Raw genomic sequence first — 57406 nt, 5'->3', positions numbered from 1 at the left:
TGGCCGCAATCAGCCGTCTGTCTCGCGTCGACGGGCTGCGGCGCGCGGCGGACACAGCTTTATCAGACGAGGACTTGTCGCAAGCCCGCGCGGTAACCACGCGGCTGATTGCGTTCTATAAGGGACGCGACGAAACACGCTGGGGTCGCGACCGTTTGACCGAACGCATGGGAGAGCAATTCGATGCGGCAACCCTGCTGAGCTTGGCCGAAGACGAATTGCTGGCCCCGCTGGACGCTGCCGCCAGCCGCGAGGTCGAGGCCGCAGCCCGGCAGGTTGCCACCGTTACCGCTTTGGTTCCGCTCGCGCTGGCCGATGTCGCGACCGCGCTGGCAAGCTCATTGCGAATGATCCGACGCATTGCGGAAATCTATGGCGGTCGCGCCGGTTTCTTGGGCAGTTGGCGCCTAACCCGCGCGGTATTCGTGCATCTGATTGCAACTGGCGCGGTGGCAGTGGGGGATGATCTTCTGGAGCCGATTTTAGGCGGCTCGGTTCTCAGCAAATTGTCGCGCCGGTTCGGTGAGGGGCTGGTCAACGGCGCTCTCACCGCCCGCGTGGGTGTCGCTGCGATGGAGGTCTGTCGACCTTTGCCTTTCTCGAAACGCCACCAGCCCTCGACCCGTGGCATGATCAAACGCGCGCTCAGCGGGTTGTTCTCCAGGACTTGATCTGGCGCAAGGCCGTGCCTGAACCTGTCCTGCATAAACAGGACGGAGCCAGCCATGACCGAACACGGCCACAGCCAGCAAGAGATTTTCGAACGGATCAATGCGCCTCCGGGTCGTGGGGTTCTGCGCGATGTGGTTTATGGCGGCATCGATGGCTCAGTCACGACATTCGCGATCGTTGCCGGGGTGGCCGGGGCAGGTTTGTCGCCTTTTGTCATCGTGGCACTTGGGTTGGCCAACGTGCTGGCGGATGGTTTTTCGATGGCGGCGGGCAACTACTCGGGAACCAAGGCCGAGCTCGATAACATCCACCGTATTCGCGCTATCGAGGAACGGCATATCAAGTTGTATCCGGATGGCGAGCGAAAGGAGGTGCGCGAAATCCTCGCACAAAAAGGCCTTTCAGGCAGCGTTCTGGATGACGCGACGGCTGAAATCACTTCGAATCACGACAATTGGGTCGACCTGATGATCGAGGGCGAATACGGGCTGGGCAGCGTCGACCCGCATCCCCTCAAAGCCGCGATGGCGACGTTCTTCGCCTTTCTGATCGCGGGGATGATTCCGTTGTTGCCGTTCCTCTTATCCGTTGCAAATGCGTTCACGGTATCGGCCTGGATGACTGCGGGCGTATTCTTTGCCATTGGCGCGATGAAAAGCCGGTGGTCGCTTGCCCCGTGGTGGCGATCAGGCGGAGAAACCCTGCTGATCGGGGGTGCCGCGGCAGCCATCGCCTTCTGGGTTGGCTCGTTGTTTCACCCCTGAATGGTGCTGTTGTCGCGGGCGGGATGATCAGGCTGGTCCTCAGAATCTGATCCGCTAAGGTGTTGTAAACTAATGCGAGGCATCTCGTGGCTACGGACCGTCCTGAGAAAACTGTTTAGGTGCTGGGCGCTTATGGCTTCATCGGTGCTGCGGTCGTTCGGTCGCTGCATGCGGATGGCGCCTGTGTGAAGGGGCTTGTGCGCAGCCAGAAGACGGCTGAGAGGGTCCTTCCGGATATTGCGCTGATCTCGGGGGATCTACGTGATTTCAAGTCGGCGGCGGATTGACGGGGCTATCGCGGGCAGCCGAGATACTCTCGCGCGATGGTTGGCCCGTTGGGATTGGCAACGCGAGCGTGGTGTTTTGGTCGATGATCAATATCGCGCAGGGGCTGGCAATCTTGTGGCGTCCGTGGGCCGCGCGCGCTTGCCTCGCGCAGCCTGCAATCGCCGCTTTCTATCTGATCGCCGCCACGGTGACGGTGCCTGAACTGTGGCTCGACCCTTTGGGGCCGTTGGTCAAGATAGCGCCGGCTTTGATGCTATCACTGATCACGCGACCCATGTTGGAGAGCCGCTGATGGACCCGGATCTGATCTTGCGTTGGCTTCACGTGATCGGAGCATGCGTTCTATTGGGCACTTGCGCGGGGATCGCCTTTTTCATGCTGATGGCGCACCGCACGGCAGATGCACGGGTGATTGCTCATACGGCGGGAATCGTGGTGCTGGCCGACACAGTTATTACGGCCACCTCAGTCATTTTCCAGCTGATCACCGGCGTGTTGCTGGCCTGGCAACTGGGCTGGTTGCTGTCGGAGGGTCGGATCGCGATATCACTGCTGCTTTACGTACTGACCGGCCTGTTCTGGCTGCCGGTGGTTTGGATTCAGGTGCGTCTGAGGGATTATGCAAGGCAGGCTGATCGGGATGGTACCTCCTTGCCAAGCAGTTACGACAAACTGTTCCGCAGATGGTTCGCTTGCGGTATTCCGGCCTTTGCCGCAGTGCTGGCGATCCCTTGGCTGATGCTGGCACGCCCTCACATCCTGCTTTTATAGGCCGATTACCTGTGCAGCAGGCGGTATCCATGCGCATTTCCAGACTATAAACCAGCCTGTCTGCACGGTACGTTTGGCGCATCGCATCCCGGAGGTTTCGGTTGGAATCCTTGCTTGTCCTCGTTGGTCTGATCGTTCTGGCCATTCCTGTTTCGATCATCGCTTTGCTGATTGGTCAATCGCGGTTGCGTAAGCGCGTCGATCAGCTTGAGCGGCAATTGGCCAGGCAAATACCGGAAAGCGGCGCCGAAACCTCCAAGACATCAAGGCCGGAGCCGAAGACGACGCAAACCAAGCATGATCCCTGGGCCGCGGCGAAAACCTCGTCTACCACTGACGAAAGCCCATCGGATGCGCCGCAGGCCGTTGAGGCCGCCGATCCTCCTGCCACCATCGTTTTTCGTGAGGAAAAGATCGCCGCGCTGGGCGCGTGGTTGCGTGAGAACTGGTTCTATGCGGTTTCGGCGCTGTCACTGGCCTTGGCCGGGATATTTCTGGTGCAATACGGGGTTGAGAACGGGCTGTTGCCACCCACCGCGCGGGTCGCCGCAGCCCTGATCTTTGGCCTTCTGCTGATTGGGTCAGGTGAAGTGATCCGCCGCCGCTTTGGCGATGACGAGGACGCGTCGACCGCTTATTTACCATCGGTCTTCTCGGGCGCAGGTCTGGTGACCCTGTTCGGAGGGGTTCTGGCCGCGCGCCAGCTTTATGATCTGATCGGCCCCGAGGCCGCTCTGGCCGGTCTCGTTATCATCGCTCTGTTTGCGTTGGTCTTGGGATGGTTCCACGGGCCGCTGCTCGCCGCCGTAGGCCTAATTGGAGCCTTTGCCGCGCCCTTTTTGGTTGGAGGCGCATCGGACGATCCCAATTGGCTTTATGGTTATTTCTTTATCATCGCCATTTTGGGCTTGGGTATCGATACCGTCAGGCGTTGGGCATGGATTTCCATTTTGACGCTAGTAGGTGCATACGGGGCGGCGTTTTTGCTGGTGCTGTCTTCCCCCTCCACGGAACCGGGGTATCTGACCTGTGTGACAGCACTGGCGCTGATTGCGATGGCGATACCCGTGCGCAGTATCTGGCCCGACCACACCGGCCCGATGATTGCCGAGGTCATCCGGCGACGGAAAGGGGATCCATGGCCCGAGTTTCCAACCCGAATTGCCTTTGGTGCGGTTCTCACCAGTTCCATCATCCTGTCGCTGCATTGGTCGGATTCAAGCTGTGAGTTTTGGCTGGGCGTTGCACTGTTTACCGCTTTGATACTGGCGCTGATCCTTTGGACAAAAGCTGCGCGTGCGTTGCAGGATGTGACGGTGCTGCCTGCGTTGGGTCTGATCTGGTTTGTTCTGCTGCACGGGTTGGACGGTGGCTCCGTGTGGCGCGGCTTTGCCGACACATACGTGGAAACGGCCGAGGCCGATTATCCTTGGGTAGTCACGCTATTGGTTGCCCTCGGGGCCTTGATCAGCGTGCTCGCTGCGTGGCGGTCCTTCCACGCCGGGCGCTACGCTGTGGTCTGGGCCGGTGGTGCAGCCCTATATGCCCCGACGCTGGCGATCGCGCTTGAAGTAGGATGGCAGCCTGCAAACGTGATCGGAGCTTATGCGTGGGCCTTACACGCAATCGCATTAGGCGCGATGATGGTGGTTTTGGCCGAACGGTTTGCGCGGGCCGATGGTGAGAAACGGATGCGGCCTGCCCTGGCAACTCTGTCTGCGCTATCGTGCCTTAGCTTTGCTTGCATCATCGTACTCAGCTCTGCCGCTTTGACGGTAGCACTTGTCGCCATGATTGTTGTGGCCGCGGCGCTGGACCGGCGATTTGTTCTGGCTCCGATGAGTTGGTTCATTTGGGCGGGTGTGTTCACGGTGACCGTACGGCTTGTGCTCGACCCGGGGCTCGATTGGGCCGAAACCGCGCCGTTGATCGAAATGACCTTGGTCTATGCGGTGGCGGTTGCCGGGTTCATCATGGGGTGGGCGTTGCTAAGGTCCTTGGACCGCCCGATTGCCTCATTGCTGCTTGAAAGCGCGGCCTGGGCAACGGCGGGAATACTGCTATCGCTCTTGTTGCTGCGCTGGCTGGAAAGCTTCGGAGAAGGCGGCGCGACAGACAGCCATTGGGGGCTGGGGCTGCTGGCGGTGATCTGGCTGCTGCTGGCTTTTGCACAAATACAGCGGTTCGAGCTTGGCGGTAAGCTGAACTACGCGCGTTACGCGCTCGCGGCGTTCTTTGCGGCACACGGCATGATGCGTCTGGTTCAGGCTTTGTCTGAGGCTAACCCGTTGCTCGACCCATTTGCCGATCCCGTGCTCGGCCCGCCGGTGCTGAACACGTTGGCGGTGGCCTATCTGTTGCCTGCGCTGGCCATCGGCTTCTCGGCTTGGCGCGTCGTGACGCAGCCCGTGCTACTGAAGCAGATCAGTTATGGGGTCGCCGGTGCCCTGATCGCTTTTTGGCTGGGGCTTACAATCCGTCATGTCTGGCAGGGGGCGAGTGGCATGTATGAAGGCAACGGCGTCACCCAGCCCGAGCTTTATTCATACACCATCACCTTGTTGGTGGTCGGCGCAGGGTTGTTCTACCAGTCGCTGGCCCGCCGGTCCGATTTGATGCGTAAGGCCGGTTTGGCCGTGATTGGCCTCGCGGTGGCCAAGGTGTTTCTGATCGATATTGCCGGATTGGGCGGGCTGATCCGGGTGTTTTCGCTGTTGGCGCTCGGTCTCGCACTGGCGGGTCTTGCATGGCTCAATCGCTGGGCCAAGCTGCGCCATTCGTCGCAAGACCCGGAACCTCTGGACCATTGAGAGCAGGCGTCCTATAAGCGCGGCCATGTTTGACCGGCTGGCCATCATTATTCGAATTATATCCCCGGCGCTCTGATATCGCGAGACGCCGGGCAAAGGTGCTTGAGTTATCGCACTGACCGCTTCGATCCATACACGACCAGAACATCCTGAGGACGCCCCAAATGTGCGCCGAAACACCTGACTACAAAGACACGCTGAACCTGCCGAAAACCGAATTCCCCATGCGTGCAGGCCTGCCCAAGCGCGAACCCGCATGGCTCGACCGCTGGGAAAAGATCGGCGTCTATGACCGCCTTCGCGAGAAAGAGGGCCGCAAGCCTTTTACCCTGCATGACGGCCCTCCTTACGCGAACGGCCACCTGCATATCGGCCACGCACTGAACAAGACCATCAAGGACATGATCGTTCGGTCCCATCAGATGATGGGCTACGATTCACGCTATGTACCTGGCTGGGACTGCCACGGTCTGCCCATCGAATGGAAGATCGAGGAACAGTATCGCAAGAAGGGCAAGAACAAGGACGAGGTGAACATCGTCGACTTCCGTCAGGAATGCCGCAAGTTCGCCGAAGGCTGGATCGACATCCAACGTGAAGAGTTCAAGCGTCTGGGTATCACCGGCAACTGGCCCGATCCCTACATCACGATGGACTATCACGCCGAGGCCGTGATCGCGGATGAGTTCATGAAGTTCCTGATGAATGGGACGCTTTATCAAGGCTCGAAACCCGTGATGTGGTCGCCCATCGAGAAGACGGCTCTGGCCGAGGCCGAGGTCGAGTATCACGACAAGGAAAGCTTCACCATCTGGGTGAAGTTCAAGGTTGTGAACACCGGCGATGTGACGCTGGACAACGCTTATGTGGTGATCTGGACGACGACCCCATGGACGATGCCTTCGAATAAGGCCGTGGTCTATGGCGAGGATATCTCCTACGGTCTCTACGAAGTCATCGGCCGCCCCGAGGAGTGCTGGGCGCGGATCGGTGAACGCTATCTACTGGCTGATGACCGTGCGGCGGATGTGTTTGCCCGCGCGCGTCTGGACGATACGATGTACCGCCGCCTGTGTGATGTCACGCAGGAGGATCTTGCCAAGATCCAACTGGCACACCCGCTGGCCGGGGCCGAAGGTGGCAATGGCGAATGGGACGACATCCGCGATTTCCGCGCCGCTGAGTTTGTGACCGACACCGAAGGCACTGGCTTTGTCCACTGCGCGCCGTCGCACGGGATGGAGGAATTCGAGCTTTACCGTGATCTGGGGATGTTGGAACAGGTCATCACTTACAACGTGATGGATGATGGCAGCTTCCGCGCCGATCTACCGTTCTTTGGCGGTAAATACATCCTGTCCCGTAAGGGCGGTGAAGGCGATGCGAACAAGGCCGTCATCGACAAGTTGGCCGAGGTTGGCGGGCTGCTGGCGCGTGGCAAAATCAAGCACAGCTATCCGCATTCGTGGCGCTCGAAGGCGCCGATCATCTACCGGAACACGCCGCAGTGGTTTGCCTCGGTCGACCGCAAGCTGGAGGACGGCATGGGCGAGATGGGCGATTCCATCCGTGAACGTGCCCTGCGCTCGATTGATGAACTGGTGAAATGGACGCCGCAGACCGGCCGCAACCGTCTGTATTCCATGATCGAAGCACGCCCGGACTGGGTCCTGTCGCGCCAACGCGCCTGGGGAGTGCCGCTGACCTGCTTCACCAAGAAGGGGGCATTGCCGACCGACGCGGACTACCTGCTGCGCAATGACGAACTCAATGCCCGCATCAAAGCCGCGTTTGAGAAGGATGGCGCAGACGTCTGGTACACGGTCGGGTTCAAGGAGAAGATCCTCGACGGTATCGCGAACCCCGACGACTACGATCAGGTGTTCGACGTGCTGGATGTGTGGTTCGACTCTGGCTCGACCCATGCCTTTGTGCTGCGTGATCGTGAGGACGGGACCGCGGACGGTATCGCTGACGTCTATATGGAAGGCACCGACCAGCACCGCGGGTGGTTCCATTCGTCGATGCTGCAGGCTTGCGGCACCAAGGGGCGTGCACCATACCGCAACGTAGTGACCCACGGATTTACGCTGGATTCCAAGGGCAACAAGATGTCCAAATCGCTGGGCAACACCATCGTGCCGGAAGAGGTCGTTAAACAATACGGCGCCGATATCCTGCGCTTGTGGGTGGCTCAGACCGACTACACCGCCGACCAGCGGATCGGACCGGAGATCCTGAAAGGGACAGCCGACAGCTATCGCCGCCTGCGCAATACCATGCGGTTCATGCTGGGCTCGCTGGCGGACTTCACCGAAGCGGATCGGGTTGCGCCTGAAGATATGCCGCGCCTGGAGCGCTGGGTGTTAAGCCGACTGGCCGATCTGGATGAGCAGGTGCGCAAAGGTTATGCAGCATTTGACTTCCAGGGTGTATTCAGCGCCGTATTCACATTCGCCACGGTTGACCTGTCATCGTTCTATTTCGATGTCCGTAAAGACGCGCTTTATTGCGACGGTGACAGCCTACGCCGCCGTGCCGCGCGGACTGTGCTAGATATCCTATTCCACCGTCTGACCACATGGCTGGCCCCAGTTCTGGTCTTCACCATGGAAGAGGTCTGGCTGGAACGGTTCCCGGCCGATGATAGTTCGGTCCATTTAATGGATTTCCCTGAAACGCCCGCTGATTGGCGCCATGAAGAACTGGAAGCCAGCATGGCCAAAGTCCGCCGCGTTCGCCGCGCCGTGACCGCTGCGCTGGAAATTCAACGTCAGGACAAGGTGATCGGATCCAGCCTTGAGGCCGCACCGATCGTGCATGTCGAAGATCAGGAAACCCGCGATCTGCTTGCGACCTTCGACGTGGATGACATGTGCATCACTTCTGGTCTGGCCGTCACAGGCGATCCGGCTCCGGCCGAGGCGTTCCGTGTGCCGGAAATCGAGGGCGTAGCTGTAGTGTTCGAAAAAGCCCAAGGCGACAAATGCCAGCGCTGCTGGAAAATCCTTCCTGATGTTGGGCTGCACGCCCATCCGGGCGTATGCGGGCGCTGCAACGAGGCGCTGAGCTGACATTCGAACGGAGCGCGAGAGAGAGATCGCTGATGCGAGGCTCTGCCTCGCGCTCCGAGGTATTTTTGGCCAGATGAAGAGGCGGATCGTCAGGATTCGGGTTGCAGGTGTGGTGAAACATCTGCAACCGTTCTCTTATGCCGATGATCGCCGTAGAAACTCAGTTTGGTTGCCTTGGTGTCGAAGAGACCAGCGGCGCCATCACGCGTCTTGTCTGGAATGGCCGTGACGAAGGTCTAGCCACCCCGGTTCTGCGAGAAGCGGCGGCGCAGTTGCGTGCCTATGACGAAGGGCGTTTGCAGCAGTTCGAACTGCCCTACCGGATCAAGGGATCGGAATTTCAGCGTCAGGTGTGCGATGCAATGTATGCTATCCCATTTGGTGATACGCGCACCTATGGCGAGTTGGCTAACGACCTTGGCTACTCGGCGCAGGCGGTTGGGCGCGGATGCGGGGGAAATCCCATCCCAATAATTATTCCTTGTCACCGGGTTCTGGGTGCTGATGGGAAGATGGTTGGGTTTTCAGGTCACGGCGGTGTTGAGACCAAAGTGGCTCTGCTGCGTCACGAAGGTGCTGCCAGCCTGTTGATCTGATCGGTACTTATCTGTTGCAATCGGAGCGGCACGGCCCCAACCTATATCGAATAGTGAATTTGAAGGACCGAATTGAATGACCGGCCAGATAGACCCCGCCGCACGTAAGAAAGCCATCATCGATCATCTGATGTCTTTGGAAGAACAGGAACTGGCAACCGCACAGGCACATTATGATGCCTTCCTTAAGGACTCACAGTTGGATGACCGAGAAGGGCATGACAAGGACGACATCGCTGCCTCGCGCGAGAATGCAGATCTGGCGGCCGCCTTTGATGCGCCTGTTCATGCGCATCACGCCAAGATTGACGTGATCGAGAACACCGATTTTGGCCTCACGGATACGGTGCAGCCCGGCGCCGTAATCAAGTTCAACAATCGCCGCTTCGTCGTATGTGTCTCAACGACTCGGTTTGAGGTGGACGGCAAAACCTACATGGGCATTTCGACCCAAAGCCCGATCTATCTGGCTATGGTTGGCCTGCAAGAGGGTGACGTGTTCACCCATAACGGGACAGAGTTTGAGGTTCAGGAAGTCTTGTAATCCCGGGCCTTGCGCGGCGGAATGATCTGCTGCGCAATACCGGCCGAGACCAAATACAAGCTGGTGATCACCAGCCCCCAATGGGCCCAGCTTTCGGGGTGAAAGTCGACCCAGGCGGCCCAGCCTGCAAAAAATGTCCACGCAAAAGCCATAGGCAATGACAGGGTGCGCCAACGCTCGGTCCGGACTGGGTGAATGAATTTCAGCGGCAGGAACATTGCGACAGCCAGCAAGGTGACCAGCAGCAGGATGACCCAGAAGTTGGGCTCCAGGGCGAAGATCGCAATGACGAACATGTTCCAGCAACCTGGAAAGCCAGAGAAGGAATTATCCTTGGTTTTCATACGTGTATCCGCAAAGTACATCGCACTTGCAAAGGTGATGACGATGATTGCGAACCAGCCGGTCCAACCGTCCATCAGACCCGATTTGAACAGGGCAAAGGCAGGGATGAAAACATAGGTCAAATAGTCGATGATCAGGTCCAGCAAGACTCCGTCAAACTCGGGTGCGTTCTTCTTAACGTGATAGTGCCGCGCCAGCGGGCCATCGATGCCATCGACGATGAACGAGACAACGAGCCAGAGATACATCAGGCTCCATTTCTCTTCGACTGCTGCCAACATGGCGAGCATTGCGAAAACGGCACCTGTAGCGGTGAAGAGATGAACGGAAAGCGCTTTGAATCTGAGTGTCATGGTGGTGTCATGACGGAAGCAAGGCGCAGATGCAAAGCAAAAAGGGTCTTTGCTTCAGGCTTTTGGGTGCGTGCGGTTATAGACTTCCATCAACCGGGCCGTATCGACTGCGGTATAGGTCTGTGTGGTGGAAAGCGAGGCGTGGCCCAAAAGCTCTTGTATCGCGCGCAGGTCACCACCCGCAGACAGCAGATGGGTAGCAAAGCTGTGGCGCATCGCGTGTGGGGTGGCCGTCGCGGGCAGGCCAAGTTGCATCCGTGCCTTGGCGACCACAGCCTGAATGATTCCGGGGTTGAGCGGGCCGCCCCTGACACCTCGGAACAACGCCTTATCAGGGGATTGCGGATGTGGGCAGAGGTGAAGATAGCGATCCACCGAAGCCCGAGCGGCAGGCAAGACCGGTACGATTCTTTCCTTATCGCCCTTACCCGATATGCGCAGCGTTTCTGGCAGAGGAGCGTCCACACCGGTCAAAGACAACGCCTCGGAAATCCGCAACCCGCACCCGTAGAGGAGCGTCACAACTGCAACATCCCGTGCAGCGACCCAGTCCGATGAGGATTGTAGCTCGACCGTGTCGATCATTGCGCGCGCGGCATCTTCGGCCAGAGGTCGGGGCAGTTTCTTGGTAAATTTGGGCGCTCGGGTGGACAGCACCGCAGTAGGTTCGAACCCTTCGCGTTCGGCCAACCAGCGATAGAAGGTTTTGACGGCAGAAAGCTTGCGCGCCAGAGATCGCGCGCCGACATCAGAATTTCGCTGCTCTGCCATCCAGGCCCGCATGTCAGAAACGCTGATGCGTTCCAGCGCGGCCAGCCCTTGGCGCTCGCTGTGATGCAAGGTCATGAAGGACAGGAATTCTGTCACGTCGCCGCGATAGGCGTTGAGCGTATTTTCAGACCGCCCCGCCAGCGCCCCCAGACTGTCCAGCCAATGCTGCAGAGCATCGCGGCAGGCTGGGGAAATCAGGCTCACGACAGCCAGTGGCGCATAGAGCGTTCGAACACGCCGGCAAAGAAGGCAAGAAGATCAGTGCCAAGCTGAGGTGAGAAATGCCTCGGATCGCGCGCGCCCATGACAATCATGCCGGGTAGGCGGCCAGTGCCAAGATCGAGTTTCAGGCAGGCCTCGGATCGTAGCTGATCGGCTTGTTTACCGTAAACTTGCGGATTGGGATGGCGGATTTCGCGCAAGGTAACCTCGCGCGGCTGACCGTTGCGGTCAGCGGTCAGATAGCTATCGATAAAGCCGGGCTCAGCCACAGTCAGCACGCCGCCGAGCTGGTTCACTACCGGATCATCGCGTACGACGGTTGTTTCGAGGACCAGAGTGATGTGATCGACTCGCAGGATTTCGGCCACGTCATTGCCTAGCGCGCGCAGGAAATCCTCGAACACGGTTGGCTCCAACAGGCGAAGAATGGCGCGATGCACCTGATTTGTGCCCGCCAAGTTCTCATACGCCGCCGCGATGACTGAGCGATGAGTGTCCTCAAGGCGGTCAAGACGCGCCTCAAGCCGCTGCATGGCGATACCGCGCAGGTCGATAACGTTGTCACCACGCGCCTGCTCATTTGCAGCCACCAAGGCCTGCATCAGGTCTTTGTCATCCAGCACGGCGTCAGGCTCAGCCAGAATTGCGGCGCGGAGATTGTCCTTGAGTTTAGGATCGCTGCTCATGTCCCGTCCGGTCGTTTTTTTTGTTTGGCGGGCTTATAACATGGGTTGCTGGATTTGCCTTGGGAAAAATGCACGCGAGAGGCGAATTTCATCGCTGCTGTAGCGGGCGCTCCCGCCTGCCCGGCGCTGATCAAAGATCAGCTTTTGCCGTTGGGCCGGGCGCGGTGCCTGATGGCACCGCGCGGCAATGCTTGGGATCAGAGGATTTTCTGACCTGTCTTGGCCCAGTCGGCCAGGAAAGTTTCAAGGCCTTTGTCGGTCAGCGGGTGGTCGGCCAGTTTTTTGATCACGCCCGGAGGTGCTGTAATCACGTCAGCCCCGATGCGGGCACTGTCGGTCACGTGGTTTACGGTGCGGATCGAGGCGGCGAGGATTTCGGTCTCGAACCCGTAATTGTCATAAACTTGGCGAATATCTGCGATCAGGTCCATGCCATCGAGGTTGATATCATCCAGACGTCCGATGAACGGCGAGATGAAGGTCGCGCCCGCCTTGGCGGCCAGAATGGCCTGATTGGTCGAGAAGCACAGGGTCACGTTGACCATCTGGCCTTCGTCGGTCAGTGTTTTACAGGTTTTCAAACCGGCCCATGTCAGCGGCACTTTGACTGCGATGTTGGGCGCGATCTTGGCCAGCTTACGGCCTTCGGCGATCATGTCGTCGGCCTCGGTGGCGACAACTTCGGCCGAGACGGGGCCGTCGACCAGATCACAGATCTCTTTGGTGACTTCCAGAATGTCGCGGCCCGATTTCAGGATCAGCGAGGGGTTAGTGGTTACGCCGTCCACCATGCCCAGATCGTTCAGTTCGGCGATGGCGTCGATTTCGGCGGTGTCTACGAAGAATTTCATGAGGGCAGTCCTTTGATGGGTTGGCCTTGGTCGCGGATGGCTTTACCTCAAAGAGACCCATGCTGGAACCCCCTGCGAAGGATATGCCGTGAGCGCTAACGGATTTTTCGACGAAGGAGAGCTGGTTGCGGTGCTGACCACGCAGCCGCTGGACCGGACGTTGGATTACAAAGCGCCCGAGGGCGGGTGCTTTCTTGGGGCGTTTGTCGAGGTGCCCTTGGGCCCGCGCAAAGTCTTGGGTGTGGTTTGGGGGCCGGGGCAGGGTGGTTTTGATCTGGCCAAGGCGCGGTCGGTGAACCGGGTGCTTGAGGTCGCGCCGATGCGTGAAGAAATGCGGGTGTTTCTGGGGAAAGTGGCTGACTACACCCTGACGCCGATGCCTGCGATGCTGCGGCTAGCAACGCGCGCGCCGGGGTTGGGCGATCCGCCCTCGATGCGCAAGGTTTATCGTTTGGGCGGTGGTCAACCGGACCGAATGACCGACGCACGAATGCGGGTACTTGAAGTTTTGCGAGACTATGGCGGCTTGGCCTTTACGCTGAAGGAACTGGCCGAGCAAGCGGGGGTCACATCTTCGGTCATTAAGGGGTTGGTCAAACAGAACGCTGTGCGTGAAGAGGACAGCCCGCGTGATCTTCCCTATCCTCATCTTGATCCTGAATTGCCGGGAAAGGACCTGACCGAGGATCAGGCGGAGGCCGTGATGCGGCTTCAGACTGGGCAACGGACGGGAGATTATGGAACGACTCTTCTGAAAGGGGTGACGGGCTCGGGCAAGACCGAGGTTTATCTTGAGGCGGTCGCCGAGGCCCTGCGCGTGGGGCGGCAAGCACTGGTCTTGCTGCCCGAGATCGCGCTTACGGCTGAATTTCTGACCCGTGTCGAGGCGCGATTTGGTGCGCGTCCGGCTGAGTGGCATTCGGGCGCGACCATGACCGAACGTCGCCGGGTTTGGCGGATGGTCGGTCAGGGTGATGCGCAACTGGTCGTTGGGGCCCGGTCAGCACTGTTTCTTCCATTTCGTGATCTTGGTCTCGTAGTTGTCGATGAAGAACACGACACCTCGTACAAACAAGAAGATGGGGTGCATTATAGTGCGCGGGATATGGCCGTTCTGCGTTCGGCCATCTGCGGAGCGCGGGTGATTCTGGCCAGCGCGACGCCTTCACTGGAAAGCTGGGCCAATGCCGAGGCGGGTAAATACGAGCGGCTGGACCTGACCTCGCGTTTTGGTGCAGCAGTCCTGCCCGAAATGAAGCCGATCGACATGCGCGCCGAGCAGATGCAGGCCGGGACTTGGATTTCCCCCTCGCTGCGGCAGTCGGTGCAACAGCGTATCGAACGCGAAGAGCAGTCACTGCTGTTCATCAACCGCCGTGGCTATGCGCCCGTGACACTATGCCGGGCGTGCGGGGAGCAGATTGCCTGCGATCATTGCGACGCGCGAATGGTTGAACATCGGTTCCTCAAGCGTCTGATGTGCCATCAATGTGGTGAGACCAAGCCAATGCCAGAGGCCTGCCCATCCTGCGGGGTCGAGGGTAAACTGGCACCGGTCGGACCCGGGATTGAACGGCTGGCAGAAGAAGCCGAGGCGGCGTTCCCTGAAGCCAAAATCGCTATGCTCAGCTCTGATCTGTTTGGTTCGGCTCGTGCCCTGAAGGCCAAGATCGAAGAGATTGCCGAAGGCGATGCGGATATCGTTATCGGGACGCAACTCGTGGCCAAAGGACATAATTTTCCAAAGCTGACGCTGGTTGGGGTGATCGATGCGGACCTTAGCCTGCATGGTGCTGACCTGCGCGCGGCGGAACGAACTTTTCAATTGATGCGGCAGGTAGCGGGCCGGGCAGGTCGTGCGGAAAAACCGGGGCAGGCGTTGTTGCAGACATTCCAGCCGGAACATCCGGTGATCCGGGCGACTCTATCGGGCGATGAAGAAGGGTTCTGGAAGGCTGAAGCCGCCGGGCGTCAGGCCGCCGGGGTGCCGCCTTATGGTCGAATGGCCGGGATTGTCCTGTCTGGCCCCGAGGTCGGGCCGGTCTTCGACATCGGCAACGCCATGGCGCGCAACGATGCGCCGTTGCGCGATGTTGGTGCTCAGGTATTTGGCCCTGCTCCAGCCCCGATCGCGCGCATACGCGGGCGTCACCGCGTCCGGCTGTTAGTCAAAGCCCCGAAAGGTGCGCCTATTCAGGACGCCATAGCCCGCTGGATCGCCCCGTTGAAGTTGAAAGGCGATATCCGCCTGACCGTGGATATCGATCCGCAAAGCTTCTACTGACCCCTGCATCAGTGCAGAGCCGCTGTGCGCCGGCCGCTTTCCCCTCGCCAAAAAGTACAAATGGGCGTAGAGCATCCTCATGCTGAAACCCATGCCCTTGTCTGAGGCGCAGAGTCTTCCGCTCTGGCGCCGCCCTATGACGCTCTTGTTCGTGATGGCGTTGACCATGCCGATCGCGTTTAACGCGTGGAGTGCATTGCTGAACAATTTCGTCATCGAGGCGGCGAACTTCGACGGGGCGGATATCGGGCTTTTGCACACGGTACGCGAGATTCCGGGCTTTCTGGCCGTTGGCGTGATTGCGGTGATCATTTTCATCCGCGAGCAGGTACTGGCCATGATCTCATTGATGATGTTGGGCGTGGCGACGGCGGTGACGGCCTGGTTTCCCAGCCTTGGCGGGCTGCTGTTTGTGACGCTGTTCAGCTCGATCGGGTTTCACTACTATGAGACGGTGAACCAGTCACTGCAGCTGCAATGGCTGCCTAAAGACCGTGCGCCGCAGGTGCTTGGCTGGCTGGTGGCTATGGGCTCGGCTGCGACGGCTGTGGTCTATGGCTTGATCGTCCTGACATGGGACCGCTTCGACCTGTCCTATAACTTCGTGTTCATGGCGGCAGGCGGCGTGACAACTTTGCTGGCAGTGTTTTGCTTGATTGCTTACCCGCAATTCGACGCACCGACGCCGCAAACCAAGAAGCTGATCCTACGCCGCCGCTACTGGCTGTATTATGCATTACAGTTCATGGCGGGCGCGCGGCGGCAGATTTTTGTCGTGTTCGCCGGTTTCATGATGGTCGAGAAATTCGGCTTTGAAGTACACGAACTGACCAGCCTTTACCTGATCAACCTTATGATCAACATGATGGCGGCTCCGCTGCTGGGCAAGGCAGTCGCGCGGTTTGGCGAACGCCGCACTCTGATCTTTGAATATGCCGGGCTCGCCATCGTTTTCGCAGCCTATGGCGGCATCTACTGGTTTAGCTGGGGCGTGCTGCTGGCGGCGATTCTCTATGTGATCGACCATGTGCTGTTTGCTCTGGCGTTGGCTTTGAAAACTTATTTCCAGAAGATCGCCGACCCGGCGGATATTGCGCCCACTGCGGCGGTGGCATTTACCATAAATCATATCGCCGCTGTTTTCCTGCCAGCACTTTTAGGTCTGCTATGGGTCGTTTCGCCCGGCGCAGTGTTTGGTTTGGCCGCTGCAATGGCGATCATCTCGCTTCTGCTGTCACTACTGATCCCGCGTCATCCGGAACCGGGCAACGAAACCATCCTGTCGAAATACGCCCCCGCGCCCGCCGAATAAGCGACTCCGCTTGACCTTGGCGGTCGGTGCCCCTAGGCGCTGTTTCGATCGAAACAGGAGGCCCCCATGCCAACATTCACTGCTCTGACCACTTTGAACGGCAAGAAAGCCGCCGAAGGATTGGGCGAGGCGATGGAACGGCTGGACCCGGAACCAACCGGCGTCGGCGTGTTCGAGGTCGAGGATGGCTCGGGCCTGTGGGAGGTCGGCGGCTATTTTACCGAAACCCCGGATGAAACCGCGCTGGCGGTTCTGGCCGCCGCGTTCGAGGCCAAGCCCTTTGTGGTCTCGGAACTGCCCGAAACGGATTGGGTCGCCCATGTCCGCCGCGAACTAGCCCCGGTCGAGGCCGGTCGGTTTTTTGTCTATGGAAGCCATGATGCCGACAAACTGCCCGAAGGCCGCATTCCGCTGCTGATCGAAGCTGCGATGGCCTTTGGCACGGGGCACCACGGGACAACGCTTGGTTGCCTCAAGGCTTTGGACCATCTTCTGGATGATGGGTTCACGGCCAGCAAGGTTGCCGATATCGGCTGTGGCACCGCCGTATTGGCGATGGCCGCAGCGCGGGTCTGGGAGGGCGATATTGTCGCCAGCGACATTGATGAGGTTGCCGTCGACGTGGCCGAGGCCAACCTTCGGGCGAACGGTATGGCGGGTGCGGTTAAATGCGTTGAAGCGGCAGGTTTCGATCACCCGGATCTGAAGGCGCGTGCGCCTTACGATCTGATATTCGCCAATATCCTAAAAGGTCCGCTCGTGGCCCTTTCGCCTGAAATTTCGGCGAACCTGCGGGGGGGGGGACAAGCGATTCTATCGGGAATCCTCAATGAACAGGCCGATGACGTGATCTCGGTTTATCTCCAAAACGGCTTCAATCTGGTTCGCCAGGATCGGATTGGTGAGTGGGCGACGCTAATCTTAAGCAAACAGGGCTGAATTTAGGCCATTTACGGGAGTTTTGTGGATTTTTGCCACGTTTTTGTCGCATTCTCTAATTACCGTCTTTCAATGCACTCGGGGGGCGGTTTTCGGAGGCTGCCATGACAGGAAAACAACTCGAATTCGATCAACGCATCTCGCGTTTGAACAAAAAGCACCAGAAACTCAGCCGCGGCTATCGCGCCACGTTGCGCTCAGACGGGCTGGTGGTGATGAAACCACAGCGTATGCGTTCAGCAGTTCCAGCGAGGGTTTTGTTACTGTGTTTGGTTGGCTTCTTTGCCTTCAAGGCCTTTTTACTGTCTCACCTTGGCCCGACTGCGTACGAAACGCGTGTTGAAAGCCTGAATCAGGGCACGCCGGTTGAGAAAGCGGGCGCCTGGATCATGCAGGCCGATCCGGTGACCGCGTTTTTCTCGAGCCAACTGAACAAGGTATGGTTCTAACCGGATATCTTGCACCCTCCTAATAAAAACACCGCATGCCTCACGGCGTGCGGTGTTTCTGTTTGCCCCACAGGGAGGAGGAAGGGGCTTATGCGGTAGTCCGTTATCTCAGTAACGGCGGCCTTCGGCGACAACGTCGATGTCGCCGCGGCATAGTCCGATATCGTCCAGTTCGCGGTCAGAAAGACCGTTCAGCGCGTTACGGGTTGCGCGGGCGTCATTCCATTCAACAACGGCGTTTACAACCGATGCAAAAAGTGCGCCGATACGGCCGACGAGGCCGAATGAGCCAGTGGTGGTGCGGGTGGTATCCAGTGCAGCCATATCCTGTTTCCTTCTGGTTTGTGTTAAACTCTGATCTTGCGATCTGAGCGGCATCTAGTGATGAGTTTCGCCGTGCGCAAGCGCAGAAATTGCATGTGTCCTATGCATTTTTTGCAACGCTCGAAATTGATGAAAACCCCTTAAATCATTGGTTAAAGTTCGATCGGAAAAGCGTCGAAAACGAACCTAACCCGGTCGCAAACAGGCCGCGAGGAACCGGAGGCGACATGAATGTCGGTTTTGGACCCTGAGTTGATTTCCTTGGAAAATGTTCACGCTTCGTGCTAGTCGATGAAAAAAGATCACACAAACCCGAGCAGGCCGAGACAAAACATGCGAATTCTGGGCATTGATCCAGGGCTTAGAACCTTGGGATGGGGCGTCATCGAATCGCATGGCAGCCGCCTGAGCCACGTTGCGAATGGATTGTGCAAATCCGATGGTGATGATCTGGGGGAAAGGCTGCTGTCGCTACACAATCAAATCGTCGAAGTCATCGCCGAGCACAATCCAGATCAGGCGGCAATTGAACAGACCTTCGTCAACAAAGATGGGGCCGGTACACTGAAACTGGGTCAGGCGCGTGGTGTTGCGCTTCTGACGCTTGCGCAGGCGGGTTTGCCGGTTGGCGAGTACGCCCCCAACCGCGTCAAGAAAACGGTGGTGGGCGTCGGCCACGCCGAAAAAGAGCAGGTTCTGCATATGGTCAAACTTCAACTGCCCGGTTGTTCCCCCAAAGGGGCGGATGCTGCGGATGCGTTGGCGATTGCCATCTGCCATTCCTACTATGGCGCCGCACCGCAGGCTCGGATGAAAGAGGTACGCGCATGATCGGCAAGCTCACTGGACGGCTGGATTACCGCGCGGCGGATCACGTTCTGATCGACGTGCGGGGGGTCGGCTATATCGTCTATTGCTCGGACCGGACCATGGCGGCCCTGCCGGGGGTGGGTGAGGTAATGTCAATCTACACCGATATGGTCGTGCGCGAAGACCTGATGCAGCTTTATGGTTTTCTGTCCTTGGTCGAGAAGGAATGGCACCGTCTGCTGTGCTCGGTTCAGGGTGTGGGTGCGAAGGTATCGCTGGCCATTCTTAGTGCGCTGGGGCCCGATGGTGTCAGCCGCGCGATTGCCTTGGGTGATTGGGGGGCCGTGAAGGCCGCAAAGGGTGTCGGCCCCAAGACCGCGCAACGGATCGTGCTTGACCTCAAGGACAAGGCCCCGGGTGTGATGGCGATGGGCGGCACGGTGACCGAAGCGATGGATGGCCCGGCACTTGAAGTAGTTGAGACGACCGAGCCTGCGCCTGTTCCGAAACGGGTGGCCAAACCGACCTTGGGCGCTGCTTCTGCGGATGCGCTGTCGGCGTTGGGCAATCTGGGCTATGGACCGTCCGAGGCGGCATCGGCCGTGGCCGAGGCAGCGGCTAATATGCCAGATGCGGGCGAGGCCGATCTGATACGCGCCGCGCTGAAGCTACTGGCTCCCAAGGGCTGAGTGAAAGGGTAACTGAATGGTAGACGCTGATCCCGCCCTGCGACCCGAACCGATGCCCGAGGACAATGACCGCGCCCTGCGCCCGCAGGGGCTGGATGAATTCATTGGTCAGGCCGAGGCGCGGGCCAACCTACGCATCTTCATCCAGTCGGCCCGCCAACGCGGTGAGGCGATGGATCACACGCTGTTCCATGGTCCACCTGGATTGGGTAAGACCACGCTTGCGCAGATCATGGCGCGCGAGTTGGGAGTGAATTTCCGCATGACCTCGGGGCCGGTTCTGGCCAAGGCGGGGGATTTGGCGGCGATTCTGACCAATCTGGAATCGCGGGATGTCTTGTTCATCGACGAGATTCACCGTCTGAACCCGGCGGTCGAAGAGGTGCTGTACCCCGCGATGGAGGATTTCGAGCTGGATCTTGTCATTGGTGAAGGTCCGGCGGCGCGGACTGTACGGATCGAGCTGCAGCCATTTACGCTGGTCGGGGCGACAACGCGGATGGGGTTGCTGACCACGCCGTTGCGCGATCGGTTTGGCATCCCGACCCGGCTGCAGTTCTATACGGTCGACGAGTTGCACGAGATCGTCACCCGCAATGCCCGCAAACTGGGCGCACCTGCGGATGACGAAGGCGCGCGTGAGATCGCGCGCAGGTCTCGTGGAACACCACGGATCGCCGGTCGTCTGCTGAGACGCGTGGTGGATTTTGCCATTGTTGAAGGCGATGGGCGGATTACGCGCGACTTGGCGGATGGGTCACTGACCCGGCTGGGGGTCGATAACCTTGGTCTGGACGGGGCCGACCGCCGGTATTTGAAGCTGATTGCCGAGAACTATGCGGGCGGGCCAGTAGGGATTGAAACACTCTCGGCGGCGTTGTCCGAAAGCCGGGATTCGCTGGAAGAGGTGATCGAGCCTTATCTCCTGCAGCAAGGCCTGATCCAGCGCACTCCGCGCGGACGGATGCTGGCGCAAAAGGCATGGACGCATCTGGGGATGGCTGCACCCAAAGGACAGAGCGATCTGTTTGGTTGAAGTGGGGCGCATTAGATTTTAAGCCTCAGGCGGTCGTATCTAAATCGAGAAGAAGGACTGGGGCGTGACACCCGATGAGATTGAGGCGCTGTTCACACGCGATAGCGGTGAGTTTCTGTTTGCGCGCTGGGGCAGACCCATCGTGCCCATCGTGTTTGGTGTCGAGGATGAAACGCTGTCGACCGTAAAAGGTGCGTTCGAGGCGGTTGTCACTCTGGCAAATCACAAGATGGCCGAGACGGATCCCGAACTGGGTGCCAATTGCATGGTGTTCTTCTTCCGTGAGTGGCAGGAATTGTTGGACGTGCCCGATCTGGATCGCCTGATCCCGGATCTGGCCCCACTGGTTGACCGGCTGGTGGCTGCCGATGCCAATCAGTATCGCATTTTCCGGTTCGAAGAAGACGGCGCCATCCGCGCGGCATTTGTGTTTTTGCGCATGGACAAAGAGCTGTCGAAAGTGCCGGCAGAAACGCTGGCGTTAAGCCAGGTTGTACAAACGATCCTGCTTTGGTCCGACACAGCTTTTCGCAGCGCCTCACCTCTGGCGATTGCTGGTGACGCGACGATCTTGCGGCCTGATATTGCGGCCTTGATCCGCGCCGCCTACGATCCTGTTCTGCCCGGTGCCGCGCAGGATCCCTCTCATGCGCTGCGCTTGTTCGCCAGATTGGAGCCGTCGCAATGAAGCATCACTACCCGGTCCGTGTTTATTACGAAGACACCGACATGGGAGGCGTGGTCTATCACGCAAATTATCTGAGATTCATCGAACGCGCCCGGTCGGACTGGGTGCGTAAACTGGGTAATGATCAGAACGCGATGCGGGACGCAGGCATTGTCTGGGTCGTGCGGCGGATCGAGGCGGATTATCTCGCCGCCGCTAGGTTTGAAGACGAGCTGATGGTCGAGACCGAGATGGTTTCGCTATCGGGCGCTCGGTTGACAATGTCGCAATTGGTCAAGCGTGGCGAGACCGAGATTTTCCGCGCCGAGGTAACGGCTGTCTGCATGAATGCGCAGGGTAAGCCCGTTCGTCTTCCGGCAGAGATTCGCGCATTGATGTAACATTTTCAGCCTCCGGGGTGGTTCTGTTGGCTTTTCATCTCCATCTGCGTTAGCGTTTGGCAAAACAAGGCCAAATGGCCATCAGGCAAAACAAAGAGCAGGTTCATGGAAGCTGAAACGCTGGCGCTGGCGCAGGAGATCGATTTCTCCATGTGGGGGCTGTATGCCCGCGCGACCTTTATCGTCAAACTGGTGATGTTGATGCTGATCGGTGCATCCATCTGGTCCTGGGGCATTATCATTCAGAAACTGATCAACTACCGAGCCGCGCGGCGCGAGGCGCGGGTATTCGATGAAAGCTTCTGGTCTGGCAATCCGCTGGATGAGCTGTTCGAGCAGATCGGAACCCAGCCCGATGGCAGTTCCGAAAAGATTTTCGCGGCGGGGATGATCGAGTGGCGACGCTCGCACCGCACCGATGGCGGCTTGATCGCAGGGGCGACGGCGCGGATCGATCGCTCGATGGACGTGGCGATCGCGAAAGAGGCTGAGGGTCTGCAAAAAGGGTTGCCCATTCTGGCCACTGTCGGATCGACAGCGCCGTTTATCGGCCTGTTTGGCACCGTTTGGGGCATCATGAATGCCTTTATCGAGATTGCCGAGCAGCAGAACACAAACCTCGCCGTTGTGGCCCCGGGTATTGCCGAGGCGTTGCTGGCCACCGGTCTTGGCTTGCTGGCCGCGATCCCGGCGGTGATATTCTATAATAAACTCAGCGCAGACAGTGACCGCATCGTCGGCGGCTACGAGGCCTTTGCCGATGAATTCGCCACTATCCTGTCGCGTCAGTTGGATAGCTGACGATGGGTGCGGCAGTTCAGCAAAGCTCGGGCGGGAACGGACGCAGGCGCGGACGGCGGCGCGGGCGCGCCCAACCGATGGCCGAGATCAACGTGACGCCCTTTGTTGATGTCATGCTGGTGTTGCTGATCATCTTTATGGTGGCGGCCCCATTGTTGACCGTCGGCGTACCTGTCGATCTGCCCAAGACTGCCGCAAGTGCCTTACCCGGTGACAACGAAGAGCCGCTGACCGTGACCTTGACCGCAGATGGGCGCGTGCAGATCCAGACCACGGATGTGCTGCGCGAAGAACTGATCGGTAAGCTGCGCGCGATCGCAGCTGAGCGCAGCAGCGACCGCGTGTTCTTGCGTGCTGACGGCGCGATTCCATATGCGCAAGTGATGCAGGTCATGGGTGCTTTGAACGCGGGCGGGTTTTCCAACGTTGGCCTTGTGACCGATACCGGCGGGCCAACGCTGGACGAAGGGTGAGAGTGAGGCTGCGCGGTGGATACCGGCACCAAGATTTCGGCAATTGCGCATGTCAGCCTGATTGGCTGGGCGCTGATCGGCGGGACCTTCCGGTCCGAGCCGTTGCCGATGGCTGTACAGGATGTCTCGGTGATCTCGGCTGAGCAGTTTGCGGCCATGACCGCGCAACGCGAGGCACCCGAGGTGCCGACTGACCCGGCTGAACTGCAACAGCCTGCAGAACCTGATAAGATCGAAATACTGGACCCGACGCCGGAAGAAACGCCCGAACCTGAGCCGGTTGCCCAGCCCGAGCCGGAACCTGAGCCCGAGCCGGAACCGGAAACGGTGGAAGTCCCGCCCGAGCCCGAACTGATCGAACAACCTCCGACGCTTGAAGAGCCCGAGCCTGAGCTGGCGGCGCTTCCTGCGCCTCCGGGCCCAGAGGCCGAACCAAGCCCTGCGGATAAGATCGCGCCCGAGCAGATTGCTCCTCCTCCGCCCGAGGCCAAGCCGGATGACATTGAAACCCCTCCGGTTTCGCTGGATGAAGGGGCGGAAATCCAACAAGAACAGCAAGATCAAACGGCACCGGAAGAGGCCGCGCCCGAGATTGTGACCGAGGCGGAAGAAGTCGAAGATCCGGCCCCGCGAACCTCTCCTCGTCCGCGCGTGCGCCCGAACCGGCCGGCACCCCAGCCAGAGCCTGAGGTTGCAGAAACGCCCGAGCCCGCGCCGACTGAACCTGCGCAAAACGAGCAAGCGATAAATGACGCCTTGGCCGAAGCATTGGGCAATGGCACCGAACCTTCGGGCCCACCACTGACAAGCGGTGAAAAAGACGCGATGCGGGTTGCGGTGTCGCGGTGTTGGAATGTCGGGTCCCTGTCGACGGATGCGCTGGAAACCGTGGTTGTTGTCGGGTTTTCGTTGACCAGAGATGGCAAAGTGGTTGGCGGCAGTTTGCAGCTACTCGACAGTACAGGCGGCTCGGCCGCATCAGCAAAACAAGCCTACGAAGCCGCGCGCCGCGCAATTTTGCGCTGTGGGTCTAAAGGATATGACCTACCTGCTGACAAATACGATCAATGGCAGGATATTGAGATTACATTCAATCCCGAGAGGATGCGGATCAAATGATGAAACTTCTGACCAGCCTCTTAATTGGCCTGACCCTTCTTTCGACCTCGGCCTACGCCCAAAGTGGCCCGCTGCGTCTGGAAATCGATGAAGGGATCATCGAGCCGATGCCATTTGCGGTACCGAGCTTTGTGCCGGACGGACCTTCGGCCGCACAATATGCGCAAGACATCTCGCGCGTGGTGGTATCGGACCTGACGGGAACGGGTTTGTTCCGCGAAATCTCGTCGGATGCATTCATCAGCCGGGTCAGTAGTTTTGATGCCCCGGTGCAGTTTGCCGATTGGAAAGCGATCAACGCGCAGGCACTGGTGACAGGGGCGGTCAATGTTTCGGGCAAACGGCTGACGGTGCGGTTCCGGGTTTGGGACGTGTTCTCGGGTCAGGAACTGGGCAATGGGTTGCAGTTTGCGGGCACCACCGACGGCTGGCGTCGCATGGCGCATAAGGTGGCCGATCAGGTCTATACCCGGATCACCGGCGAGGGTGCTTACTTTGACAGCCGAGTCGCGTTCGTGTCGGAAAGCGGCCCTAAGGATCAGCGGCGCAAGCGGTTGGCGATCATGGATTATGACGGCGCGAATGTGCAGTATCTGACCGACAGCGCAGCGATTGTTCTGGCGCCTCGGTTCTCACCGACGGGCGACCAGTTGCTCTATACCAGCTACGAGACCGGTCAGCCGCGTATTTACGTTCTGGATGTCGGCCGCGTGGAGCGGCAAGAGTTGAAAACGCAGGAAGGCACCATGAGTTTCTCACCGCGCTTCTCTCCGGATGGTCGTTCAATTGTTTATTCGTTGACCCAAGGCGGAAACACGGATTTGTGGAAAATGGATCTGGCCTCGGGCCAAAGCGTGCGACTGACCAATACGCCCGCGATTGAAACTGCACCAAGCTATGCGCCGGATGGCAGTCGGATCGTGTTTGAAAGCGACCGGTCGGGCACTCCGCAGCTTTACATCATGCCCGCCAACGGAGGCGAGGCAACGCGGATCAGTTTTGGGCAAGGCCGCTATGGCACGCCGGTCTGGTCTCCGCGTGGTGACTTGATTGCCTTTACCAAGCAGAACAAAGGTCGCTTCCACATCGGTGTTATGCGCACAGATGGCAGCGAAGAGCGCCTTTTGACCGCCTCGTTCCTGGACGAAGGTCCCACTTGGTCGCCAAACGGGCGGGTCATAATGTTCACCCGCGAAACTCAGGGGGCAAGCGGTCGATCGACGCTTTACTCTGTGGATATTTCGGGCCGTAACTTGCGTCCTGTTAGAACGCCGGATGGCGGTAGCGACCCGTCTTGGGGGCCACTGCAGAATTGATTGGAACAGACCGCAGGTAAAGTTCACAACAAACCCGCAATGTGATAGAAGCGCGGCAATAAACAACGAAACACGAGGCACTTGAGATGAAACTGTTGAGCAAAGTCGCGGCAATTGGGGCGCTGACCCTGATTGCGGCCTGTTCCAATAATGATCCGTCGGCTCTGGGTGGCGGCGCTGGTGGCAGCGGCGCACTGGTTCCGGGCTCACCCAGTGATCCGCGTTCGCCAGCCTATTTCCAGCAAACAGTTGGTGACCGGGTTCTGTTCGCGGTCGATCAGTCCACGCTCAGCCCGCAGGCGCAGACGATTCTGCAAGGGCAGGCCGATTGGCTGCTCGCCAATCCGGATTTTGTCGCCAATATCGAAGGCCATGCGGACGAGCAGGGCACGCGCGAATACAACCTTGCGCTTGGAGCTCGTCGGGCCAATGCGGCGCGGGAGTATCTGATCTCGCGCGGGGTGGCAGGCAACCGGTTGACCACCGTCAGCTATGGCAAGGAACGCCCGATCGAAATTTGCAGCACCGAGGATTGCTATTCGAAAAACCGCCGCGCGGTGACGGTGCTGACCGGTTCAACCTTGGGGTAAGATGATGCGAATTGCAGGTTTGGTTCTGGCGGCGGTCGTGACCGTCGCTGGTATGGCACAGGCACAGGATCAGCAGACTTTGGCGGATATCCGTCAGGAATTAACCGTGCTGCATGTGGAAATTCAGCGTCTCAAGCGCGAGTTTTCAACCACTGGGTCCCCCGCGCCAAACCTGTCTGGCAGTTCCGTGCTTGAGCGCGTTGATGCGATCGAGGCAGAATTGCAGCGCCTGACACGCCAGACCGAGCAGTTGAACCAAAGGGTGCAGAATGTCGTGACCGATGGCACCAACCGTATCGGTGATTTGGAGTTTCGTCTGGTTGAACTTGAAGGCGGTGATCTGAGCGCGTTGGGTGAAACCTCAACGCTGGGTGGTGAGACATCGACCGATGTGGCTGTGGCACCCACCCCCAACCCTACGCAACCCACGGTCACTGATCAGGGTGAGCTTGCAGTCGGTGAACAAGCGGATTTTGATGCCGCTTCGCAGGCCCTGGTGGATGGAGATTTCCAGACCGCGGCCGATCTGTTTGCGCAATTCGACCAGTCCTATCCGGGCAGCCCGCTGGCGAGCCAAGCCAACCTGCGGCGCGGGCAGGCGCTGAAAGGGGTGGGCGATACACGCGAAGCGGCGCGCGCCTTTCTGGCCAGCTTCACGGGCGACTCCGAAGGGCCTCTGGCACCCGAGGCGTTGTTTGAGTTGGGCGCGGCGCTTGGACAGCTGGGCCAAACCGATCAGGCTTGCATAACTCTCGGCGAAGTTGGCGTTCGGTTTCCGGCATCGGCACCAGCTGCTTCGGCCACACAGGAAATGGCAACGCTGGGCTGTTCTTGACCTCTGACGCCGATACGCTTCGGGCAAATCTGCGGGCGGGTCTGCCGGATCCACCACCGCGCCGGCTGGGGGTGGCGGTATCAGGGGGCAGCGATTCGACCGCCCTGTTGCATTTGCTGTTTGATATCGCGCGACAAGAGCAGATCGAGCTGTTTGCGGCGACCGTTGATCACGGTCTGCGAGCTGAATCTGCCTCAGAGGCCTTGGCCGTCGCGACACTGGCGCAGCGCTTAGGCATTCCTCATGAAACGCTGAAATGGCAGGGGTGGGATGGATCCGGAAATCTGCAGGATCAGGCGCGGCGTGCGAGATACCGGTTGCTGGTCGCGTGGGCCGAATCGAAGGGCCTAGAGGCAGTTGCGCTGGGCCACACGGAGGATGATCAGGCTGAAACGGTACTGATGCGGCTGGCCCGTGCTTCGGGCGTTTCGGGGCTTTCGGCCATGGCTGTATCGCGAAAAGAAGGTCGGGTCACATTGCTGCGCCCATTGCTGTCCACGACACGCTCCGATCTTCGGGAATATCTGACTGCGCAAGGTATTTCGTGGATTGATGATCCGTCGAATCAGGACCCTCGTTTTGACCGGATCAAAGCCCGCCAGGCCCTGTTAGGATTAAATCAAATCGGGATCACGGCAGGGTCATTATCACGGGTCGCTGAAAATATGGCACAAGCGCGTGAAGCATTGGCGCAATACGCGCAAGAATCCGCTTTCCGGTGCATGACGGTGACGGATGGCGATCTTTGCATTGATCGCGAAGGTTTCGAAACTCTGCCCGAAGAAATCCGTCGTCGGCTTGTGACCGCGTCTGTTTCATGGATCGCAGGGGGAGAATACCCGCCGCGACACAAAGCGGTGGATCAAGTGCTGGATGCGATTTCGTCTGCTCAGACGGCCACCCTGGGGGGATGCATTTTAATCCCGGAAGGCAAAAAAACTTGGATTTGCAGAGAGCTAAACGCCGTCAGCAATCAGCTCGCGCGCGCCTCAGAACCTTGGGACAGGCGTTGGATTATGTCCGGGCCAAAAACTGAAGTTGCGGAAATCCGGGCGCTTGGTGAGGATGGTATATTGCAGCTGGAAAACTGGCGCTCTGTGGGCAAACCTCGCGCTGCAGTGTTGTCGACGCCCTCGGTCTGGGCCGAAGGCACTCTACTGGCTGCACCTCTGGCCGGTTTTGCAAACGAATGGCGGGCCGAACTGCTTCCAGAAAGGTCCGACTTCGATGCGGTGATTTTATCTCATTGAACCTGCCACAATCCTCTCTATTTTAAGGAACAACCCCGGCAGGTCCCCACCTGCCGAAACCTTTCGGGAGATTTTCCTTGGGCAACGCTCGCAACATCGCCTTCTGGGTCGTTCTGTTTCTGCTGATCCTGGCACTGTTCAACCTGTTCAGTGGACCCAGCGGGTCGCTTCAGAACAATGAACGTACCTATTCCGAATTCGTCAGCGCCGTGGACGCCGGAGACGTCACCAGCGTCACGCTGGATGGCGAACAGATCCGCTATCGCACGAATGAGAATCAGGACTTTGTCACCATCAAACCCACCGATGCCGAGGTGACGAAGCTGCTGATCGACAAGAACATCCCCGTACGTGCTGAAAAACAGCAGCAATCGGGTTTCCAGTCGTTCCTGATCACGCTGCTGCCCTTCCTGCTGCTGATCGGTGTCTGGGTCTATTTTATGAACCGGATGCAGGGTGGCGGCAAAGGTGGCGCGATGGGTTTTGGCAAGTCCAAGGCCAAGATGCTGACCGAAAAGCATGGCCGGGTGACGTTCGACGACGTTGCGGGCATCGACGAGGCCAAGGAAGAGCTGGAAGAGATCGTGGAATTCCTGCGCAACCCGCAGAAATTTTCGCGTTTGGGCGGTAAGATTCCCAAAGGCGCGCTGCTGGTTGGCCCTCCGGGCACTGGTAAGACGCTGCTTGCCCGTGCGATTGCGGGCGAGGCGGGTGTGCCGTTCTTTACGATCTCGGGTTCCGATTTCGTTGAAATGTTCGTTGGTGTTGGTGCATCGCGTGTGCGTGACATGTTCGAACAAGCCAAGAAGAACGCGCCTTGTATCGTCTTCATCGACGAAATTGACGCCGTGGGGCGCCATCGTGGTGCTGGCTATGGCGGCGGAAACGACGAACGCGAACAGACCCTCAACCAGCTGCTGGTTGAGATGGACGGTTTCGAGGCCAATGAAGGCGTGATCATTCTGGCTGCCACCAACCGGAAGGACGTTCTGGACCCCGCGCTGCTGCGTCCGGGCCGGTTTGACCGTAACGTGACCGTCGGCAACCCCGACATCAAAGGCCGTGAAAAAATTCTGGGCGTTCACGCGCGCAAGACGCCTCTGGGTCCCGATGTCGATCTGCGCATCATCGCGCGCGGCACGCCGGGCTTTTCGGGTGCTGATCTGGCGAACCTCGTGAACGAGGCCGCATTGATGGCCGCTCGCGTCGGTCGTCGCTTTGTCACCATGGAGGACTTTGAAAACGCCAAAGACAAGGTGATGATGGGGGCCGAGCGCCGTTCGATGGTGCTGACGCAGGACCAGAAGGAGAAAACCGCCTATCACGAGGCCGGCCATGCCGTTGTGGGTCTGGAACTGCCGCTGTGCGATCCGGTCTATAAGGCGACCATCATTCCGCGCGGTGGTGCGCTGGGTATGGTTGTGTCACTGCCCGAAATGGATCGTCTGAACTATCACCGCGATGAGTGTGAGCAGAAGCTGGCCATGACTATGGCAGGCAAGGCCGCCGAGGTGATTAAATACGGCGAAGATCACGTGTCGAACGGCCCTGCGGGCGATATCATGCAGGCCAGCCAGTTGGCCCGCGCCATGGTGATGCGCTGGGGCATGTCGGACAAGGTCGGCAACATCGACTATGCCGAGGCGCATGAAGGCTATCAGGGCAACACCGCCGGGTTCTCGGTATCGGCTCATACCAAAGAGCTGATCGAAGAAGAGGTAAAGCGCCTGATCCAGCAAGGCTATGAACGCGCGCACAAGATCCTGACCGACAAGAACGAGGAATGGGAGCGACTGGCGCAAGGCCTGCTTGAGTATGAGACCCTGACCGGCGATGAGATCAAGCGCGTCATGAATGGCGAACCGCCCACCGAAAGCGATGATGAGGGTGACAGCCCCGATGAGGGCAACGCTCCCAGCGTAACTGCCATCCCGAAGACCAAGTCCAAGAAATCGCCGCCAGATGGCGGGATGGAACCAGAACCCACCGCATAATTGCAAAACCCGGAGCCAGCCTCCGGGTTTTCTCTTTTCATCAGGGCGTTGCCGGGCATTATGCCTACAAACCTGCAGATGAATGGGGGCATCTCATGCCGTTCTTATGTGAAACTGAATATTCGGCCGAGGTAGTATGGCTGGGCCATGTGCCAGCAGGCCAGTCTTTGCGGGCCAAGCCTGTCAATGTTTTGGACCTGAGCTTCGATGGCGTTCAGGGGGAACGGCATCAGGGGCTCAATAGGGCGTCCTGTGTTCGGGTAGCGAATCTCTATCCAAAGGGCACCGAGATCCGGAATGTGCGGCAACTGTCAGTGCTGTCGGCAGAGGAATTGGGTGATATTGCGGCTGAGATGGAGTTGGCAACGCTTGATCCGTCTTACCTTGGGGCTTCGATTGTCCTGAAGGGCATTCCCGATTTCTCTCATATCCCTCCATCTTCGCGGTTGCAGGCCGAGAGCGGTTTAACGATCACTGTGGACATGGAAAATGCCCCCTGCGTTCTTCCGGGCCGTGAGATCGAGGCGGATCACACTGGATACGGGGCGGCATTCAAACCTGCGGCCAAAGGGCGACGCGGGATAACGGCTTGGGTCGAACGCCCGGGGGCTCTGAAACGCGGCGACAAGATGCAATTGTTTGTGCCGGATCAGCCCCTTTGGAACCCATAGGTTCAATCCGTTTCCGATTTGCGCATTACGATTTCTCGCAACGCCGTTTCGCGGCATGAAAATGTCGGAATCCTTAGCCATCAGTGTTGTGTACATCAGTATATGTTGCGCAGCGCCGACGCCCGTGCGTCGGTTTTGCACGGAATTCAATCAGGGACCCTGCCCAATGAGCTACAAATCCGACATTGAGATTGCCCGCGAGGCGAACAAAAAGCCGATTCAGGAAATCGGCGCGAAGCTGGGTATCTCCAGCGATGATCTGCTGCCTTACGGCCATGACAAGGCCAAAGTCAGCCAGGACTTCATCAACTCGGTACAGGACCGCGAAGACGGCAAGCTGATCCTGGTGACCGCGATCAACCCAACCCCCGCAGGTGAAGGCAAGACCACCACCACAGTAGGTCTGGGCGACGGCTTGAACCGCATCGGAAAGAACGCGATGATCTGTATCCGCGAAGCTTCGCTTGGCCCGAACTTCGGCATGAAGGGCGGCGCCGCGGGTGGCGGTTACGCGCAGGTTGTTCCGATGGAAGAGATGAACCTGCACTTCACAGGTGACTTCCACGCCATCACCTCGGCCCACTCGCTGCTGTCGGCGATGATCGATAACCACATCTATTGGGGCAACGAGCAAGAAATCGACACACGCCGCGTTGCATGGCGCCGCGTCGTCGACATGAATGACCGTGCTCTGCGTCAGATCACGGCGTCTCTGGGCGGCGTGTCGAATGGTTTCCCGCGTGAGGCAGGTTTTGACATCACTGTGGCGTCCGAAGTCATGGCAATCCTCTGCTTGGCAAACGACTTGAAAGATCTGGAAAAGCGTCTGGGCGATATCATCGTTGCTTACCGCCGCGACAAGACCCCGGTTTACTGCCGCGACATCAAGGCAGAAGGCGCTATGACCGTTCTGCTGAAAGACGCTATGCAGCCGAACCTGGTGCAGACGCTGGAAAACAACCCGGCCTTCGTCCACGGCGGCCCGTTCGCGAACATCGCGCACGGCTGTAACTCAGTCATCGCAACCAAAACCGCTCTGAAAGTGGCCGACTATGTTGTCACCGAAGCGGGCTTTGGTGCTGACCTCGGTGCCGAGAAGTTCATGAACATTAAGTGCCGCAAGGCGGGTATTGCTCCGTCGGCAGTGGTGCTGGTGGCCACCGTGCGCGCGATGAAAATGAATGGCGGAGTGGCCAAGGCTGACTTGGGTGCGGAAAACGTTGACGCTGTGAAGTCAGGTTGTGCCAACCTGGGTCGCCACATCGAAAACGTCAAATCCTTCGGTGTTCCGGTTGTCGTCGCGATCAACCACTTCGTCACCGACACCGATGACGAAGTTCAGGCGGTCAAGGACTACTGCGGCGAGCATGGTGTTGAGGCAATCCTGTCGCGTCACTGGGAGCTGGGTTCGGATGGCTCTGCGCCTCTGGCCGAAAAAGTTGTCGAAATCGTCGAAAATGGTGCCGCGAACTTCTCACCGATCTACCCAGACGACATGTCGCTGTTCGAGAAGATCGAAACCATCGCCAAGCGTATCTATCGCGCCGACGAAGTTCTGGCCGACAACAAGATCCGCAACCAGCTGCGCGAATGGGAAGAAGCAGGCTATGGCAATCTGCCGGTCTGCATGGCGAAAACCCAGTATTCGTTCTCGACCGACCCAACCCTGCGCGGCGCGCCTACCGGACACTCGGTTCCGGTGCGTGAGGTTCGCCTTTCCGCTGGTGCCGGTTTCATCGTCGTTGTCTGCGGTGAGATCATGACCATGCCCGGTCTGCCGCGCAAACCGGCCGCCGAAACCATCTGCCTTAACGACGCAGGTGAGATCGAGGGCTTGTTCTAAGCGCTCAAATAAGACATCTCGTGGTCCGGGGATATCCCCGGGCCGCAGGAGACCAAAATGCCCACTCTGATACCTCCGCAAGACTGTCATTCGATGCAGGAATTGCGGCCTCAGATCGACAAGCTGGACCGCCAATTGATTGGATTGCTGGTAACGCGCGCAACCTATATCGACCGCGCGTCGCAGCTGAAACCCGGCGAGGGCCTGCCAGCCCGCATCCCGGAACGTGTCGAAGATGTGGTGCAGCGCGTCCGCAAGAGCTCGGATGAGTTGGGTATGGACCCCGATCTTGCCGAAAAGCTCTGGCGTATACTGATTGATTGGTCGATTGCCCGCGAAGAACGCGTGCTCGGCCCAGACTGAAGAAACGGGCGCCTAGTGCGCCCGATCCGTTTTGTGAAAGAAGGGATCAAAGAATGGTAGCGCAGGTTATCGACGGAAAGGCCTTTGCCGCCAAAGTGCGCGCGCAGGTGGCTGACCAGGTTGCAAAGCTGAAAGAAGAGAACGGCATCACCCCGGGTCTGGCGGTGGTTCTGGTGGGCGAAGACCCGGCCAGCCAGGTCTATGTCCGTTCTAAGGGCAAGATGACCGTCGAGGTCGGCATGAACTCGTACGAGCACAAGCTGGATGCAGAGACCTCCGAAGAGGACCTGCTTGCGCTGATTGACAAACTGAACAATGACCCTGCGGTGCACGGCATTCTGGTGCAACTGCCGCTGCCCAAGCATCTGAACGAAGATCTGGTGATCAACTCGATCGATCCGGCAAAGGATGTGGACGGGTTCCACATCTCGAATGTGGGCCTGCTGGGAACAGGTCAGAAGTCAATGGTGCCGTGCACTCCGCTGGGCTGTCTGATGATGTTGCGCGATCACCACGGCTCTTTGTCCGGCATGGATGCTGTAGTGATCGGTCGGTCGAACATCGTGGGTAAGCCGATGGCGCAGTTGCTTCTGGGCGACAGCTGCACCGTGACCATCGCGCATAGCCGCACCAAAGATCTTCCCGATGTTGTACGCCGTGCTGATATTGTGGTCGCCGCAGTTGGTCGCCCCGAGATGGTTCCGGGTGACTGGATCAAGGAAGGCGCAACTGTGATCGATGTCGGCATCAACCGGATCGAACGCGACGGCAAGAACAAGCTGGTTGGCGACGTTGACTACGCCACTGCGGCAGAACGCGCTGGTGCGATTACCCCTGTTCCCGGTGGAGTTGGCCCTATGACGATCGCCTGCCTCCTTGCGAACACGCTCACCGCGGCTTGCCGCGCAAACGGCTTGCCTGAACCCGAAGGTCTGACTGCTTAATAGCAGCCTCGCTGTTCAATCCGGGCGCAACCTCCATGATTGAATTGGCCGGAGAGCGAAAAGCTCTCCGGCCTTTTTCATTAGATTAGGATATTTATATAACTACATCTTGACTTGACCTAGCGTCGGTCGGTGATAATCCTTCTATTCCAGCCGTTTAAGGGGTTATAATCCTGTCTGTTCGTGTTTCATGGTTTTACCTTTGGCGGGGTGCGTTACCTGGTATGATGAAGCTGAGTCCGATCTTCTCGTTAATAAGCCTTCAACGGGTAGTGGCGGGCCTCGTTTTTATTCCTTTATTGGCGTATTCCTTTGCCCCCTTTCGGGATATGACACTGCCATTCAGTCAGCGGATGGTGTTCTGGACAGGTGTTATGCTGCTCGCGCTTGCAGCGACTTGGTCGGCTGGAAAGCTGGTACGCGAACGGCTAAATCGATCCGGATTGCTGGTCCGTGATTTTGCCTTCGTCCTGTTGATCCTGACATTGTTTGCACCATCACTGTGGTTGCTGACCTGGATTCTGTTCACGCTGAATGGATTGATGGCACCGGGCATATTGAAAGTCGCCCCTTATGGTCTTCTCTTCGCCACCGGACTTTTGCTGGTGCGTCAGCGGGAAGAAACCGCAGCACCGCTATACGAACCCAGACCACGTCTTTTCAATCGTTTGCCTGCCAAGTTCGAGGGGCAGGTTTATCGGTTGACCGTGCGCGATCACTATGTCGACGTGGTCACGTCCGATGGCACGTTTACAATCCGCTCGCGCTTTACCGACGCGATTGCCGAGATGGAGCCGGTACACGGCCATTGTACGCACCGTTCACACTGGGTCGTGGATACAGCGATTGTTGGGGTCGAAAAAGAAAAGGGAAAATCCTTTTTGCACCTCAGCAACGGCGATCTGGTTCCTGTCAGCAGGAAATACAAGCAACAGCTCGTGGACGACGGGTTGCTCTAGAACCTATCTGGGCATCGGGATGAGTTGAGGTTGCGCACCGGTCAGAATTGCCCGCGCATCCGGCGCCATGATCCCGCTCAGAGCCTCTGCTGAACTGCGCAACCCCCCAGTGTAAGCGCCATAAGCTGGAAGGATCAGACGTGATTGATCCAGCAAAAAAGCCGGGCGGGTGATCGAGCGCCCTCGGGCATTCAGGTTAACTTTGGGGTGGTAGTGGCCCGAGATTTCACCTGCGCTGTTTTGCTGGGCGATATGGCGAAAAATCAGATCGTGGCAAGCCCACTCGGACAGATGTGTGCCGCCCATTTCTACCGGGCCGGGGTCATGGTTCCCCTCGATCCAGATCCAACGTCGACCAGCCTGCATTGCGGTGATCTGTTGCCTATCCTCAGCAGCCAACGCGCCCGAGGCATCGAGATCGTCAAAGCTGTCCCCCAAACAGATGACCTTCGTGGCACCGGTACGGGCAAGATCACTTGCCAATCGGGTCAATGTTTCGCGGCTGTCATACGGCGGCAAGGTCGGGCCGCCCCTGCGGGCGATCCGTTCGGATTTTCCTAAATGCAGATCGGAAACACAGAGCAAGCCCTGTTCCGGCCACCATAGTGCGCCCGACCCAAGCGCAGTCAGGTCTTGGCCAGCAAATGAAAACGCGATCTTGTTCATGATCCGTTCTTCATACGATTTTGCGGATTGCGCAAGTGGTTTATGCCGGTTGCAATCCGGCGGCCTGCAGTAACCGGGCACTTTCTTCCGCAAGCAGGCGTTCCTCGCCTTCACCCTTGACGGGGACTTTGCCAACTTCGAGGAACAGAGGCGCCGCCAGGGGTGAGACGCGGTCTAGCCGCAGCAGGTCAATCCGGTCTCCGATCCGGGCGACCATGGCTTCGATCCGTCCGAAATCGACCAACCCGCGCATGGCCTCTTCGCGGGTGATTTGCATCAGCAGATGTTCAGGATCGTATTTCAGCAAGGTGTCGTAGAGGATATCTGACGAAAATGTCGCCTGCCGACCACTCTTGCGCTGCCCACCAGTGTTGCGTTCGATCAACCCCGCGATTGTGGCCGAAGCACGAAATGTGCGTTTCATCACCGCGTTACCCGCCAGCCAAGTCTCCAATCCTTCTCGTAGCGCGTCCAACTGAAATAGTGGGCGCGGATCGGTCACCGCATCCAGCCCCCAGATTAAGGTGGCATAGTCAGTGGCTACAAATCCCAGCGGCGCAAGGCCGGTTTCCTCCATGCGTTTGGTCAACAGCAACCCCAGCGTCTGTTGCGCATTGCGGCCGGCAAATCCGTAGACGCATAGATGCTCGCGCCCCCTGTCAGGGAAGCTTTCAATCAACAGGCGGTCACTTTGCGGCAGGCGTGATATCTCGCGCTGAAGACCCAGCCATTCGGCAGTGTGGTCTGGCAACTGAGGCCAATCCGGCTGTGCGAACATCCGTAGGATTCGGTCGCTCAGCTGGGTGGACGTGGCGAACTTAGTACCCGAAAAGGTCGCGATCTTGGGCTTGCGGTCAGCGCGGCGGCTGACCTCGACCACCATCTCTCGCAGACCCTCATAGCGGACGATCTGACCACCGATCAGAAAGGTATCACCAGGGGTTAGCGAGGCCGCGAATCCCTCCTCTACCTCACCCAGAGGCTTGCCCCCGCGATTGCGCTTAAGCCGAACCTTCAGCGTGTCGGTGTCCTGAATCGTGCCAAGGTTCATGCGGATACGCTGTGCCGCCCTCGGGTCGCGCAATTGCCACGCTCCATCCGGGCGCTGCTGAAGCCTCTGCCACCGATCATAGGCTCGCAGGGCATATCCACCGGTGGCGCAGAATTCCAAACAGGCATCAAATTCAGCACGGGTGATCTGCGCATAAGGCCCGGCAGCCGTCATTTCGGCGTAGAGTGCATCTGCATCAATGGGTCCCGCTGCGGCGGCGATCAGAATATGCTGGCACAAAACGTCCCTGGGTCCTGGCCCGCGGGGGTCGCCATCCAGCTCATGTTCTTGCACAGCTTCCAGTGCAGCAACACATTCGACCACTTCGAACCGGTTGGCTGGGACGAGAATAGCTTTGGAAGGGGCATTGTAGCGGTGATTTGCGCGCCCGATCCGCTGCACCAGCCGCTTGACGTTCTTCGGCGCGCCGATCTGGATCACCAGATCCACATCGCCCCAGTCGATCCCCAGATCGAGGCTGCCGGTGCAGACAATTGCCCTCAGATCACCCCTGACCATCGCAGCCTCGACCCGTTCGCGTTGTTGCCGATCCAGACTGCCGTGGTGAATACCAATGGGCAGAGCGTCGTCGTTGGCGAGCCAGAGGTTGTGAAAGAAAATCTCGGCCTGCGCCCGAGTATTGTGAAAGATAAGTGTCGTCTTGTGCTTTTTGATCTGCTCCATCACAGCGGGGATGGAATAGGCTGCGCCACCGCCCGACCATGGCGGCATCTCTTGTGTTTGCAGCATCGAGATATCGGGGTCAGGGCCGGGATCAGCCTGAATAACTCGGCAAGGATCGGGATTGCGGGCTAGAAATCGTGCGATGCCTTCGGGGTCTTCAACCGTGGCGGACAAGCCTACGCGGCGCAGATCGGGGCAGAGTGTCTGCAATCGTGCCAGCGCCAACATCAATTGATCCCCCCGTTTGCTTTCTGCCAGTGCATGTATCTCGTCGACAACAATGCGCTGGACCCCAGCAAACATGCGCGGAGCATCTTCGTATGAAGTAAGTAACGCCAGACTTTCGGGCGTGGTCAGCAGGATATGTGGAGGATCGGCGCGCTGGCGTTTCTTCTGCGTGGCCGATGTGTCGCCGGTGCGATCTTCGATCCGAATTGGTAGGCCGATTTCCTCGACGGGAACGCGCAGATTGCGCCTGATATCCGCTGCCAGCGCCTTGAGAGGAGACACATAAAGCGTGTGCAATCCGTCATGCTGCCCTTCGGCCAACTCGGCCAGGGAAGGTAGAAAACCGGCCATGGTTTTGCCGCCACCAGTTGGAGCGATAAGAAGCGTCGCGGGATCATTCGCCCGCTCAAACATTTCTTGCTGATGCGGATGAATCGACCAGCCTTTGTTCGAAAACCAGTTTTGGATTGCCGGAGGAATCTGCACCATCCGACGAACCTAGCGCAGCCCTCAGGCCATGGAAACCAGGACCAGGGGATCAGTGAATGATCTTTTCTTCCTTCACGAACATGTTGGCCCAGGCTCGGTCGATCAGGTCCGGACTCATCTGATACGGGATACCCTCAAACTCGCAGATTGAGATCATCTGGTCGATCAGGAAGATCGGCTGATAGTTTGCGTAGATGTTGTTGATGGTCGGGTATTTGACCTTCAGCAAATGCACTAGCGCCGCCTCGTCTAGTGGCATACCGCGCTTGCGGGCGACCATGGCAAAGATCTTCAGGAAGTTCTCTTGGTTCGGGCCGTCGATTTTGATCTTGAAGAAAATCCGGCGCAGGGCCGCTTGGTCGAAAATCTCATTTGGGTGGAAGTTGGTCGAAAATATAACCAGCGTGTCGAATGGTACTTCGAACTTCTCACCCGATTGCAGGCCAAGGATATCCTTGCTTTCTTCAAGCGGAACAATCCAGCGGTTGATCAGGGCCTGAGGGGGCTCTGCCTGACGTCCAAGGTCGTCCACGATGAAGATGCCACCGGTGGATTTCAGCTGCAGAGGTGCCTGATAAGTACGCGCAGTGGGGTTGTAGACCAAATCCAGCATGCTCAGTGACAGTTCACCACCAGTCACAACGGTGGGGCGTTCGCACTGAACATAGCGAGTGTCGAACCGCTTGCGGCGGCGCAGGCTGTTGGGATCGTCCTCTTCTTGCTCGATCGCGGTGTGCACGATCGGGTCGTAGACCGTAATCACCTGACCGGCATATTCGATTGCGCGCGGAACATAGACGTTGTCCCCCAAAGCATCACGAATGCCGTTCGAGATCGAGGATTTACCATTGCCCGGAGGGCCATACATCAGAATTGAGCGACCGGCGCTGACCGCCGGGCCCAGATGATCCAGCAGGCTGTCGGGCAGAACAAGATGGCCCATCGCGCCAGTTAGCTGGTCGCGGGTGACTTGAATGTTACGGATCGACTGGCGCTTGACCTGCTCGCGGTAAACATCGAGCGGCACCGGCATCGCACCGAAATATTCAGACTGGCTCAACGCGTCCAACGCCCGCGCTTTGCCCGCATCGGTCAGCTGATAGCCCATTTCATTGCCGGAGTTGGCGTTCAGAGTCCCGGTCGCTTCAAGCAGTTTCTGCTCGCGTGCGATATCAACTAGTTCCTGTGTCACGGACCCGGGCAGACAGATGGCACCCGCAATTTCGCTGACCGTATCCACGTTCTTGCGAAAGACGGTCTTCAACAGAATGTCCCGCATCATCACCAGCGGAAGTTGCATTTCTCCCAGGCCTTTGGGGGCAGGGGGGGCAATCACAGAGGAGGTCTGCATATTCATGAGCGGGGCTCGTCCATCCAAAAATCACGCAAAAGGCCCTTGCGGGGCCGCTTTGGAAGAATTTGGCGCGGATTTGTGGCAGGACAAAGGCGCGGGCAAGGCGCGCTGATGATTGTTCACGATCCGTGGATTATGCCCAAAATCAAATAAACAACGAGGCTGCCAGCCAGCGTCAGACCCATAGGGAACTGTTTGCCGCGATCCCAGCTTTCCCAATGTGGTGCGATCTGGCGCAGCCGGGTGTATTTCGCCAACCGGTGGGCAAAGAACGCTCCCAGCAGAGTTGCCGTCAGAATCACCATGACCCACATCAGGTCACCGACCCAGACAAACGCTGCGGCTGCGGCACAGAACTTCGCGTCTCCGGCCCCCATCACACCAGCTGCATTTAGCACGATGCCGATAACAAGAACGACAACCATGTGAAGCAGCTGCCATCCGTAGACAGGCAGGGTCAGGGTTAACGGCCCGATGTTGCCGGGGATCCACGGACCGGACCACGGTGGCAATGCGATAAGCCCGACGATGAGATAAACAACCGCCAGCGCGACGACAGCGTGGTTCTTGATCCGCATCTCACGCATATCCGTAAAGGCAACGTAGAAACAGATCGGCAGAACAAAAGGTAGAAACCACGCCGCCGCTGCCGCTGGTATGATCATGGATCAGGCGTCCTCAAGGGCCCGAAGCGAGCGGACCGCCTCGTCATAATGCTGCGGGTGGGTGGAAATCGCCTCGCGATAGAGGTTCTTGGCCAGGTTGATATTCCCCTGTTTCACGGCTGAAATGGCCATGGTGTTCAACAGTTTCGCCCGTTCGGTCTGCGTCATTGGGACAACAGGGACGCTGTAGTTGCCTTGCGCGCTGCGCGCCAGAACAAGGTTGTTCTTGGCGGTGAACATAGAATTGTCCTGCCTAATGGCGTCGGTAAACAGCCGCTCGGCTTCCGCATATTGCCCGCGCGTTAGTTTGGAATAGCCCCAGTTGTTCATGACTCCGGCAGGGCGGGTCGTCAGGCCCACCGCGGTTTCGTAGTAATGGTCGGCGCGATTCCAGTCTTTTTTGGCATCTGCCACCAGCGCTTCAAGCCGATACCGTTTAAAGGTTTCATATGTAGGGGGGATCTTGTCCAATGTCGCCTTTGCGCCATCCCAGTTGCCGCTGCGAATCTGAGCATCAGCGTATTCGACACGGTCGGCGTTGTTGGCCCCTTTCATGCTCAGCACACGTTTCCACGCGGCGGAAGCTTCAGTGCTGCGCTTTGCACGGGTCAGCGTGATCGCTAGTCCTCGTTGCAGGTCGATGCGGTCGGGGTTCTTGGCGGCCGCACTTTGGAAATAGGTCACCGCCTCATTGGGATCGGCCGCATTCAGCATCACGTCATTCAGGTTGGTCTCGTCGATAACGTTCACTTCCTGAAAAGTACGTTCAACCTTTTCCTCTTCGGTTTCCTTTGCGCAGGCGGCCAAAACCAGCCCGCACGCCAGCATCGTCGGAATCAAGAAGGGTTGGCGCATTTTTGTGCGTCCTTTACTGCTCTGCCTCTATTACTGGATTTTACGCAGAACAAATTGCCCGTTGCCGCGCTGCTCCAGTTCAAATTCTTGTTCTTGAGGGGTATTATTAACAGGATTTTCCATTTTTGCGAGTGCTAACCGCAGATTGTCGCGGATTGCGTCACTTTCGCCATTGTCCAGCGCATAGGCTCTGCGGAACATCTGCGCGGCTTCGGCATATTCGCCCGTTTCCACCAAGAAGACACCCAGGTTGTTCCATGCCACAGGCCACTCGGGATCGTCCTCGACAGCACGACGCAATAGCGGTTCAGCTTGGCCAATCCGGCGCAATCCCAAATTAGCTGTCCCAAGCGAAGTCAGGATTTGCGGGGTCATACCCTGTTGCAACGCGGCACGGGTGAAGGATTCAAGTGCAAGCTCATATTCGCCCGCCGCCATCAATCGGTTTCCGACCGTCACCTCATCTACCGCAGGCCCATCAGGATCGACGCCAGGGGCAAACGGATCGTCTGTCGCGCCTGTTTCAGTGCAAGAGGCCACCATGGTGAAAACCATGGCGGCCGGAATTGTCATACGAAGGTGCCAACAACCTGATTTGGCAACCCAGCGAAGAAGCGGGAAGGCGTTATCGGTTTCCAAACTCCATAATACCTTTTGCCGAAGGTCCAACAAGGATGACCAGCAGAGGAGGGACGGTCAACATCATTGTCGCAAGGGTCATTTTGGTTGGCAACTTATTCGCTGCCTCTTCGGCGCGCATCACGCGTTTGTCACGCATTTCATCGGCATAAACCCGCAACGCTTCGGCAATGGATGTCCCGAATGTCGCTGATTGGATCATCACGGTGACGAACGCACTAACGTCCTGAACGCCGCATCGCGTCGCGAAGTCGCGCAAAACGGTGTCCTTTTCTTTACCGGCTTTCATTTCGTAGGCGACAACCTCGAACTCAAGCGCGATGTCTGGGTAAGATGCTTTCATCTCAGACGCGACCCGTACAATGGCCTGATCCAAGGACTGCCCGGCCTCGACGCATACCAACATCAGATCGAGCGTATCAGGGAAACCATTTACGATCGCTTCCTTGCGTTCCTCTACGCGCCGCGTGATCCAGTATTTGGGCACGAAGTAACCCGCAATACCAGGTCCCAGAACGCGAATGAGGATTTGTGTCGAGTCAAATTCCTGATCGCCCGCAAACACGGTAACCAGCGAGACGCCGATCAGGATCCCGATTATGCCCAATGCGAACTGAGCGAAGTGATAGAAACGAACCGCGTCCTTGGACTGATAGCCGGCTTGCCTCAACTTGAGTTGAACGGCGGTATACTCTTCTTCGTTCTTTGGTTCGAGAAAGTTGGCGAACTTCTCAAGCTGTTCGTTCCGGCTGGCTGTTCTGAGACGCTCTTTCTTTTCTTTCTTGTTGTTTTTTGGCGGTGAATTTGACCGCTGCAACTTCTTTAGTGGGTCTTCCGGCTGGTTCAGCATCAGCGGGATTGTGACCAGGATCATGAACAATCCCAAAACGCCCACGACAATCAGCGGACCGAATTCACCCAAGTTCTGCTTCAACAGTTCATTGATCTGGTTCAAAAATTCCATCTTTGGGCCTCTTAAACCTTAATGTCGGTCAGGATACGCATGACGATCAGGTTCAGGGTCAGCGTGATGCCGACAAAGAAACATGCCGGAATGAAAAGCGGATCGTCGATTACGGCGTCGTAGTAGTTCGGGTCCTTAACCATGATGAACAGAAGACAGGCGACCGGGAAACCCGACAGGAATTTACCTGACCATTTGGCTTCGGCGGTGATAGCGTTCACCCGGCGGAACAGTCGGAAACGCGCGCGGATCACCTTGGCCAATCCAGCCAAAATATCGGCAAGGTTACCCCCCGATTGCTGCTGGATCGAAACGGCGACGGCCAAAAACCGTAAATCCTGCATGTCCAGCCGCTCTGCCATATCTTTGAGTGCTTCACCGACATCCCGGCCATAAGCGGATTCATCCGAGATAACACCGAACTCTGTCGCAAGGGGGTCCTCGACCTCGTTAGCAACGATTTGGATCGAAGAAACAAATGGGTTTCCGACACGAAGTGACCGAACCATCAGTTCCACCGCGTCGGGCAATTGTTCTTCAATCAAGGCCATACGTTTATTGGCTTTGTTATTGACCCAAGCGTACACCGCTCCGACCCCGATCGCGACCGATAGAGCCGCCCGAAGCGTCGGTTCGGTCGCTGTTCCTACGCTCAAACCTACAAAAGCCAGCCCTGAAACCAGTGCCATGATCACAATCAACTGCCGAGGAGAGAAGGCGATCGCCGCCTTCTGCGCCTTGTCTGCCAATAGCGAGTAGAGCGGTATGCTCTGCGACTTCATGTGCTGCTGCATTTCCTTGCGCAGCTGCTCCAGTACTTGCTCGCGCCCGACGCCCTTATCGATCATGTCCAGCCTGCGATTGACGCGGCTGTTCAGGCTGATCGATTTTCCGAATGCGACGAGATAGATACCTTCGACCAGGGCAAAGACCCCGACGAAAATCACGATGTAGATGAGCGCCTCGACAGGCAGTTGCATATCTTGGTTCTCCTACATCGTGGTTGGATCGTAGATCGAGGCGGGCAGATCGAAGCCCCACAGACGGAAGCGCTCGGAATAGTGGCTGCGCACACCTGTGGCGGTGAAATGACCGATGATCTTGTTGTCGGGGGTCAGGCCAACACGTTGAAATTTAAATATTTCCTGCATCGAGATGACGTCACCTTCCATGCCGGTAATTTCGGTGATTGATGTCATCCGGCGCGAACCATCCTGCAGACGGCTGGCCTGAACGATCAGATTCACAGCCGACGAGATCTGGCTGCGGACCGCTTTGATCGGCATTTCGATCCCCGCCATGGCGATCATGTTTTCAAGACGCGAGATACCGTCACGGGCCGAGTTCGCGTGGATCGTGGTCATTGATCCGTCGTGGCCGGTATTCATGGCCTGCAGCATATCGATCACTTCGGCGCCACGGGTCTCGCCCACGATGATGCGGTCGGGGCGCATCCGCAGGGCGTTTTTCAAACAATCGCGTGGACTGACCTCGCCTTTGCCTTCAACGTTGGGCGGACGGCTTTCCATCCGACCCACATGGGTCTGCTGCAGCTGAAGTTCCGCGGTATCCTCAATGGTCAGAATGCGCTCGGCGTCGTCGATAAAGCTCGACAGCGCGTTCAGCGTTGTCGTTTTACCGGAACCGGTACCGCCCGAAACAATGATATTCAGACGAGTCGACACGGCGGCTTGCAGATAGGCTGCCATTTCTTCGGTAAACGCACCGAAATTGACCAGATCGTCGATGCCGAGCTTGTCTTTCTTAAACTTACGAATGGAAACAAGCGAACCATCCACCGCGATCGGCGGCACCATCGCATTGAAACGTGAGCCATCAGCCAAGCGGGCGTCAACATACGGGTTGGATTCATCGACACGGCGACCAACGGCAGAAACGATCTTGTCGATGATCCGCATCAGGTGCTTTTCGTCTTTGAACGTGATGTCGCTGATCTCAAGCTTACCGGCCCGTTCGACAAAAATCTGCTGGGGGCCGTTGACCAGAATATCGTTGACCGAGTCGTCTTGTAGCAGCGCTTCCAGCGGCCCGAGACCGGTGACCTCGTCATAAAGCTCTTTGTTTAGCTGGCTGCGGTCTTCACGGTTCAGAACGATGTTGCGGGCTTCCAGAACTTCGCTGGCAATCGCGCTGATTTCTGTCCGCAGTTCTGATTCTTCAGCTTTTTCAAGGGCTGCGAGGTTCAGGTTTTCAAGAAGCTCGCGGTGCAGCTCAAGCTTGATTTCGCCCAGCCGTTCCTTGCGCTTGCGTTCCTTGTCGTTTCCAACAACTTCTGCCGCCTTTTTCCTGACCGGCTTGCGCGCAATTGCGTTGGCAGCTGGTGCCGCAGCTGCTGCTGCCGGGGCCTCGACTTTCGACGCCTGGGTTTCAACCGGCTGCGCCGAAGGCTGTTTTTTGTATCTTGAAAACACGGCAGCTCCCCTTTGAGTTATGCGGCTTCGGCGTCACTACTGCCAAGGCTATGAAGCGATTGAGCCAATTTGGCGATTTCCCGGCGCAGCGGGTTCTTGGCCGCTGAATTTGCCAGCGGTAGACCGTGGTCGCCGCTTTGCATGACGGGTTTGCCGCCATCGGGCAGAAGCAGATCAATGGAAATACCCAGACTTTCACCCATACGTTTAACCCGGCTTTTACCGTTGAGATCGGTAAATTTAGGAGCCCGGTTCATAGCAAACCGCAGTTTGTTGAAGGGTAATTCTTCGGCCTGCAGTGCCCGTTTCAGACGCAATGCGTTCTGGGCCGAGCGCATATCCAGCTCAAGCAACGCAAAATAGACATGGGCGGCCTGCAGAACCGTTTCTGACCAGTGAACAAGTGTTTTTGGCATGTCTATGACGACATAATCAAAATTCGCGCGTGCGGTGTCGATCACACGCTGAATGTCCTCAGGCGTGATGATGTCCAGCGGCACCATGTCAGATGGTGCCGTTAGAACTTGCAGCTTCTCTTCAAACGTCTGGAGCGCTTGTCCAAAGGAGTCTTCGTCCATCGAATCCGTGTCTGAGAGCATTTCGAACACGGCTTCATGACGAGGCAGATCCAAATAGGTCGAAACAGTGCCGTATTGCAGATCCAGGTCGATCAGGCACACTTTCGGGGCTTCTTTGGCTGAAACCGTTGCAAGTTCCCATGCCAGATTGACCGCCATGGTTGTAGAACCGACACCACCTGCCAGACCCTGCACGACAAAAAGCGCCCCTTCTTTCGAGGAGCCGTTCGTCGCAGTAGGCGCTGCTTGTGGTGCCACAACCGGATCGGGTTGTTGCATACGATCGATTGCTTCCTGAAGTTCATTTTCGGGAAGCGGGTAGGGGACAAACTCGTCCGCACCTCTGCGTAGCAGCTGATGCAATGCGGCAGGGGTGACATCCTCGGCGATCAAGACAACCTTGATGCCTTTTTCCTTGGCCTGAGTGATGATCTCACCCATCAGTGTCAGGTTGTCTTCATCATCGCCGTCCAGCGCCAGCGCTACAAATTGAAGCGTCTTGGCTTCGGGTTGGCTAAAGAACGCAAGCGCTTCGGCAAATCCAAGATCACCCCAGCGTTCGCCCAGCGCAGCTTCCATATCCTCGATCAAAAGGTCGAAGTTCTGGACATCACGGCTGATGGTACAGGCCAAAATGGCGTTATTATCGTCTTGCGGCGTCGCGCTCGTCATTAACACAATCCTCATCGAGAGGGCTGAGCAAACCATTTGAACGCGAGAAGATTCAGTTCTGGTATGCTGTCGCCCGATGCGGTCGATTTTGGCCGCAGGTCACCCAATTGTTCACAAAGTGGCTTGGAAGTTAGGCAAGAATTGGGCGCAAAAGAACCAATTGTAGGGAAATGGGCGACAATGCCGCCCATTTCCTATTTATTAGTCGCTGGTACCACCGGCGTCTTCTTGCCGTTGGATATCGCTTATCGGGATCGCGCTTGAGATGTATTCGCGATAGATCACGTCCGCATATTTTCCATCTAGAATATTTGGATGCCGGTCGAAGAAGCCGGATACCTCGGTCACTGTCCGCCGATTGCGTCGATCCCGATCTTGGGTGGCAACCAACGGCCTGGATTTGCCAAAGGAAACAACGGCTTCCAACCGTGAACGCGATATTCCTTGTCGTGTCAGGAATGCAACGGCGGCATTGGCGCGGCGCTGGCCCAATCGCTTGTTATATGCCTCAGAGCCAACGGCATCCGTGTGCCCATAGACACGGAACCGCGCCTCGGGGAACTGTTTGATCCAGGCCGCCTGCTGCAACAGGATTCGTTGCGCCGAAGCGTCCAATTGCGCGCTATCGAAGGCAAAGTTGATCTGTGTTGGCACCTCGGCAGCGAAACGCCGCGCGAGGATTTGGCCATACGTCAACTCACCATTCATGACCTGAATGTTGTTCAGTGTAGCGTTACCAAACGTGCCCTGATCGATTTCGTACCCGGCCTCGCGTGTACAACCGGCGACAGCAACCGAAAGACCCAGTGTGATGATCCACTTTTCCATTGGTTCTATCCTCTCTATCAGTCCAGCACGTAGCCGTAAGAGGTGCCAAAATCCTGATTGGCAACTTCAGAGGCTGCACCATTTCCGGCGCGTTCAGTCCGAGAGATCTTGCCGTTTACGAACAGATCGAACTCGCTGGGCGGTTTCACACGATCGGTCGGCAGGGCAAGCGCCTCGCCACGAGTGGGCGACACCAGATGCGCGGTAATGATGATGATCAATTCACTCTGCTCACGCTGATACTGAGCGCTCCTGAACAACGCGCCCAATACAGGCACATCGCCAAGCCAGGGAACCTGGCTGTTCAGATCCGTGAAATCATCCTGGATTAGGCCTGCAATGGCAAAGCTCTCACCGTCGCGCAACTCGATGGTTGTCCGGGTTTGACGCGTGATGAAGCTGGGAACATTGTCGCCGTTGATCGTGAAGTTCGCACTCTGGTCGATGCTCGATACTGATGCACCCAGTTCCAGGTTGATCAGGTTGCCATCGACGACGCGCGGAACAAACAGCAGCTGTACGCCAAACTGACGATACTCGATCGCAACAACACCGTCGCCTTGGGGTACTGGGATTGGCACCTCACCACCGGCAAGGAACTCCGCCTCTTGGCCAGACAGTGCAGAAAGATTCGGTTCTGCCAAGCTGCGAACCAAACCCTTGGTTTCAAGGGCTTCCAAAAGCAGTCTAACCTGTGTCGACCCCGCGCCGAAACCGAAGAGAATGGCACCGGAATTTGTCTGAACAAACGGGATGTTGTTCGCCAGTGCGTTGTTCAGTGCGCCCTGGTTATTCAAGGAATTGAAGCCCGCAGTGGTGTCGCCACCGCCAAAGCCCAACGATGCCGACAAGTTTTTGGCTACAGAGCGGTTCATTTCCGCAAAGCGCACTTTCAGCATGACCTGCTGCACGCCACCGACATTCATCAGGTTCGATACACGTTCAGGGGCATACCGTTCTGCCAACTCAAGCGCACGCGCCAGTTTGGCACTGCTGGAAACTGTTCCCGACAAGACGATCCCATCATTGGCGGTCCGAACCTCGATTCGCTCACTGGGAAGAATCTGACGCAAGCGTTCTTTGAATTCCGAAACATCAGGGGAAACACGCACACGCACGTTGGTAATCAGATTACCCGCGCCGTCGAACATTGTCAGGGTGGTTGTACCCGGTGCCCGACCGAGAACATAGATAGTGCGGTCCGACAGGGTCGAAATATCCGCTATGCCTGCATTAGCAATGCTGATGTCTGCGAACGGTTGTTCGCTCTCCACCACGATTGCGCGATTTACGGGGACATCCAGCGTTTCCGCCGTACCCTTTTTAACCACGCGAAGATTTTGGGCCCAAGCGGCATCGCCGATTGGGCTCACAACTAGCGACAACCCCAGCAGGGTTGCGCTGATCCAGGAACGTATTGTCATGTGACCTGCCTCTCCGATCACCACTCGATTTTTTTTGGGTCTTATGCCCTATGCTATGAAACCCTGCGACAGAACCAGATTTATTGCAATAATCAATGGTTTCTGGAAAGTTCCTTATGTGGATTATGCGCAACAACACAAAGAAAGAGACCGCGCAAAATGCGCGGTCTTTGTCTCGTAAAGGTCTGAAACTTAGTTAGTTTGTACAGGGAATTGGGGTCTCTACCGTCTCGCCGCCACGACGGGTGCGGATTGTGCAGACCTTCTCCGGAGCTGCGACGGGGGCCGGGGCCCTCTCTTCAATGCCAAGCAAAGACTGCTGATCGACTTCAACCACCTCTGCCACCTTGTCATCTTGAGCGCCAACCAGTGCCAGCGACATGCGACCCGTGTTCTGAGCCTGTGCCAAAGCGGCGATCTGTTGTGGCGTCGCTGCAACTGTGACCGTGCGAGCAATGGTTGTGCCGGTCACATCCAGACCCGCCGACTGATCAACAGCGACCAATTCGATGTTCGTCAGCACCAAACGAGTAATCTCACCGCGGCCAGAATCGCTGGTGCCACGTAATGAGCCGGTCCAATACACGTCCACCGTATCGCCCGGGCGCAAAAAGCCTGATACGCCAGATGCCACATCAACGCTTATCGCAAATGCGCGCATTCCCTTGGGCAATTGCGACCTGAGGCCAGCAGTCTCGCCTGGATTGGTGACTTTGACTTCCATAATCGCTTCGTCTTTCTCCATCGCGCGGAGAACGAATCGTTCATTGTTTTTGATTTCCGGGAATAGGGTTGTCATGTCCACAAAGGCACCCTCGGGAATCGCATCCTCTGGCCACTGAACGACGCGGATATCTTCCTGGTTCAAACGTTCGCCGTATTTGAAGGAGCGATTCGAAACCAAAACGCCTACGGTCGGGACGATGCCCGCCTGCGCATTGGCAAGCGCCTCTTCGCGCAACTTGCGTTCCTGTGCAAGTTTGGCCTGATTGTCCGTGATGTATTCGCGTGCCATATAGACAGCACCACCGGCCAACGCGACCCCGATGATAAGAACAAGTCCAAAAACAGCTCGCATTTGTCCCTCTTTATTTTCCGTAGACCGCGACTCTTGAAGTCACATCGATTCAGGATCCAAGATATTTTTCAATTGTGTCGAAAAAGCGGACAATCCCGGTAATTTTTGGCAGAAAATACGCTTATTCGCAGGGTTGCCGTTTCGCTAGTAAATGGGAACGGGCCCGCGCTACTCAAAGACCATCTCTTCTACTTCTACATTTGCGATCGGCTGTCCCGCTGTTAGAAGTCCTTGGCTCAGGATGAAGTAGATTATTGCGGCGAGACCTGCGATTGCAGCAGTTAAAACCACCCAGTCTACGGTTATCGCGCCGGTCTCATCGGTTCGGAAACTATATACTCTTTTTAACATTGGACTATACCGGATCGCTCTCTTCTGAAAACAAAGGGGCCACGCCTTTGAGTAAAGACATGGCCCCAAGTTGTTATGCTAGACCGATAACAGATTATTCGGTATCCGGAACTGTCACAGTTACCGAACCCAGAGCGTCATCGATGTTGCCTGCCAGGCTGCTGGCACCATTGTGGATCTGGTTGTAAGCAACGGCTGCCAGGCCAACAACAGCTGCGGTCAGAACGACCCAGTCTACAGTTACGGCGCCGTCTTCGTCTTTGCGGAAGTTCTTGATGAACTTGATCATGTTATGTCCCTCCTAAAGGATCAAAAATTAATTAACCTCGGCGTCTTTCAGAGCTTTCTCTCTCAGTCCGCTCCCGATCGTCTCGGTATGGATATATGTTTGACCCCTGTGCGTGGCAGGAATTGGGCCAAACCAATATTTTTTTGCTCAAAGCTTAATTTTTTGTTGGTGAATTTAGTAACTAATTGGAAATAAATAAAAAAAATCACACCTTTTTTGTACTTCCGTTGCGTGGGCGATGCAAAATGGCGGCAATTGAGGCGAAATTGCCCCAATTCGCTTGGTTTTTCTGGTGTTGCGGGCCGTTATGATGTTCAAAATGCTTCAAAAGATAAGAAATCGAGGCAGGCAAATGTATTTCCGGGACGCAGTAATATGCGCCGGTGCAGCGGTGTTTCTGATGGCGGGTGCAATTCCTGTCACTGCAACCGAAACCGAGCCGCGCGGCGTCTATAAGCGCATAAAGGCCCCTAAACCGGGGACACGTCCGCGCGTGACGATTCAGATCACGCCCGAACAACATGCAGCATCACCATCAGCCCCCAGCACTGGCGCCAAGCTGGAAGTGCCTGAGATTGCCGCTATCGCAAAGCCGCCCCCATCGGTTCCTCAGAAGATTGCGGGGGCGACCAAGCCAGTTGGCTCTTATAAAGCATTCTGGAGCCGGGTATCCCCCGATCTGGCGCAGGCCAGCGCAGGTAGGCTGAGAGAGGCCGTTCAAGCGCTTACTGCCACGGGTGTCGCGGCGCCGCGTCTGCAGACCTTGCAAGACATCGCAGAAAAGCGAGGGGTGGATATTCTACGTTCGACCGTAGGGACGAATGTCTCACCCGCACTTGTCCTAGCCGTTATCTCGGTAGAATCTGCGGGCCGCACACAGGCTGTCAGTTCTGCCGGGGCGCAGGGCTTGATGCAATTGATGCCAGCTACCGCCGAACGTTTTGGGGTAGAGGACAGCCTGAAACCTGAACAGAATATCGAAGGTGGGGTCAAATACCTGCATTGGCTCATGAACGAGTTCGACAATGACCCGATTCTCGTACTGGCAGGTTACAATGCCGGCGAAGGGGCCGTGCGCAAGCATAGTGGTGTGCCACCTTATGCCGAGACCAGAGACTACGTGCCCAAGGTTCTGGCCGCGTTTCAGGTCGCGAGTGCTCTTTGTACAACAACACCGCAGTTCGTTTCGGACCCCTGCATTTTTCAGACTTCGAACTAAAAAAGGCCCGCGTCGCAGCGGGCCTTATGAATCATTGGCCTGAGGTCAATCTACGATTGTTGCCTGAGTCGCTCCTCGCATCTCGTCCTCGCTGACGCCATCGGCCAGTTCGACGATCTTCAGGCCACCTTCGACGACATCCAGAACACCCAGATTGGTGATGATGCGATCCACAACGCCCTGGCCAGTCAGAGGCAGCGTGCATTCCTTCAGCACTTTTGAATCACCATGCTTGTTGGTGTGATCCATCACTACAATCACGCGACCAACGCCAGCGACCAGATCCATCGCACCGCCCATACCTTTGACCAGCTTGCCGGGGATCATCCAGTTGGCCAGGTCTCCTTTCTCGTCCACTTCCATCGCACCCAAAATCGCAGCAGCGATCTTACCGCCTCGGATCATGGCGAACGAGGTCGCGCTATCGAAGTAAGAGGTGCGGGACAGTTCGGTAATCGTCTGCTTGCCTGCGTTGATCAGGTCAGCGTCTTCCTCGCCCTCAAACGGGAAAGGCCCCATGCCCAGCATACCGTTTTCGGACTGTAGGGTGATGTCCTTGTCCCCTACATAGTTCGCCACCAGCGTCGGAATACCGATGCCGAGGTTCACATACATGCCGTCTTCCAGCTCTTCTGCCGCACGTGCGGCCATCTGATTGCGATCCCAGGGCATTATGCGTCCTCCTTCTTGCGGGTGGTGCGCTGTTCGATGCGCTTTTCGTGGCTGCCTTGGATAATGCGATGCACATAGATGCCGGGCAGGTGGATGCCATCCGGGTCCAGCGAGCCGCGCGGGACGATTTCTTCAACCTCAGCCACACAAATCTTGCCGCAAGTCGCTGCGGGCACGTTAAAGTTGCGGGCGGTCTTGCGGAACACGAGGTTCCCGGTGTCATCGGCTTTCCACGCCTTTACGATCGCGAGGTCGGCGAAGATGCCTTCCTCCATGATATAGGTCTCGCCGTTGAAGTCCTTGTGCTCTTTGCCTTCCGCGATCACCGTTCCTACGCCCGTCTTGGTGTAAAACCCGGGGATGCCAGCGCCACCGGCCCGCATCCGCTCGGCCAGTGTGCCTTGTGGATTGAATTCCAGCTCCAGTTCTCCACTCAGATACTGGCGCATGAATTCGGCGTTTTCCCCAACGTAAGAGCTGATCATCTTTTTGACCTGCTTGGTTTGCAGCAGGATGCCGATGCCAAAATCATCCACACCTGCGTTATTCGAGGCAAATGTCAGATCCTTCGCGCCTGAGGCCTTGATCGCTTCAAGCAGCATTTCCGGGATACCGCACAGCCCAAAGCCGCCCGCAGCGATCAGCATGCCGTCCGATATCACCCCATCGAGCGCCTCATAGGCATTGTCATAGATTTTCTTCATGGAAAACTCCCCCAATGACATGGTGTTGGGCCGATTTGTGCCGCCACGTCACGGGGAAGTCAACGAATCCAAGGGTCAGGTGGTATTTCTACCTAACTTGCTTTCTTGGTGGTCTTCTTGGCAGCAGCTTTCTTCTTGGGGGCTGCCTTTTTCTTTGTGCCTTTCTTGGCCGCGCGTTCATTGACCAGTTCGATGGCCATTTCCTGGGTCACATCCTCGGGCTTGATGTCTTTGGGGATCGTCGCGTTGACCTTTTCCCATTTCACATACGGTCCATAGCGCCCGTCCAGTACCTGCATCGCACCGCCATCGGGATGCTCGCCAAGTTCTTTCAGCGGCTTCGCGGCCGCCCGACGTCCGCGACCTGGATTGGCGCGTTTTTCGGCCAACAGTTCGACGGCGCGGTTCATGCCGATCTCAAACACATCGTTCGGGTCTTTGAGGTTGGCGTAGACAGGCTTTGCCTCGTCGGCCAACTGATGCATTAGATAAGGTCCAAAGCGACCAAAGTTCGAACTGATCATGCCGCCTTCGGGGTGCTCGCCGATCTGACGGGGCAAGGACAGAAGAGTCAGCGCTTTCTCCAGATCCATGTCGTCTTTGCTCCAGCCACGGGGCAGGGACGCACGAGGAGGCTTCTTGTTCTCAGGCGTGGGCTCTCCGCGCTGGACATATGGCCCAAATCGACCGGATTTCAGCCAGATCTCATCGCCCCCATCTTCGCCCAGCAAACGCTCGTCACCTTCCGCGCCCTCACCAGCGATCGGACGGGTATAAGTGCACTCAGGATAGTTGCCACAACCGACAAACCCGCCGGTGCGCGAGGTTTTCAGATGTAACTGGCCAACACCGCATTTCGGGCAAATGCGCGGGTCCGAGCCATCTTCACGCGGCGGATACAGCTGCGGTGCCAGCGCTTCGTCCAGCTTGTCCAGCACTTCCGAGATACGCAGCTCCGATGTCTCACCAATCGCGGCAGAGAAATCGCGCCAGAACTTGCCCAGCAGATCCTTGTAGTCGCGTTCACCTGCGCTGACGTCGTCAAGCTCTTCTTCCAGATTGGCGGTGAACTCGTAGCCCACATACTGGCGAAAGAAATTCAGCAGGAAGATGGTGACGATCCGGCCCTTTTCTTCGGGGATCAGCCGATTCTTGTCTTTACGTACATATTCACGATCCTGAATCGTGGTGACAATCGAGGCATAGGTCGACGGACGCCCGATCCCCAGCTCTTCCATCCGTTTGACCAGCGTGGCCTCTGTATAGCGCGGCGGCGGTTGGGTGTGGTGCTGCAGCGCCAGAACGGATTCGTTCTCGGCCAGAATGGCGGCCTTTTCCGAGTCGGCGGTGGCCTTGGCAAACTGATCACGCAGCGAGGTCTTGGCAAAACGTGCGGGATCGCCCTGCATGATCTGTGGCAAGCGCTTGTCGTCATCGTCGACCACGTCATCGCGGCCTTCTTCGTAAACGCGCATGAAGCCATCGAACAGCACCACCTGACCGGTGGCGCGCAGGCCAACCTGACCGTCCGTGCTGGTAATCTCGACAGTCGTGCGTTCAAGCCGTGCGGCAGCCATCTGACAGGCAATGGTGCGTTTCCAGATCAGATCATAAAGCTTGCGCTGATCCTCATCGGTCACCTTCAGCGCCTTGGCATCGCGCGACATATCTGTCGGGCGAATACACTCGTGTGCTTCCTGAGCGTTTTTGGCCTTGTTTTTGTACATGCGCGGGCTGTCTGGCACGTATTCCGCACCATAACGGTCGGCGATTGCATCGCGCGCTGCCGCCACGGCCTCGGGGGCCATGTCGATACCGTCGGTTCGCATGTAGGTAATGTATCCGGCCTCATACAGCCGCTGGGCCACCTGCATCGCATGGCGTGCGCCCATGCCGAACTTGCGGCTGGCTTCTTGCTGTAAGGTCGACGTCATGAACGGGGCAGAGGGGTTGCGCGCGGCAGGCTTGGCCTCGACCGATGTCACACTCAGATCACGGCTGGTGATCGCCTGAACCGCCAGTTCGGCTTGCGTTGCATTCGCTAGATCGTGCTTGTCCAGTTTCTTGCCTGCCAGCGTGACTAGACGCGCCTCGTAGGTTTGTCCCCTAGGCGTCTCGAACACAGCCTTGACCGACCAGTATTCGACCGGCTTGAAGGCTTCGATCTCCATCTCGCGTTCAACGATGAGGCGCAGGCAGACCGATTGCACGCGCCCCGCTGAACGGGCACCCGGCAACTTGCGCCACAGAACGGGTGACAGGTTGAACCCTACCAGATAGTCCAACGCGCGGCGGGCCAGGTAAGCCTCGACCAGCGGCATATCGACCTCACGCGGGTTCTGCATCGCCTCGGTCACGGCGTCCTTGGTGATCGCGTTGAACGTTACGCGGCTGACTGGCGTGTCCTTCTTGATCGAACGCCGCTTGGTCAGCGCTTCTTGGAGGTGCCAGCTGATTGCCTCGCCTTCTCGATCAGGGTCGGTCGCGAGGATCAGTGCGTTGTCTTCTTTCAGAGCGTCGGCGATCGCCTTGACATGCTTACGGCTGTCATTGCCGACCTCCCATTTCATTGAAAATTCATGCTCGGGATCGACCGACCCATCCTTCGGCGGCAGGTCCCGCACATGGCCATATGAGGCCAAAACGGTGTAGTCGGGGCCAAGATATTTATTGATCGTTTTTGCTTTGGCCGGAGATTCTACAACAACTACGGGCATTTAAGAGGAATCCTCGCTCGACGGATTTTGCGCTTTGTATGACCGTGCAAAATGTGTGGGGCAAGATCGAATTGTCAATGCGTTCGTTTTCACTACTAAAAATACTCTGAATTCAAGCCGGTTCTGGCCGCACCGCTCGCGGAATCAGGTGTCGAATCCATTCGGTAACTTAGGCGCAAAGTGACAGCAGGCCGCCTGGTTGCCGCTGAATCTTGCCCTCAAGCTCCAGATCGACCAACACAGGGCCGACTTCGCCCGCAGATGCAGCGATGTCCCGGATCAACTGGTCTTCCGCGATCGGAGATGGGCCAAGTCGAGTCAGAATCGCCTCGTGCAAGGCTTGGGGCGTGATTTCGGCTGTGTCTGCCTCGGGTCCAAGGGGTAGGATTTGTTGGGCGGAGGATTGTAGCTGTTGCTTGGGCAAAGCATCAATCACGTCTTCTGCATTGCGGACGAGTATAGCCCCGTCTCGGATCAGCAGATTGCATCCTGCCGCGCGGGCGTCAAAGGGATGGCCGGGCACGGCCAGAACCTCGCGCCCTTGGTCCAGGGCGTCCCGCGCGGTGATCAAGCTGCCGGATTTCGCCGCGGCCTCGACAACGACCACTGCCTGCGCCAGACCCGAGATAATGCGATTGCGGCGCGGAAAATGTCGTGCCTGAGGTGTTGTGCCCAACGGTTGTTCAGACAGGCGAAGACCGGTTTCTGCGATATCTCGCGCAAGATCGGCATTTTCGGCCGGATAAATCACATCTACCCCACCTGCTAACACTGCCACAGTACCGGTCGCCAACGTGGCGAGGTGCGCCGAGGTGTCAATGCCGCGGGCAAGCCCCGAGACCACGACATAGTCTTGCTTACCCAGATCCGTCGCCAACGCCCGCGCCATGCGCGCGCCCAGCGAAGAACAGTTCCGTGCCCCGACCATGGCAATTGCCCGGCGTTTCAAGATCGACGGATCGCCGATTGCCCAAAGCATCGGGGGCGCATCCGAAAGGTCACATAACGCGTAAGGGTAATCGGCGGCCCCAAGGCACAAAAGCCGCGCTTTGGCGATCTTTGCGGCCTTGAGCTCCGCCTCAATTACGCCGGGCGGGCAGATTTCATAATCCTCGATCCCGGCAGCGCGCGCCATTTCCGGCAACGCGGCCAGCGCGTTCTGCGCCGAGCCATGTTCGCGCAATAAGCGCCGGAATGTTGCCGGCCCTACTTTGCGTGAGCGCAACAGACGGAGCCAGGAAAACCGGTCCTCTTCCGTGGTGGGTGGGAGTGGGGGGTGATTGGAAGAAAGCTGCTCTTCGGTCATCCGATGCTCCGCCTGATTGCAAAACTGGTTTACGGTGCAGCGGGTTAACAGCCTGTGAATCTTAGAAAATTAGATCGGTATTTTTCGAACCCATCCCTCGGAGAGATGATTATGTCATTGAAAGAAAGAAAGAAAATTCGTGCGAATTATCTTGGCTCACATATCCATGGATGAGTTTTTGATTTGACGCGAAGGGTAGTGTGTTAACTCTTCGCGCCTTGATTCTTCTTTTGAGCCGACTCAGGTGGCAGAGCCGCCCACGGTCAGCCCATCCATCAAAACGGTAGGTTGGCCGACACCGACCGGCACCCATTGCCCATCCTTTCCACATGTGCCCATGCCGGGATCCAGCGCCATGTCATTGCCCAGTCCCCGAATGCGTTTTAGCGCCGAGGGGCCGTCGCCAATCAGCGTCGCGCCTTTGACCGGAGCGCCGATCTTGCCGTTCTCGACACGATATGCCTCGGTGCAGGAGAACACGAACTTGCCGTTGGTGATGTCGACCTGGCCACCGCCGAAGCTCACAGCCCAGATACCGTCTTTGATATCTGCCACCAACGAGGCCGGATCGGCATCGCCACCCAACATGATTGTGTTGGTCATGCGCGGCATCGGTTTATGGGCATAGCTTTGACGCCGGCCGTTCCCGGTTGGAGAAACGCCCATCAGGCGTGCGTTCTGTCGGTCCTGCATATATCCGGTGAGGATTCCATCCTCGATCAGAA

At 57.6% G+C, this 57406-nt stretch carries 56 protein-coding genes (2 of these 56 only partly in view); 32 read left to right on the top strand and 24 right to left on the bottom strand.

The features are described 5' to 3' along the window. The 9 genes from ACR0KC_RS07100 to ACR0KC_RS07060 all read left to right on the top strand — a co-directional run. Positions 1-671, top strand: the 3' portion of a protein-coding gene (locus ACR0KC_RS07100) for a YcjF family protein (RefSeq protein ID WP_480771639.1). It extends 319 nt beyond the left edge of the window; only the last 671 of its 990 coding nucleotides appear in the window; its start codon lies off the left edge, out of view; the stop codon is at positions 669-671. Positions 672-725: 54 nt separating this feature from the next. After that, complete coding sequence (locus ACR0KC_RS07095; protein ID WP_170404431.1) at positions 726-1436, top strand: VIT1/CCC1 transporter family protein; 711 nt, start codon at positions 726-728, stop codon at positions 1434-1436. A 119-nt stretch (positions 1437-1555) separates the two neighbouring features. Beyond that, positions 1556-1723, top strand: coding sequence for an NAD-dependent epimerase/dehydratase family protein (locus tag ACR0KC_RS07090; RefSeq protein ID WP_170626484.1), 168 nt, complete (start codon positions 1556-1558; stop codon positions 1721-1723). Continuing rightward, a complete protein-coding gene (locus ACR0KC_RS07085) occupies positions 1720-2016 on the top strand; it encodes a DoxX-like family protein (RefSeq protein ID WP_480771638.1) in 297 nt (98 codons plus the stop codon). The genes ACR0KC_RS07090 and ACR0KC_RS07085 overlap by 4 nt, the downstream gene beginning before the upstream one ends. Beyond that, positions 2016-2495 (top strand): DUF2269 family protein, encoded by a 480-nt coding sequence (locus tag ACR0KC_RS07080; protein WP_480561145.1) that lies wholly within the window; start codon positions 2016-2018, stop codon positions 2493-2495. The genes ACR0KC_RS07085 and ACR0KC_RS07080 overlap by 1 nt, the downstream gene beginning before the upstream one ends. Positions 2496-2596: 101 nt before the next feature. Continuing rightward, entirely contained in the window at positions 2597-5305 is a 2709-nt protein-coding gene (locus tag ACR0KC_RS07075; protein ID WP_480771637.1) for a DUF2339 domain-containing protein, read from the top strand. Between the two features lie 164 nt (positions 5306-5469). Continuing rightward, positions 5470-8379, top strand: coding sequence for an isoleucine--tRNA ligase (ileS, locus tag ACR0KC_RS07070; RefSeq protein WP_480771636.1), 2910 nt, complete (start codon positions 5470-5472; stop codon positions 8377-8379). A gap of 137 nt (positions 8380-8516) precedes the next feature. After that, a complete protein-coding gene (locus ACR0KC_RS07065) occupies positions 8517-8975 on the top strand; it encodes a methylated-DNA--[protein]-cysteine S-methyltransferase (RefSeq protein WP_170397424.1) in 459 nt (152 codons plus the stop codon). Between the two features lie 76 nt (positions 8976-9051). Beyond that, positions 9052-9519 carry a hypothetical protein gene (locus tag ACR0KC_RS07060; protein ID WP_170733273.1) on the top strand — a complete coding sequence of 156 codons (468 nt, stop codon included), beginning with the start codon at positions 9052-9054 and terminating at the stop codon, positions 9517-9519. Here ACR0KC_RS07060 and ACR0KC_RS07055 read toward each other — a convergent pair. The 4 genes from ACR0KC_RS07055 to fsa form a co-directional block, all read right to left on the bottom strand. Continuing rightward, the gene (locus ACR0KC_RS07055; RefSeq protein ID WP_480705595.1) at positions 9504-10217 is read right to left on the bottom strand and encodes a CDP-alcohol phosphatidyltransferase family protein; all 714 of its coding nucleotides are present in this window, start codon (positions 10215-10217) and stop codon (positions 9504-9506) included. The genes ACR0KC_RS07060 and ACR0KC_RS07055 overlap by 16 nt on opposite strands. A gap of 54 nt (positions 10218-10271) precedes the next feature. Further along, positions 10272-11192, bottom strand: a complete 921-nt coding sequence (locus ACR0KC_RS07050; RefSeq protein WP_170397419.1) for a tyrosine recombinase XerC — start codon at positions 11190-11192, stop codon at positions 10272-10274. Further along, on the bottom strand, positions 11189-11896 hold the full coding sequence (locus ACR0KC_RS07045; protein ID WP_170397417.1) for a DUF484 family protein: 708 nt from the start codon (positions 11894-11896) through the stop codon (positions 11189-11191). The genes ACR0KC_RS07050 and ACR0KC_RS07045 overlap by 4 nt, the downstream gene beginning before the upstream one ends. Positions 11897-12093: 197 nt before the next feature. Further along, entirely contained in the window at positions 12094-12747 is a 654-nt protein-coding gene (gene fsa / locus ACR0KC_RS07040; protein ID WP_170397415.1) for a fructose-6-phosphate aldolase, read from the bottom strand. A gap of 88 nt (positions 12748-12835) precedes the next feature. Here fsa and ACR0KC_RS07035 point away from each other — a divergent pair, with 88 nt between their 5' ends. The 4 genes from ACR0KC_RS07035 (at position 12836) to ACR0KC_RS07020 (ending at position 17731) form a co-directional block, all read left to right on the top strand. Further along, complete coding sequence (locus tag ACR0KC_RS07035) at positions 12836-15031, top strand: primosomal protein N' (protein WP_480737243.1); 2196 nt, start codon at positions 12836-12838, stop codon at positions 15029-15031. Positions 15032-15110: 79 nt separating this feature from the next. Further along, a complete protein-coding gene (locus ACR0KC_RS07030) occupies positions 15111-16343 on the top strand; it encodes an MFS transporter (protein ID WP_170397410.1) in 1233 nt (410 codons plus the stop codon). 66 nt (positions 16344-16409) lie between these two features. Further along, complete coding sequence (locus ACR0KC_RS07025; protein WP_480705589.1) at positions 16410-17282, top strand: 50S ribosomal protein L11 methyltransferase; 873 nt, start codon at positions 16410-16412, stop codon at positions 17280-17282. 104 nt (positions 17283-17386) lie between these two features. Further along, positions 17387-17731: a hypothetical protein gene (locus ACR0KC_RS07020; protein WP_170397406.1), complete on the top strand. Its 345-nt coding sequence runs from the start codon at positions 17387-17389 to the stop codon at positions 17729-17731. A 108-nt stretch (positions 17732-17839) separates the two neighbouring features. Here ACR0KC_RS07020 and ACR0KC_RS07015 read toward each other — a convergent pair whose 3' ends face one another. Next, the gene (locus ACR0KC_RS07015; protein ID WP_170397404.1) at positions 17840-18055 is read right to left on the bottom strand and encodes a DUF1127 domain-containing protein; all 216 of its coding nucleotides are present in this window, start codon (positions 18053-18055) and stop codon (positions 17840-17842) included. A 333-nt stretch (positions 18056-18388) separates the two neighbouring features. Between ACR0KC_RS07015 and ruvC the strand changes: the two genes are divergently transcribed. The 18 genes from ruvC (at position 18389) to ACR0KC_RS06925 (ending at position 34816) form a co-directional block, all read left to right on the top strand. Further along, positions 18389-18886: a crossover junction endodeoxyribonuclease RuvC gene (ruvC, locus tag ACR0KC_RS07010; RefSeq protein WP_170404395.1), complete on the top strand. Its 498-nt coding sequence runs from the start codon at positions 18389-18391 to the stop codon at positions 18884-18886. Continuing rightward, positions 18883-19554: a Holliday junction branch migration protein RuvA gene (ruvA, locus tag ACR0KC_RS07005; RefSeq protein WP_480705586.1), complete on the top strand. Its 672-nt coding sequence runs from the start codon at positions 18883-18885 to the stop codon at positions 19552-19554. Before ruvC ends, ruvA begins: the two co-directional genes overlap by 4 nt. Before the next feature lie 16 nt (positions 19555-19570). Then, positions 19571-20590 (top strand): Holliday junction branch migration DNA helicase RuvB, encoded by a 1020-nt coding sequence (gene ruvB / locus ACR0KC_RS07000; RefSeq protein WP_170397397.1) that lies wholly within the window; start codon positions 19571-19573, stop codon positions 20588-20590. 64 nt (positions 20591-20654) lie between these two features. Beyond that, a complete protein-coding gene (locus ACR0KC_RS06995) occupies positions 20655-21278 on the top strand; it encodes a hypothetical protein (RefSeq protein ID WP_480705584.1) in 624 nt (207 codons plus the stop codon). After that, entirely contained in the window at positions 21275-21658 is a 384-nt protein-coding gene (gene ybgC / locus ACR0KC_RS06990) for a tol-pal system-associated acyl-CoA thioesterase (RefSeq protein WP_170404386.1), read from the top strand. Before ACR0KC_RS06995 ends, ybgC begins: the two co-directional genes overlap by 4 nt. 105 nt (positions 21659-21763) lie before the next feature. Further along, positions 21764-22459 (top strand): protein TolQ, encoded by a 696-nt coding sequence (gene tolQ, locus ACR0KC_RS06985; protein WP_170736517.1) that lies wholly within the window; start codon positions 21764-21766, stop codon positions 22457-22459. Positions 22460-22461: 2 nt separating this feature from the next. Then, positions 22462-22932 carry a protein TolR gene (gene tolR, locus ACR0KC_RS06980; protein ID WP_170424320.1) on the top strand — a complete coding sequence of 157 codons (471 nt, stop codon included), beginning with the start codon at positions 22462-22464 and terminating at the stop codon, positions 22930-22932. A 15-nt stretch (positions 22933-22947) separates the two neighbouring features. Then, on the top strand, positions 22948-24051 hold the full coding sequence (locus tag ACR0KC_RS06975; RefSeq protein WP_170424318.1) for a ribonuclease E domain-containing protein: 1104 nt from the start codon (positions 22948-22950) through the stop codon (positions 24049-24051). Next, positions 24048-25367, top strand: coding sequence for a Tol-Pal system beta propeller repeat protein TolB (gene tolB / locus ACR0KC_RS06970; RefSeq protein WP_480705581.1), 1320 nt, complete (start codon positions 24048-24050; stop codon positions 25365-25367). Before ACR0KC_RS06975 ends, tolB begins: the two co-directional genes overlap by 4 nt. A gap of 86 nt (positions 25368-25453) precedes the next feature. Further along, on the top strand, positions 25454-25957 hold the full coding sequence (gene pal / locus ACR0KC_RS06965; protein ID WP_170397385.1) for a peptidoglycan-associated lipoprotein Pal: 504 nt from the start codon (positions 25454-25456) through the stop codon (positions 25955-25957). Between the two features lie 4 nt (positions 25958-25961). Beyond that, entirely contained in the window at positions 25962-26792 is an 831-nt protein-coding gene (gene ybgF / locus ACR0KC_RS06960) for a tol-pal system protein YbgF (protein ID WP_170404791.1), read from the top strand. Further along, positions 26789-28042 (top strand): tRNA lysidine(34) synthetase TilS, encoded by a 1254-nt coding sequence (gene tilS, locus ACR0KC_RS06955; RefSeq protein ID WP_480705579.1) that lies wholly within the window; start codon positions 26789-26791, stop codon positions 28040-28042. The genes ybgF and tilS overlap by 4 nt, the downstream gene beginning before the upstream one ends. A 77-nt stretch (positions 28043-28119) precedes the next feature. Then, positions 28120-30036, top strand: coding sequence for an ATP-dependent zinc metalloprotease FtsH (gene ftsH, locus ACR0KC_RS06950; protein ID WP_170424311.1), 1917 nt, complete (start codon positions 28120-28122; stop codon positions 30034-30036). Positions 30037-30131: 95 nt separating this feature from the next. Beyond that, positions 30132-30707 carry an MOSC domain-containing protein gene (locus tag ACR0KC_RS06945; protein WP_170404368.1) on the top strand — a complete coding sequence of 192 codons (576 nt, stop codon included), beginning with the start codon at positions 30132-30134 and terminating at the stop codon, positions 30705-30707. 166 nt (positions 30708-30873) lie between these two features. After that, complete coding sequence (locus tag ACR0KC_RS06940; protein ID WP_170397376.1) at positions 30874-32550, top strand: formate--tetrahydrofolate ligase; 1677 nt, start codon at positions 30874-30876, stop codon at positions 32548-32550. A 57-nt stretch (positions 32551-32607) separates the two neighbouring features. Beyond that, positions 32608-32913: a chorismate mutase gene (locus tag ACR0KC_RS06935; protein ID WP_170404363.1), complete on the top strand. Its 306-nt coding sequence runs from the start codon at positions 32608-32610 to the stop codon at positions 32911-32913. A 53-nt stretch (positions 32914-32966) separates the two neighbouring features. Beyond that, positions 32967-33857 (top strand): bifunctional methylenetetrahydrofolate dehydrogenase/methenyltetrahydrofolate cyclohydrolase FolD, encoded by an 891-nt coding sequence (gene folD, locus ACR0KC_RS06930; protein ID WP_170511402.1) that lies wholly within the window; start codon positions 32967-32969, stop codon positions 33855-33857. A gap of 374 nt (positions 33858-34231) precedes the next feature. Next, complete coding sequence (locus tag ACR0KC_RS06925; protein ID WP_480771635.1) at positions 34232-34816, top strand: LytTR family DNA-binding domain-containing protein; 585 nt, start codon at positions 34232-34234, stop codon at positions 34814-34816. A 3-nt stretch (positions 34817-34819) separates the two neighbouring features. Here ACR0KC_RS06925 and pdeM read toward each other — a convergent pair whose 3' ends face one another. From pdeM to ACR0KC_RS06855, 14 genes are all read right to left on the bottom strand, one after another. Next, complete coding sequence (gene pdeM, locus ACR0KC_RS06920) at positions 34820-35482, bottom strand: ligase-associated DNA damage response endonuclease PdeM (protein WP_480705574.1); 663 nt, start codon at positions 35480-35482, stop codon at positions 34820-34822. Between the two features lie 40 nt (positions 35483-35522). After that, positions 35523-37934, bottom strand: coding sequence for a ligase-associated DNA damage response DEXH box helicase (locus tag ACR0KC_RS06915; RefSeq protein WP_480705572.1), 2412 nt, complete (start codon positions 37932-37934; stop codon positions 35523-35525). Positions 37935-37983: 49 nt separating this feature from the next. After that, positions 37984-39291: an ATPase gene (locus tag ACR0KC_RS06910; RefSeq protein ID WP_170397365.1), complete on the bottom strand. Its 1308-nt coding sequence runs from the start codon at positions 39289-39291 to the stop codon at positions 37984-37986. 116 nt (positions 39292-39407) lie between these two features. Further along, on the bottom strand, positions 39408-39953 hold the full coding sequence (locus ACR0KC_RS06905; protein WP_170404351.1) for a prepilin peptidase: 546 nt from the start codon (positions 39951-39953) through the stop codon (positions 39408-39410). 3 nt (positions 39954-39956) lie between these two features. Further along, positions 39957-40808, bottom strand: a complete 852-nt coding sequence (locus ACR0KC_RS06900) for a tetratricopeptide repeat protein (RefSeq protein ID WP_170397362.1) — start codon at positions 40806-40808, stop codon at positions 39957-39959. A gap of 30 nt (positions 40809-40838) precedes the next feature. After that, entirely contained in the window at positions 40839-41381 is a 543-nt protein-coding gene (locus ACR0KC_RS06895; protein WP_480503818.1) for a tetratricopeptide repeat protein, read from the bottom strand. Positions 41382-41433: 52 nt separating this feature from the next. Beyond that, entirely contained in the window at positions 41434-42411 is a 978-nt protein-coding gene (locus ACR0KC_RS06890; RefSeq protein WP_170397360.1) for a type II secretion system F family protein, read from the bottom strand. A gap of 11 nt (positions 42412-42422) precedes the next feature. After that, positions 42423-43391 carry a type II secretion system F family protein gene (locus ACR0KC_RS06885; RefSeq protein WP_170397358.1) on the bottom strand — a complete coding sequence of 323 codons (969 nt, stop codon included), beginning with the start codon at positions 43389-43391 and terminating at the stop codon, positions 42423-42425. Positions 43392-43403: 12 nt separating this feature from the next. Next, positions 43404-44843, bottom strand: coding sequence for a TadA family conjugal transfer-associated ATPase (locus ACR0KC_RS06880; protein WP_480705569.1), 1440 nt, complete (start codon positions 44841-44843; stop codon positions 43404-43406). 17 nt (positions 44844-44860) lie between these two features. Next, positions 44861-46093, bottom strand: a complete 1233-nt coding sequence (locus ACR0KC_RS06875; RefSeq protein WP_170424297.1) for a CpaE/TadZ family protein — start codon at positions 46091-46093, stop codon at positions 44861-44863. A 201-nt stretch (positions 46094-46294) separates the two neighbouring features. Further along, the gene (locus tag ACR0KC_RS06870; RefSeq protein WP_170397345.1) at positions 46295-46921 is read right to left on the bottom strand and encodes an OmpA family protein; all 627 of its coding nucleotides are present in this window, start codon (positions 46919-46921) and stop codon (positions 46295-46297) included. 17 nt (positions 46922-46938) lie between these two features. Continuing rightward, complete coding sequence (locus ACR0KC_RS06865) at positions 46939-48345, bottom strand: type II and III secretion system protein family protein (RefSeq protein ID WP_170397343.1); 1407 nt, start codon at positions 48343-48345, stop codon at positions 46939-46941. Between the two features lie 196 nt (positions 48346-48541). Beyond that, positions 48542-49423: a Flp pilus assembly protein CpaB gene (gene cpaB / locus ACR0KC_RS06860; protein ID WP_170424295.1), complete on the bottom strand. Its 882-nt coding sequence runs from the start codon at positions 49421-49423 to the stop codon at positions 48542-48544. Between the two features lie 445 nt (positions 49424-49868). Beyond that, positions 49869-50063 carry a hypothetical protein gene (locus tag ACR0KC_RS06855; RefSeq protein ID WP_170397337.1) on the bottom strand — a complete coding sequence of 65 codons (195 nt, stop codon included), beginning with the start codon at positions 50061-50063 and terminating at the stop codon, positions 49869-49871. Positions 50064-50415: 352 nt separating this feature from the next. On the opposite strand from ACR0KC_RS06855, the gene ACR0KC_RS06850 reads away from it, so the two are divergent. Beyond that, entirely contained in the window at positions 50416-51282 is an 867-nt protein-coding gene (locus ACR0KC_RS06850) for a transglycosylase SLT domain-containing protein (RefSeq protein WP_170424291.1), read from the top strand. 45 nt (positions 51283-51327) lie between these two features. Here ACR0KC_RS06850 and ACR0KC_RS06845 read toward each other — a convergent pair whose 3' ends face one another. The 5 genes from ACR0KC_RS06845 to tldD all read right to left on the bottom strand — a co-directional run. Beyond that, positions 51328-51954, bottom strand: coding sequence for a 3-oxoacid CoA-transferase subunit B (locus tag ACR0KC_RS06845; protein WP_170397333.1), 627 nt, complete (start codon positions 51952-51954; stop codon positions 51328-51330). Next, positions 51954-52658, bottom strand: coding sequence for a CoA transferase subunit A (locus ACR0KC_RS06840; RefSeq protein ID WP_480705566.1), 705 nt, complete (start codon positions 52656-52658; stop codon positions 51954-51956). The genes ACR0KC_RS06845 and ACR0KC_RS06840 overlap by 1 nt, the downstream gene beginning before the upstream one ends. A gap of 92 nt (positions 52659-52750) precedes the next feature. Then, the gene (gene topA, locus ACR0KC_RS06835; protein ID WP_480791097.1) at positions 52751-55375 is read right to left on the bottom strand and encodes a type I DNA topoisomerase; all 2625 of its coding nucleotides are present in this window, start codon (positions 55373-55375) and stop codon (positions 52751-52753) included. A 169-nt stretch (positions 55376-55544) separates the two neighbouring features. Beyond that, complete coding sequence (gene dprA, locus ACR0KC_RS06830; protein ID WP_480791096.1) at positions 55545-56681, bottom strand: DNA-processing protein DprA; 1137 nt, start codon at positions 56679-56681, stop codon at positions 55545-55547. Positions 56682-56921: 240 nt separating this feature from the next. Further along, a protein-coding gene (gene tldD, locus ACR0KC_RS06825; RefSeq protein ID WP_480791095.1) for a metalloprotease TldD crosses the window boundary here: on the bottom strand, positions 56922-57406 show its end. The gene runs 937 nt beyond the window's last position; 485 of the gene's 1422 nt are visible here — the last part of the coding sequence; its start codon lies beyond the right edge, outside the window; the stop codon is at positions 56922-56924.

The sequence above is a fragment of the Ruegeria sp. CF3 genome (assembly GCF_056537365.1).
Note: the sequence above shows the minus strand (reverse complement) of the source record. Positions and strands in the feature narration are given on the sequence as shown.

What these genes read in the sequence shown, in the direction of transcription:
- ACR0KC_RS07095 (WP_170404431.1), top strand. Translation starts at nt 726, where the DNA reads ATGACCGAACACGGCCACAGCCAGCAAGAGATTTTCGAACGGATCAAT.
- ACR0KC_RS07080 (WP_480561145.1), top strand. Translation starts at nt 2,016, where the DNA reads ATGGACCCGGATCTGATCTTGCGTTGGCTTCACGTGATCGGAGCATGC.
- ileS (WP_480771636.1), top strand. Translation starts at nt 5,470, where the DNA reads ATGTGCGCCGAAACACCTGACTACAAAGACACGCTGAACCTGCCGAAA.
- ACR0KC_RS07065 (WP_170397424.1), top strand. Translation starts at nt 8,517, where the DNA reads ATGCCGATGATCGCCGTAGAAACTCAGTTTGGTTGCCTTGGTGTCGAA.
- ACR0KC_RS07060 (WP_170733273.1), top strand. Translation starts at nt 9,052, where the DNA reads ATGACCGGCCAGATAGACCCCGCCGCACGTAAGAAAGCCATCATCGAT.
- ACR0KC_RS07055 (WP_480705595.1), bottom strand. Translation starts at nt 10,217, where the DNA reads ATGACACTCAGATTCAAAGCGCTTTCCGTTCATCTCTTCACCGCTACA.
- ACR0KC_RS07045 (WP_170397417.1), bottom strand. Translation starts at nt 11,896, where the DNA reads ATGAGCAGCGATCCTAAACTCAAGGACAATCTCCGCGCCGCAATTCTG.
- fsa (WP_170397415.1), bottom strand. Translation starts at nt 12,747, where the DNA reads ATGAAATTCTTCGTAGACACCGCCGAAATCGACGCCATCGCCGAACTG.
- ACR0KC_RS07030 (WP_170397410.1), top strand. Translation starts at nt 15,111, where the DNA reads ATGCTGAAACCCATGCCCTTGTCTGAGGCGCAGAGTCTTCCGCTCTGG.
- ACR0KC_RS07025 (WP_480705589.1), top strand. Translation starts at nt 16,410, where the DNA reads ATGCCAACATTCACTGCTCTGACCACTTTGAACGGCAAGAAAGCCGCC.
- ACR0KC_RS07020 (WP_170397406.1), top strand. Translation starts at nt 17,387, where the DNA reads ATGACAGGAAAACAACTCGAATTCGATCAACGCATCTCGCGTTTGAAC.
- ACR0KC_RS07015 (WP_170397404.1), bottom strand. Translation starts at nt 18,055, where the DNA reads ATGGCTGCACTGGATACCACCCGCACCACCACTGGCTCATTCGGCCTC.
- ruvC (WP_170404395.1), top strand. Translation starts at nt 18,389, where the DNA reads ATGCGAATTCTGGGCATTGATCCAGGGCTTAGAACCTTGGGATGGGGC.
- ruvA (WP_480705586.1), top strand. Translation starts at nt 18,883, where the DNA reads ATGATCGGCAAGCTCACTGGACGGCTGGATTACCGCGCGGCGGATCAC.
- ruvB (WP_170397397.1), top strand. Translation starts at nt 19,571, where the DNA reads ATGGTAGACGCTGATCCCGCCCTGCGACCCGAACCGATGCCCGAGGAC.
- ybgC (WP_170404386.1), top strand. Translation starts at nt 21,275, where the DNA reads ATGAAGCATCACTACCCGGTCCGTGTTTATTACGAAGACACCGACATG.
- tolQ (WP_170736517.1), top strand. Translation starts at nt 21,764, where the DNA reads ATGGAAGCTGAAACGCTGGCGCTGGCGCAGGAGATCGATTTCTCCATG.
- tolR (WP_170424320.1), top strand. Translation starts at nt 22,462, where the DNA reads ATGGGTGCGGCAGTTCAGCAAAGCTCGGGCGGGAACGGACGCAGGCGC.
- tolB (WP_480705581.1), top strand. Translation starts at nt 24,048, where the DNA reads ATGATGAAACTTCTGACCAGCCTCTTAATTGGCCTGACCCTTCTTTCG.
- pal (WP_170397385.1), top strand. Translation starts at nt 25,454, where the DNA reads ATGAAACTGTTGAGCAAAGTCGCGGCAATTGGGGCGCTGACCCTGATT.
- ybgF (WP_170404791.1), top strand. Translation starts at nt 25,962, where the DNA reads ATGCGAATTGCAGGTTTGGTTCTGGCGGCGGTCGTGACCGTCGCTGGT.
- ACR0KC_RS06945 (WP_170404368.1), top strand. Translation starts at nt 30,132, where the DNA reads ATGCCGTTCTTATGTGAAACTGAATATTCGGCCGAGGTAGTATGGCTG.
- ACR0KC_RS06940 (WP_170397376.1), top strand. Translation starts at nt 30,874, where the DNA reads ATGAGCTACAAATCCGACATTGAGATTGCCCGCGAGGCGAACAAAAAG.
- ACR0KC_RS06935 (WP_170404363.1), top strand. Translation starts at nt 32,608, where the DNA reads ATGCCCACTCTGATACCTCCGCAAGACTGTCATTCGATGCAGGAATTG.
- folD (WP_170511402.1), top strand. Translation starts at nt 32,967, where the DNA reads ATGGTAGCGCAGGTTATCGACGGAAAGGCCTTTGCCGCCAAAGTGCGC.
- ACR0KC_RS06925 (WP_480771635.1), top strand. Translation starts at nt 34,232, where the DNA reads ATGCTGCTCGCGCTTGCAGCGACTTGGTCGGCTGGAAAGCTGGTACGC.
- pdeM (WP_480705574.1), bottom strand. Translation starts at nt 35,482, where the DNA reads ATGAACAAGATCGCGTTTTCATTTGCTGGCCAAGACCTGACTGCGCTT.
- ACR0KC_RS06915 (WP_480705572.1), bottom strand. Translation starts at nt 37,934, where the DNA reads ATGGTGCAGATTCCTCCGGCAATCCAAAACTGGTTTTCGAACAAAGGC.
- ACR0KC_RS06910 (WP_170397365.1), bottom strand. Translation starts at nt 39,291, where the DNA reads ATGAATATGCAGACCTCCTCTGTGATTGCCCCCCCTGCCCCCAAAGGC.
- ACR0KC_RS06905 (WP_170404351.1), bottom strand. Translation starts at nt 39,953, where the DNA reads ATGATCATACCAGCGGCAGCGGCGGCGTGGTTTCTACCTTTTGTTCTG.
- ACR0KC_RS06900 (WP_170397362.1), bottom strand. Translation starts at nt 40,808, where the DNA reads ATGCGCCAACCCTTCTTGATTCCGACGATGCTGGCGTGCGGGCTGGTT.
- ACR0KC_RS06895 (WP_480503818.1), bottom strand. Translation starts at nt 41,381, where the DNA reads ATGACAATTCCGGCCGCCATGGTTTTCACCATGGTGGCCTCTTGCACT.
- ACR0KC_RS06890 (WP_170397360.1), bottom strand. Translation starts at nt 42,411, where the DNA reads ATGGAATTTTTGAACCAGATCAATGAACTGTTGAAGCAGAACTTGGGT.
- ACR0KC_RS06885 (WP_170397358.1), bottom strand. Translation starts at nt 43,391, where the DNA reads ATGCAACTGCCTGTCGAGGCGCTCATCTACATCGTGATTTTCGTCGGG.
- ACR0KC_RS06875 (WP_170424297.1), bottom strand. Translation starts at nt 46,093, where the DNA reads ATGACGAGCGCGACGCCGCAAGACGATAATAACGCCATTTTGGCCTGT.
- ACR0KC_RS06870 (WP_170397345.1), bottom strand. Translation starts at nt 46,921, where the DNA reads ATGGAAAAGTGGATCATCACACTGGGTCTTTCGGTTGCTGTCGCCGGT.
- ACR0KC_RS06865 (WP_170397343.1), bottom strand. Translation starts at nt 48,345, where the DNA reads ATGACAATACGTTCCTGGATCAGCGCAACCCTGCTGGGGTTGTCGCTA.
- cpaB (WP_170424295.1), bottom strand. Translation starts at nt 49,423, where the DNA reads ATGCGAGCTGTTTTTGGACTTGTTCTTATCATCGGGGTCGCGTTGGCC.
- ACR0KC_RS06855 (WP_170397337.1), bottom strand. Translation starts at nt 50,063, where the DNA reads ATGATCAAGTTCATCAAGAACTTCCGCAAAGACGAAGACGGCGCCGTA.
- ACR0KC_RS06850 (WP_170424291.1), top strand. Translation starts at nt 50,416, where the DNA reads ATGTATTTCCGGGACGCAGTAATATGCGCCGGTGCAGCGGTGTTTCTG.
- ACR0KC_RS06845 (WP_170397333.1), bottom strand. Translation starts at nt 51,954, where the DNA reads ATGCCCTGGGATCGCAATCAGATGGCCGCACGTGCGGCAGAAGAGCTG.
- ACR0KC_RS06840 (WP_480705566.1), bottom strand. Translation starts at nt 52,658, where the DNA reads ATGAAGAAAATCTATGACAATGCCTATGAGGCGCTCGATGGGGTGATA.
- topA (WP_480791097.1), bottom strand. Translation starts at nt 55,375, where the DNA reads ATGCCCGTAGTTGTTGTAGAATCTCCGGCCAAAGCAAAAACGATCAAT.
- dprA (WP_480791096.1), bottom strand. Translation starts at nt 56,681, where the DNA reads ATGACCGAAGAGCAGCTTTCTTCCAATCACCCCCCACTCCCACCCACC.